The sequence below is a fragment of the Clostridium sp. genome (genome assembly GCF_051654825.1).
Classification (GTDB): Bacteria; Bacillota; Clostridia; order Clostridiales; family Clostridiaceae; genus Clostridium.
On the sequence record NZ_JBOFYU010000232.1, the window covers coordinates 1 to 57,671 of the forward strand.

At 29.0% G+C, this 57,671-nt stretch carries 33 protein-coding genes and 1 other annotated feature (1 of these 34 running past the window's edge); of the genes, 29 read left to right on the forward strand and 4 right to left on the reverse strand.

The window, feature by feature from the left end; genetic code table 11:
• Both ACRDBA_RS13875 and ACRDBA_RS13880 read left to right on the forward strand, forming a co-directional pair.
• On the forward strand, positions 1 to 4,685 hold a 4,685-nt coding region (locus tag ACRDBA_RS13875), incomplete at its 5' end, for a discoidin domain-containing protein (RefSeq protein WP_438573519.1).
• Positions 4,686 to 4,996: 311 nt separating this feature from the next.
• Positions 4,997 to 5,302, forward strand: a complete 306-nt coding sequence (locus tag ACRDBA_RS13880) for a hypothetical protein (RefSeq protein WP_438573520.1) — start codon at positions 4,997 to 4,999, stop codon at positions 5,300 to 5,302.
• Between the two features lie 68 nt (positions 5,303 to 5,370).
• On the opposite strand, the gene ACRDBA_RS13885 is transcribed toward ACRDBA_RS13880, so the two are convergent.
• Positions 5,371 to 6,711, reverse strand: coding sequence for an MATE family efflux transporter (locus tag ACRDBA_RS13885; protein WP_438573521.1), 1,341 nt, complete (start codon positions 6,709 to 6,711; stop codon positions 5,371 to 5,373).
• Positions 6,712 to 6,988: 277 nt separating this feature from the next.
• On the opposite strand from ACRDBA_RS13885, the gene ACRDBA_RS13890 reads away from it, so the two are divergent.
• Together ACRDBA_RS13890 and ACRDBA_RS13895 are read left to right on the forward strand one after the other, a co-directional pair.
• The gene (locus ACRDBA_RS13890; protein WP_438573522.1) at positions 6,989 to 11,704 is read left to right on the forward strand and encodes an endo-alpha-N-acetylgalactosaminidase family protein; all 4,716 of its coding nucleotides are present in this window, start codon (positions 6,989 to 6,991) and stop codon (positions 11,702 to 11,704) included.
• 394 nt (positions 11,705 to 12,098) lie between these two features.
• Positions 12,099 to 17,234 (forward strand): endo-alpha-N-acetylgalactosaminidase family protein, encoded by a 5,136-nt coding sequence (locus ACRDBA_RS13895; protein ID WP_438573523.1) that lies wholly within the window; start codon positions 12,099 to 12,101, stop codon positions 17,232 to 17,234.
• A 34-nt stretch (positions 17,235 to 17,268) separates the two neighbouring features.
• On the opposite strand, the gene ACRDBA_RS13900 is transcribed toward ACRDBA_RS13895, so the two are convergent.
• A complete protein-coding gene (locus ACRDBA_RS13900; RefSeq protein ID WP_438573524.1) occupies positions 17,269 to 19,452 on the reverse strand; it encodes a HelD family protein in 2,184 nt (727 codons plus the stop codon).
• Between the two features lie 328 nt (positions 19,453 to 19,780).
• Between ACRDBA_RS13900 and ACRDBA_RS13905 the strand changes: the two genes are divergently transcribed.
• From ACRDBA_RS13905 to ACRDBA_RS13950, 10 genes are all read left to right on the forward strand, one after another.
• Complete coding sequence (locus tag ACRDBA_RS13905) at positions 19,781 to 21,730, forward strand: BglG family transcription antiterminator (RefSeq protein ID WP_438573525.1); 1,950 nt, start codon at positions 19,781 to 19,783, stop codon at positions 21,728 to 21,730.
• Between the two features lie 16 nt (positions 21,731 to 21,746).
• A complete protein-coding gene (locus tag ACRDBA_RS13910) occupies positions 21,747 to 23,153 on the forward strand; it encodes a PTS fructose transporter subunit IIC (RefSeq protein ID WP_438573526.1) in 1,407 nt (468 codons plus the stop codon).
• A 98-nt stretch (positions 23,154 to 23,251) separates the two neighbouring features.
• Entirely contained in the window at positions 23,252 to 25,036 is a 1,785-nt protein-coding gene (locus ACRDBA_RS13915) for a hypothetical protein (RefSeq protein ID WP_438573527.1), read from the forward strand.
• 159 nt (positions 25,037 to 25,195) lie between these two features.
• On the forward strand, positions 25,196 to 27,388 hold the full coding sequence (locus tag ACRDBA_RS13920; protein WP_438573528.1) for a stage V sporulation protein D: 2,193 nt from the start codon (positions 25,196 to 25,198) through the stop codon (positions 27,386 to 27,388).
• Between the two features lie 71 nt (positions 27,389 to 27,459).
• On the forward strand, positions 27,460 to 28,545 hold the full coding sequence (gene ftsW, locus ACRDBA_RS13925) for a putative lipid II flippase FtsW (protein WP_438573552.1): 1,086 nt from the start codon (positions 27,460 to 27,462) through the stop codon (positions 28,543 to 28,545).
• A gap of 193 nt (positions 28,546 to 28,738) precedes the next feature.
• Entirely contained in the window at positions 28,739 to 33,766 is a 5,028-nt protein-coding gene (locus tag ACRDBA_RS13930; protein WP_438573529.1) for a glycoside hydrolase family 38 C-terminal domain-containing protein, read from the forward strand.
• A gap of 300 nt (positions 33,767 to 34,066) precedes the next feature.
• On the forward strand, positions 34,067 to 39,085 hold the full coding sequence (locus tag ACRDBA_RS13935) for a glycoside hydrolase family 38 C-terminal domain-containing protein (RefSeq protein ID WP_438573530.1): 5,019 nt from the start codon (positions 34,067 to 34,069) through the stop codon (positions 39,083 to 39,085).
• Between the two features lie 188 nt (positions 39,086 to 39,273).
• Positions 39,274 to 39,720: a PTS sugar transporter subunit IIA gene (locus ACRDBA_RS13940; protein WP_438573531.1), complete on the forward strand. Its 447-nt coding sequence runs from the start codon at positions 39,274 to 39,276 to the stop codon at positions 39,718 to 39,720.
• 100 nt (positions 39,721 to 39,820) lie between these two features.
• On the forward strand, positions 39,821 to 40,288 hold the full coding sequence (locus ACRDBA_RS13945; RefSeq protein WP_438573532.1) for a hypothetical protein: 468 nt from the start codon (positions 39,821 to 39,823) through the stop codon (positions 40,286 to 40,288).
• Between the two features lie 195 nt (positions 40,289 to 40,483).
• Complete coding sequence (locus ACRDBA_RS13950) at positions 40,484 to 40,795, forward strand: hypothetical protein (RefSeq protein WP_438573533.1); 312 nt, start codon at positions 40,484 to 40,486, stop codon at positions 40,793 to 40,795.
• Between the two features lie 96 nt (positions 40,796 to 40,891).
• Here ACRDBA_RS13950 and ACRDBA_RS13955 read toward each other — a convergent pair whose 3' ends face one another.
• Together ACRDBA_RS13955 and ACRDBA_RS13960 are read right to left on the reverse strand one after the other, a co-directional pair.
• Positions 40,892 to 41,329 carry a GatB/YqeY domain-containing protein gene (locus tag ACRDBA_RS13955; RefSeq protein ID WP_438573534.1) on the reverse strand — a complete coding sequence of 146 codons (438 nt, stop codon included), beginning with the start codon at positions 41,327 to 41,329 and terminating at the stop codon, positions 40,892 to 40,894.
• Positions 41,330 to 41,480: 151 nt separating this feature from the next.
• On the reverse strand, positions 41,481 to 42,191 hold the full coding sequence (locus tag ACRDBA_RS13960; protein ID WP_438573535.1) for a PHP domain-containing protein: 711 nt from the start codon (positions 42,189 to 42,191) through the stop codon (positions 41,481 to 41,483).
• A gap of 141 nt (positions 42,192 to 42,332) precedes the next feature.
• Between ACRDBA_RS13960 and ACRDBA_RS13965 the strand changes: the two genes are divergently transcribed.
• The 15 genes from ACRDBA_RS13965 to ACRDBA_RS14035 all read left to right on the forward strand — a co-directional run.
• Positions 42,333 to 42,950: an NUDIX hydrolase gene (locus tag ACRDBA_RS13965; protein ID WP_438573536.1), complete on the forward strand. Its 618-nt coding sequence runs from the start codon at positions 42,333 to 42,335 to the stop codon at positions 42,948 to 42,950.
• A 122-nt stretch (positions 42,951 to 43,072) separates the two neighbouring features.
• On the forward strand, positions 43,073 to 44,710 hold the full coding sequence (locus tag ACRDBA_RS13970; RefSeq protein WP_438573537.1) for a hypothetical protein: 1,638 nt from the start codon (positions 43,073 to 43,075) through the stop codon (positions 44,708 to 44,710).
• A gap of 122 nt (positions 44,711 to 44,832) precedes the next feature.
• Positions 44,833 to 45,348 carry a thioredoxin family protein gene (locus tag ACRDBA_RS13975; protein ID WP_438573538.1) on the forward strand — a complete coding sequence of 172 codons (516 nt, stop codon included), beginning with the start codon at positions 44,833 to 44,835 and terminating at the stop codon, positions 45,346 to 45,348.
• 55 nt (positions 45,349 to 45,403) lie between these two features.
• Positions 45,404 to 46,168, forward strand: a complete 765-nt coding sequence (locus tag ACRDBA_RS13980) for a threonine/serine exporter family protein (protein WP_438573539.1) — start codon at positions 45,404 to 45,406, stop codon at positions 46,166 to 46,168.
• A 1-nt stretch (position 46,169) separates the two neighbouring features.
• Positions 46,170 to 46,598: a threonine/serine exporter family protein gene (locus tag ACRDBA_RS13985; RefSeq protein WP_438573540.1), complete on the forward strand. Its 429-nt coding sequence runs from the start codon at positions 46,170 to 46,172 to the stop codon at positions 46,596 to 46,598.
• A gap of 190 nt (positions 46,599 to 46,788) precedes the next feature.
• Complete coding sequence (locus ACRDBA_RS13990) at positions 46,789 to 47,169, forward strand: hypothetical protein (RefSeq protein ID WP_438573541.1); 381 nt, start codon at positions 46,789 to 46,791, stop codon at positions 47,167 to 47,169.
• Between the two features lie 95 nt (positions 47,170 to 47,264).
• Entirely contained in the window at positions 47,265 to 48,101 is an 837-nt protein-coding gene (locus tag ACRDBA_RS13995; RefSeq protein WP_438573542.1) for a TerC/Alx family metal homeostasis membrane protein, read from the forward strand.
• Between the two features lie 69 nt (positions 48,102 to 48,170).
• Positions 48,171 to 48,419: a binding site (T-box leader), on the forward strand.
• 43 nt (positions 48,420 to 48,462) lie between these two features.
• Positions 48,463 to 48,945: an Lrp/AsnC family transcriptional regulator gene (locus ACRDBA_RS14000; protein WP_438573543.1), complete on the forward strand. Its 483-nt coding sequence runs from the start codon at positions 48,463 to 48,465 to the stop codon at positions 48,943 to 48,945.
• The gene (locus ACRDBA_RS14005; RefSeq protein WP_438573544.1) at positions 48,942 to 50,108 is read left to right on the forward strand and encodes an aminotransferase class I/II-fold pyridoxal phosphate-dependent enzyme; all 1,167 of its coding nucleotides are present in this window, start codon (positions 48,942 to 48,944) and stop codon (positions 50,106 to 50,108) included. The genes ACRDBA_RS14000 and ACRDBA_RS14005 overlap by 4 nt, the downstream gene beginning before the upstream one ends.
• A 141-nt stretch (positions 50,109 to 50,249) precedes the next feature.
• Complete coding sequence (locus tag ACRDBA_RS14010; protein ID WP_438573545.1) at positions 50,250 to 51,413, forward strand: MFS transporter; 1,164 nt, start codon at positions 50,250 to 50,252, stop codon at positions 51,411 to 51,413.
• Between the two features lie 85 nt (positions 51,414 to 51,498).
• Positions 51,499 to 51,927, forward strand: a complete 429-nt coding sequence (locus ACRDBA_RS14015; protein ID WP_438573546.1) for a hypothetical protein — start codon at positions 51,499 to 51,501, stop codon at positions 51,925 to 51,927.
• A 214-nt stretch (positions 51,928 to 52,141) separates the two neighbouring features.
• Entirely contained in the window at positions 52,142 to 52,828 is a 687-nt protein-coding gene (pyrE, locus tag ACRDBA_RS14020) for an orotate phosphoribosyltransferase (RefSeq protein WP_438573547.1), read from the forward strand.
• 143 nt (positions 52,829 to 52,971) lie between these two features.
• On the forward strand, positions 52,972 to 55,035 hold the full coding sequence (locus ACRDBA_RS14025; RefSeq protein WP_438573548.1) for a hypothetical protein: 2,064 nt from the start codon (positions 52,972 to 52,974) through the stop codon (positions 55,033 to 55,035).
• A gap of 98 nt (positions 55,036 to 55,133) precedes the next feature.
• Positions 55,134 to 57,038, forward strand: a complete 1,905-nt coding sequence (locus ACRDBA_RS14030; RefSeq protein ID WP_438573549.1) for an ABC-F family ATP-binding cassette domain-containing protein — start codon at positions 55,134 to 55,136, stop codon at positions 57,036 to 57,038.
• A gap of 83 nt (positions 57,039 to 57,121) precedes the next feature.
• Positions 57,122 to 57,671, forward strand: the 5' portion of a protein-coding gene (locus ACRDBA_RS14035) for an acetate uptake transporter (RefSeq protein WP_438573550.1). It continues 59 nt past the right edge of the window; 550 of the gene's 609 nt are visible here — the first part of the coding sequence; its start codon is at positions 57,122 to 57,124; the stop codon falls past the right edge of the window.

Below are 57,671 nucleotides of genomic sequence, written 5' to 3' on the forward strand. Positions count from 1 at the left end.
CCGGTCTTTGGACACAAAGTCAATTAAAGCCTACTGGTAATCAAGCAGCTTACTTAGAAAGAGATATTGATAAGGAAGTTGGAGTTGCTGGAACAAATGCTGTTAAAACTGACGTTGCATGGGTAGGGGCTGGATATTCATTTGCTCTTAACTCAGTTAGACAAGCTGCAGAAGGTATTGAAAAGAATTCAAAGGATAAGGCGAGACCTTATGTTGTAGCTGTTGATGGTTGGGCAGGAACTCAAAGATACTCAACATTATGGTCAGGAGATCAATATGGTGGAGATTGGGAGTATATTAGATTCCATATTCCTACTTATATTGGAACAGGTTTATCTGGTAATCCAAATGTAGGATCAGATATGGATGGTATATTTGGTGGTAATAAACCAATAATTCAAACTCGTGATTTTCAATGGAAGGCATTTACGCCACTTCAATTAGATATGGATGGATGGGGAAGCAATGCTAAGAATCCTTATGTATTTGGTGAACCATATACTTCAATAAATAGAATGTATTTAAAATTAAAGGGCGAAATGATGCCTTATATTTATAGTATTGCTAATGAAGCTACTACTAACGGTATGCCAATGGTAAGAGCAATGATGCTTGAATATCCAAATGCATATACTTATGGAACGGCTACAGAGTATCAATATATGTGGGGAGAAAATATGTTAGTTGCCCCAATATATCAAAATACTGCATCAGATACTCAAGGTAATGATATAAGAAATGATATTTATCTTCCAGATGAAGATCAAATTTGGATAGATTACTTTACAGGAGAACATTATAGAGGTGGAGGAGTAATAAATAATTTTGAAGCACCAGTATGGAAATTACCTTTATTCATAAAGAATGGGGCAATTATTCCAATGGCAAATGAAAATAATACTCCAGAAACGATAAATTCTGAAGAACGTAAATTTGAAGTTTATCCAAGTGGTGATACAAGTTTTGAAGTTTATGAAGATGATGGTTTAACTACTGATTATAAAGATGGTAAGTCAGCAACAACTTTAGTTACTTCTTCTGCTCCAAAAACAGGAAAAGGAACTGCTGTTATTAGTACTGGTTTATTAACTGGAAGCTATGATGGAATAGTTACTGAAAGAACTACTGAATTTGTGGTTAACGTAAGCGAAAAACCATCAGAATTAGGAGTAAAAGTTGGAGGAAGTGATGTAGCCCTTACTGAAGCTAAGTCATTAGAAGAGTACAATGCAGGAACTAATATGTACTTCTATGACCAAACTCCAAACTTAAATAAGTATGCAACTGAAGGATCTGAGTTTGCTAATGTTGAAATGAATACAACTCCAAAGGTTTATGTTAAGGTTGATAAAACAGACGTCACTAAAAATGAAGTTGAGTTAACAGTTAAGGATTTTGTAAACACACAAGATATTGGTAAAAATGAAATTAATGAAAATTTAAGTGCTCCTGCAAATTTAAGAGCACCTGAAGAGTTAATAACTCCAACAACTATAGATTTAGCTTGGGATGCTGTAGAAGGTGCAACAGGATATGAAGTTGAAATAGATGGCACTATATTTAAAGGAATTACAGAACCTAACTATAAGCATATAGGGTTAGAATATGATTCTGTTTACAATTATAGAGTTAGATCCATAAATAAAGACGGATATTCTGAGTGGAGTGAAGTATTATCTCCAAGAACTTCACTAGATCCATATAGAAATGTTCCAAAGGGTATGGAAGTAATATGGAAAGAAGGACACTACGGTAGTTCATCACCTGATAAAGCAGTAGATGGAGATGAAACATCAGATTTCCACTCAGCAGGAAATGCAATTGATAAGCCAGTAATATTTGATATGAAAATGGCTTATGAAATAGAAAAATTAGATTTATTATTTAGAAACTACGGAAATGGTACTGTTAAAAGAGCTGAAGTTTATAGTAGCTTAGATGGAATAAACTACGAAAAGGTATATAGCAATGTAGCTGGAACAGGGCTACCTCAATTTGATCTTTATGGTAAAGCAAATACAATTGAATTTGATAAGCCTATAAAAGCTCGTTACTTTAAGATAATTGCAAAGGAATCAATTGGTAACTTCTTTACAATGAGAGAATTTAGACCTTATAAAGTAGATGGAACATCAGGGAAGCTTGTAGGTGACTGGAATAATTCGGGAACTATTGAAGAAGGAGATTTAGTATTCCTTCAAAACTATACAGGATTAACTACAGTAGATGCAGACTGGGATTATGTATCAGCTGCAGATTTAAATGGTAATGGAATAATAGATGCTTATGATATTGCATATGTAGCATCACAATTAGAGGGTGGAGTAAAACCAACAACTAATAAATTTACAGGAGAATTAATGCTTGTACCAAGTAAAACAGAAATTAAAGCTGGTGAAACATTTACTGTAGATGTAGTAGGTACTGGCCTTTCAGATGTAAATGCATTTAGTGTAGAAATACCATTAGATATAAATAAATATGAGTTTGTTAAGGCAGAAGGAACTGTTACAACAGCAGAAATGGATAACCTATCAAAGGTAAGAGTTCATAGTGATGGTAGTCAAGCTGTATATTCCGTATTTACGAATGTAGGAAATAAGCCAAAAATAAGTGGAACAGAACCTGTATCAAGAATAACTCTTAAAGCTAAATCAGATGTAACTTTTGATTTAGAAGCTACTCATGCTATGCTTGTAGATAGTAAGATGACATCTAAGGAAGCAATAGCTAAAATAGTAGATGTTGATTCTGAATTACCACAAGGTAAGCCTTCAACTAGTAAGGTAGCAAAGGAAGATATAAAGGTATCAGGTGACGAAACTCAATTACAAACTGGAATGGGATTAAATAAGTTAATAGATGGAACAACAAGTAGTGATGATTCATCTCGTATGGACTTAAAGTGGGTATTTACACCAGACCAAGCTGATAAAGGAACTCTTCCATTTGAAATGACATTTGAGTTTAATGAACCAAAAGAACTTGATAATATTACTATTTATAATAGAATGAATTCAAGTGGAACTATAAATATTGCTGCTATGAAGAAAGTAAAAGCAGTAGGTTATTTAAATGGAGTAAAAACTGAATTAGGTGAAATTGCTAATATTTCAACAGGTAAAACTATATTTAATTTAGAAGGTAAAGTATTTGATAAAGTAGTAATTACTGCATTAGAGTCACATAAAGATAAGAATACTTTAGCTATTAATGAAATAGAATTCTATGAGAAAAAGGGAAAAGAAGCAGATGGAATTCAATTTACTTCTAATGAAGATATAACTTTATATCAAAATAAGATTACACCAATTTCTGCAAAGGTGACTCCAGAAGATTCAAATAGTGGATATTATAGAATTCATTCAGAAAATCCAGACGTAGTTGAAGTTGTTCGTGTAGATAGTGGAGATACTGTTAATTACTATTTAAGAGGAATTAAGGCAGGAACTACAAATATTACAGCAACAACAGCTAATGGTAAGTTTACTGTTAAAAAATCTATTACTGTTGGTGAAGGTGTAGACAAGACTGGCTTAGTTAAAATAATAAATGAAGGAAAAGAAGCTGCAAAATTAAATGAAATATATACTAAGGAAACTTATGATGCTTTAGTAAATAGTTTAAAAGCAGCTGAGGAAATTTTAAATAATATTGAAGCTACAGAGCTTGAAGTAAGTAGATGTATTGTAGATGTAAGAAATAAAATAAATGGATTAAAAGAACGTTCATCAGTACAAGAGGATGTAATTGATTTTAATAAATTAACTGCAATTCATGCAACTAACTATGCAGATAGTGATTATCCTGAAAATGCAGTAGATGGTGATGAAGGATCTATTTGGCATTCTGGATATCAAGCAAGTAATAAGTTGCCAGTTTCTATTACTATTGAATTAGATGAGGTGTATAAGTTAAATCAAGTAGACTATCTTCCAAGACAAAGTAGTAGAAATGGACATGTTACTAAGTATATGATTGAAACAAGCTTAGATAATGAAAATTGGACAGAATCAAGAGTAGGTTATTTAAAGGTTAATGATGCTGGAAGCGCTTTAGAGGATAGAGGTTATAATCCTATAAGATTTAATGGAGTTGAAGCTAAGTATTTAAGATTTACAGCTCTTGAAACACTTGGTGATACTAATAACAAATATGCAAGTGTTGCTGAACTTAAATTCTATGGACAAGAAGTAGAATCTTCAGAAGTAGATAAGACTAAGTTAACTGAAGCAATAAATAATGCTGAAGCTATTGTTAAAGATGATTATACTTTAGAAAGCTTTGCTATATTAGAAAAAGCTATAGAAGATGCAAAGGTTGTATTAATAGATGAAAATGCTACTGATGAAGATGTCACTAATGCAATTACTAATATTGAAGATGCTATTAAAGGATTAGTAGCTGCAGAAATAGTAGTTTCAAAGGTTTCTGATTTAAAAGCAACATCAATTACTAATTCACAAGTATCATTTACTTGGTCAGCACCAGTATATACTCATGGATTAGTTGAATATGTAATTTATAAGGATGGTAAGGTACTAACAACTGTACCAGCAGGAACTACAGAAGCAACAGTAGATGGATTAAAAGCTAATACTATTTATGGATTAAAGGTAACAGCCAAGTATTCAAATGGAGAAGAGTCAAAACCACAATCCATAAATGTTAGAACTACTAAATAAAAAAATCATGATTTTAAAAATAAGTACAAGATAATTATAATTTAATAGAAAAAATAAGAGGTATAATTTAAAATTGTGCCTCTTATTTATTGGTAAATTTAATAAACTCTATAAAAATAACAGTATCTTATAGGATTTTGATGTAATTAATAAAATCTATGGAGAATAATAATAGAAAGAAATAAAATAAATAGCATAAATTTCCTAATAACTAGCGACTGATTTCGACAAGTTATTTAAACGTTTTAGTATATAATATCACTTGTAAATATAATAATGATTTAAATAGAATTAAAACTCGGGGGTGCAAAATGGACAAACTTAGAACAATGAAAAATTTAGCTAATGAAGCTGTAGAATTACTAGTGGAATTTAAAAATAAAGAGTATAATTTAAATTCGACTACGTTGAAGTCGATTTCATCTAATGATACTGGTAATACAATAATTCTAGAGGATGTTACAGGAAGTACTATTAAATATAGTTTAAGTGAAATAGCATATATATTTGAAGATGGATTAGACAAGCTAGAGATTTTTAATCGAGTATTAAATGATGACTCAGAAAAGATATATAAATCATTAATGCAAATTCAAAAGGCAACAGAAGCATTATAAAGTAACTATATAAAAAGAAAGCTCATAGAAAGATTTAATCTCTCTATGAGCTTTTATTATTAACTTTTTTATAAAGCTTTATCAGTTTTAATTTTATTTATCTTTATAAAGTAAGCAATTCCTAAAGGAATAGCTGCAGCGAGCCATGCAAAAGGTCCAGCTAGACAAATTCCAGTAAAACCTATTAAAGCAGGTAGTGTAAAGGCAACTATAGCTCTTGCAACTAACTCTGCAACACCTGCCATCATAGGAATAAAGCTTTCACCAATACCTTGAAGAGTATTTCTATAAATAAATATTAAACCTAAAGGTATAAAGAAGAGTGAAACTGTATTTAAGTATTGTCTTGCATAAGCAATAACTGATGGATCACTATCACTTAAGAATAATTTTGTAAATGATCCTCCAAATAATATCATTATTATACTAGCAATAATACTTGTAACTATACATATAATTGTACATTTCTTTACACCCTCTTTTATACGGTGTATTTTTCCAGCACCTAAGTTTTGGGCTGAGTATGTAGCCATAGTAACTCCAAATGTAATTGAAGGTTGCATTAATAGTTGTTCTACCTTTGAAGCGGCAGTGTATGCGGCTATAACAGTTGAACCAAAAATATTTAATGCTGCTTGTAGAACCATAACTCCCATTGCTGTTATAGAAAACTGTAATGCCATTGGAATACCAATACGTAATTGTCTGCTAATATAACTTTTCTTAATTTTCCAATGTTTTTTTTCTAATTTAAGTATTGGGAACTTTTTATAAACGTAAATTAAACATAAAATTGCTGATAAACCTTGTGAAACTACAGTTGCATATGCAGCTCCAGCTACGCCCATGGAGAAGTTTACAATAAATACTATATCTAATATTATATTTAAAATAGAAGAAATAATTAAAAAGTAAAGTGGTGTCTTACTATCACCAACAGATCTTAGTATGCTAGAAATCATATTATAAAAAATAGCAGCCACTGACCCACCATATATAATTTTTATATATGAAGTAGCATCGTTTATAATGTCTGCTGGAGTATTCATTAAAGTAAGTAGTGGTTTAGCTAACAATACACTTAAAACTGTTATTATAACTGTCATTATAGCTGAAAGTATTATAGAGTTAGCAACTGCCTTTTTAAGACCTTCATCATCATTTGCACCAAACCTTTGTGCTACTAAAACAGAAAAGCCTCCTGTTAAACCTATAATAAATCCTATTACTAAAAATGATAGGGAACCTGTTGCTCCAACAGCAGCAAGAGCTTGTACTCCAAGAAATCTACCAACTATAATAGTATCAACCATACTATAAAATTGTTGAAAAATATTTCCTATTAATAGTGGTATAGAAAAAGTTAATATTAATTTTACTGGACTACCAGTTGTCATATCTTTTGTCATCAATCACCCTCCTAACATTAGATTATAATATCATTAGAAAATTTATTATACAAGTTTTTTACTTAAATATAACATTTAAAATAAACATCATCTAAAATGTTATATCTATCACCTCAAAATAAGATAAAATATCTATAATTTGTATAAAATGGTGCAAAAACAATATAATTACAATAAATAACAATATAATTATTGTGAAAATGTTTACTTTTATGTAAAATGACATTAATAAGTGGAATAAATTTACTTATTCAAAAGACATGAGGGGGAATAGCTAATGAATCCAAGAAAAAAGACAGTAAATAAAAAACTAGTAGCGTTAGTAGCTAGCGTAGTACTACTAACTCAAGTTGCATCTACAATGCCTGTATTTGCAAATGGTGATGGGTTAAATAACGTAGGATCTACTAAAACAATAGCAACTAATGTAGATGCAGTTAATGATGAAGTATACACTGTACTATTTGATGGAACAGAAAAGACAGATTGGAAGGATCTAATAGGAGAAGGAACACATGCAGTAGAAGATGGATGGCTAAAAGTTACAAGAGATGCCTCTGTAAATAATGAATTTACATTCTTTGATCAAAATGCACCACAATTTAAAGATGGTGAAGCCGAAATGGTATTTAAGGTTGATGGTGATGATTCAAGAGGAGCAGGAAGATTTGGGTTTGTATTAAGACCTCAAAATGATGGAAACTACCTATTTGTAGGATATGATTTAGGTGGAAACTGGAGAATAGGTACAAAGAACAATAATAAAGATTTTTCAGGTCCTAGCTTAGAAAAAGGACAAGAATATAAATTAAAAGTTAGATTTGAAGGAAAGAAAATTACAGTTTGGGTAAATGATGAGCAAGTATTTAGTGAAAATGTTGACTTAACTGGAATGCCAGTAGATTCAAGCTATGGTGTAGGATTTAAAACTTGGTATGGAAATAATGATTCATATGTAGATTACTTTAGAGTAGGACCAGTCGGATCATTAGATGAAGAATTACCAAAGAAACCAATACAAGAAGTTAATGAAGTATCTGCTGAAACTTTTGTAAGATTAGCTCCTAAATTACCAGCAAAAGTTGGAGTTACTTATGAAGATGGTACTTTAGGTCAAGAAGTAGTAAATTGGGATTATGTATCAAGAGATTTATATGCAAATGAAGGTACTTTTGAAACTTATGGAACTATAGAGGGAAGAGAAACAAGAGTTACAGCTAATGTAACTGTAAAAGCAGATCCTGAAGATGGAACTTTAATTCCTCCTGTAACTGTAGTTGAAGAAAAAACTATTCAATCTGGAGATATGACTGTAGTATTAGACAATAACTTCCCAAGAGTTATAAGATATGAATGGTCTGATGGTGAAATATTAAATGGTGAAGAAGAACAATTATATTTAGTTGAGCTAAATGGAACTAAATATATTCCATCAGTTGAATTTACTGCAGTAGACGATAAAACTGCTGATTATAAAATGACTTTTGATTCATTAGACTTAGTAATGAATTTAAGATTATCAGTAACTGATGATAATAAACTAAGAATGGAAGTAACTAATATAGATGAGGAAGGTTCTTACAAAGTTAGAACAATAAGCTTCCCAGGTCATAGCTTAGCTTCTGTTAAAAGTAATGAAAATGGACAAATATCATCTGTATTAACTGTTGGTGACTGGAATAATATTAAAGAAGAATTTATTTCTGTTCAAGATGCAAAAATAAGAGATCATAAAAAAACTTATGCAATTATAAATGATGATAAATTTGCTATAGCAGTTGACAATAATGTAATTGAAGGTGGAAATAGAGCTGTAATTAATGTATCAGGAAGAGATGGATATAAGCAAGCAGGTATATCTAATGGTACTTGGACTTATAGAGAATCATCAAATTCAGTAAATACACCAACGTTTACTGGTAAGATTGGTACAGTAGATGTTTCAGGAGCTAATCAAGTAATTGTAAATAGTGAAATAGATATAAAAGATTCAATGGGTAAAGAATTTGAAGCTGTTTACTGTGGATTAGGTGCAAAAGAAGATTATGCAGGAAAAGATTTAACTGGTAAAGTAGCATTAGTTGATAGAGGAACTTACGCTTTAGTAGATAAGGCTAAGTTTGCTATGGAAGCTGGAGCAGAATTCCTTGTTATGATAAATAATCAAGAAGGATTAATTCCAGAACAAGGATTCCAAGATGGAGCAAATGTCATTGGTATAGATCAAAGACTTGGAGATAGTATTAAAGAACAATTAAGTGCTGAAAATACTATAAAGGTATCTTTTAAGGCTGAAGAAAGTAATGCTGATGTTGTTCCAGGAGGACCAGAAGAATTACCTTGGTCAGAAGTAATGATAGCTAGAGATACAAATAGTAATGGTAGAGTAACATGGCAAGATGCTGCTATTATTTATAGAGAAAATATGGATGAGGTTCAAGGAGCTGATTATGTAAGAAATAGCTTCTCATATATTCCATTTAACATTGGCTCATTAGCTCAATCACCATTCTTAAGAACTGGAGATATGGTTAAAAAGTTATCTAATTACACTGATGGATTTGGACAACTTGTTCTTGAAAAAGGATATCAAGGTGAAGGTCATGATGACGTTATAGCTGATATCGGGGGACATACTGGTATAAGACAAGGTGGTAAGGATGATCTTAATAAATTAATAGAAATAGGTAAGGATTACAATGCTAAAATAGGTGTTCACGTTAATGCAACAGAATATCATTTAGATGCATTTGAATTAGATGTTAATAACCTACAACCAGGATTTAGAAAAGGTTGGGGATGGAAAGATGAATCTTACTATGTAGATCAAAAGAAAGATGTTACAACTGGTGAATTGGCTAGAAGATTTGGAATGCTTAAGGAAGATCACCCTGATTTAGGATGGGTTTATGTTGATGTTTATACAGGAAACGGATGGAATGCTAATGAATTAGCAGAAATTATAAACGGAAATGATTGGATGCTTGCTACAGAGTTTAATGGACCACTTGAGCAACAAACAGCTTGGACTCACTGGGGAGGAGACCCTGCATATCCAAACAGAGGAAATGAAAGTAAGATTATAAGGTTTATAAGAAACCAAGAGCAAGATGTATTTATGTCAGATGACTTATTAAAAGGAGCTAAGCATACATTATCAGGTGGATGGGGAACTAGACATGATGTTGAAGGGTTCTATGCTATAGAAACATTCTACAATCAAACTTTACCATCAAAATATATGCAACACTTCGAAATTCAAGAATGGGAAGATGACGGAACTACAGGATTCGTTAAATTTAACGATGGTCTTGAAACAAGAAGAGAAAATGGTGTAATTAATATGTACCAAGATGGTAATTTAATAGCATCAACAGATCACTCAACTATAGATGAAAGAGGAATTGGTAAAACAACATTATTTATGCCATGGAAATGGGAACAATTAAATGAAGCTCCAGAAAATAAAGTTTACCACTGGAATCCATATGGTGGAGAAACTACATGGGATTTACCTAAAGAATGGGCTGGAACAGAAACTATTAAGTTATATGAATTATCAGATTTAGGTAAAACATTTGTAGAAGAAATCCAAGTAATAAATGGAAAAGTAACTATAGATGCTAAACAAAATACTCCATATGTAGTATTCCAAGAAAAAGTTAACGAAAATAGAATTGATTCATGGGGAGAAGGAACGTTAATTAATGACCCTGGATTTGATTCACAAACTTTAGAAAATTGGGAAGTTACAACAACAGCTTCTAATACAGATCATATTAAGATAGTAAATGAAAATGTAGAAAGAAGAAAAGGAAATGATGCTGTAGTAATTGAAGGTAATAATGGAGCAGATGCTAAACTTGCTCAAGAAATTACAGGATTAATTCCAGGAAAAACTTATACTGCTTCAGTTTGGGTAAAATCAGATGCCGATAGAGATGTAACTTTAGGTGTTAATTGTGGTGGTAAGAACGCTACAAGCAAAATTACTAGAGCTACAACTAGAACTAATGTAGGTGAAGGTTTAAAATGGCATGGTGAAAAAGCAACTAGAATGAGAGTTGAATTTACTGTACCAGAAGGTGTAGATACTGCAAAACTTTATTTAGAAGTTTCAAATAATGAAGAGGGATCAAGAGTATTAGTTGATGATTTTAGAATTTGGACAAATCCTCTAAATTCAGAAAAAACTAATAGAGACGGATATGTATTATTTGAAGACTTTGAAAACGTAGATGAAGGACATGGACCATTATATATGGGACAAAACCTTGGAACAGATAATAGAACTCACTATGCAGAAAAGAATCCTGCTGGTGGACAATATATGAACTGGGTAATTAATGATAGATTCTCATTAAAAACTAACCAACAAGAAGGAACAACTGGTGAAATGCTATTAACTGATGAATCAACATTACAATTAAAACCTAATACAAAATATGAAATAGGGTTTAAATATACTAATAAATTAGACAATTTATATTCTGTAGCAATAAAATCAAAAACTGATGGAAACTTATTTAAGCATACTTTAACTCCAGGTAATGTTGAAGGAAGACCAGAAGATGGACCAGCCTACAGCAGAGAAGTTAAAGATTATAAATTTGAGTTTACAACTGGAAATGCTAGTGATTACTATTTAGCATTTGAAAAAGCTTATGGGTTTGATGAGTTAGTTTTAGATGATTTATATATCAAGGATTTAACTCCACAAGATATAGTTGTTTCTAAGCCAAGTAACTTAAAGGCTTCAGAAGTAACTTCAAATTCAGTAAGCTTAACTTGGAATGCACCAAGTGAAACAGTTGGATTAGAAGGATATACTATCTATAAAGATGGTAAGGTAGTAGCAGAAGTAAATGATGCTACAAGCTATACAGCTGAAGGATTAAAGAGCAACTCAATTTATGGATTTAAGGTTGTAGCTAAATATTCTAATGGAGAAATTTCAAAACCTGTATCTATAAATGTAAGAACTAGTAAATAAAAAATAATTATTTTAAATAATGGGAAGTTCAGAGATGAACTTCCTCTTTGATTTGTTTTAATAAATTTAATAATTTAAAAAGCCTAGGTAGTTTTATAGTTAAATTTGTACCGGTAGTTTAAGGAGAGAGAGTTATATAAAATATTTTAAATTAGAGTATTAATTATTGATAAAAGAAATTTTCATAAAAGATAAAAATGTAAAATTAACGTAAAATATTTTGATACTTTTAATAAAATCCCTATAAAAATAAGGTTTATTTGTAAAAATAACAATATTTTTACATTTATAACCAATATATTTATTGTGTAAAAGTTTACTTAAAAGGTAAAATTAGGGTAATGGTGAAAGAGTTATCTTTTACTTTTTTAAAGAGATAAGGGGGAAATGTTGAATGAATCCAAGAAAAAAGACAATGAATAAAAAATTAGTTGCATTAGTAGCAAGTGTTGTTTTATTAACACAAGTTGCATCAACAATGCCAGTATTTGCTAATGGTGATGGCTTAAACAATGTTGGAAGCACAAAAACAATTGCAGAAAATGTACAACCTATAAGTGATGAGGTATATACTGTACTTTTCGATGGAACAGAAAAGACAGATTGGAAAACTCTTAAAGGATCTGGAACTCATGAAGTTGAAAATGGTTGGCTAAAAGTTTCTAGAAACACAGCTGGTGGTAATGAGTTTGTATTCTTTGACCAAAATGCACCACAAATTAAAGATGGTGAAGCAGAAATGGTATTTAAGGTTGATGGAGATGACTCAGCAGGGGCTGGTAGATTTGGTTTTGTTTTAAGACCTCAAACAGATGGAGCTCACTTATTTGTTGGTTATGACTTAAATGGAACATGGAAGATTGGAAATACAACTTTCTCAGGACCTTCAATTGTAAAGGGACAAGAGTATAAATTACAAGTTAGATTTGTAGGTAAACAAATAGATGTTCTTTTAGATGGAGAACAAATACATTCTATGACTGTTACAGAAGATATTCCTGTAAATTCAAGTTATGGTATTGGATTTAAAACTTGGTATGGAAAAAATGATTCATATGTAGACCACTTTAAGATTGGTCCAGTTGGAACAGTAATAGTAAATGATAAAGAAATAGATGCTGTAGAAGAAGTAAATGTTGAAACTTATGTAAGATTAAAACCATCATTACCTAATAAGGTTAAGGTTACTTATGCAGATGGAACTACAGGTACAGAAGAAGTTGTTTGGGACTTTATAGCAAAGGAGGATTATGCTAAAGAAGGTTCATTCCAAGCAACAGGTACAATATTAAGAGCTGGTACAAAAGTAGTTGCAAATGTAACTGTTAAACCAGATCCAGAAGATGGAACTTTAATTCCACCTGAAACTGTAGTTGAAGAAAAGAAATTACAATCAGAAGATATGGCTGTAGTTTTAGATAATAACTTCCCAAGAGTTATAAGATATGAATGGTCAGATGGAGAAATATTATCAGGTGAAGAAGAGCAATTATATATTGTTGAATTAAATGGAGAAAGTTATATTCCAGAAGTTGCATTTGAGCAAGTTGATGATAAAACAGCTAATTACACAATGACATTTAAAGATTTAGATTTAGTAATGAAATTAAAGATGTCATTAGTTGAAAATAATGTATTAAAAATGGAAGTTACTGAAATTAATGAAGGTGAAAGCTACAAGGTTAGAAGTATAAACTTCCCAGGTCATAGCTTAGCATCTGTAAAGAGTACTAATAATGCTCAAATTGCAGGAGTATTAACTACTGGAGATTGGAATAATATTAGAGAAGAATTCAAATCAGTAGAAGAAGCTAAAGTTGGATCATACAACAAAACTTATGGAATAATTAATGATGATAAATTTGCTATAGCTATTAATAATAATGTTATAGAAGGTGGAAACAGAGCTATTATCGATATAGCTAACAAATCAGGGTACAAGCAAGCAAGTATTGCTAATGGTACTTGGACTTATAGAGAATCATTAAATGCTGCAAGTGCACCTAAGTTAACTGGTACTGTAGCAGGTGTAGCAACTACAGGAGTAAATCAAGCAATTAAATCTAATGAAACAGATATTAAGAAATTCTTAAATAAAGAATATGAAGCTGTTTATTGTGGATTAGGTGGAGTTGAAGACTTTGAAGGAAAAGATTTAACAGGTAAAGTTGCTATCGTAGATAGAGGAACTCATACATTCGTTGATAAGGCTAAAAATGCTCAAGCAGCTGGTGCATCATTTGTTATTTGTATTAACAATGCAGATGGAGCAGTTCCAGAACAAGGAAACCAAGATACAATTAATATGATTGGTGTTGGTCAAGAATATGGAGAAGCTATAAAAGCAGGGTTAGCTAATGGAGAAACTACTGTTAAGTTTACTATGGTAGATGATGGAGTTGTTCCTGGAGGACCAGAAGAGTTACCATGGTCACAAATTATGGTTGCTAGAGATACAAATAAGAGTGGAAACGTAAACTGGCAAGATGCTGCTATCCTTTATAGAGAAAATATGAATGAAGTTCAAGGTGGGGATTATGTAAGAAACAGCTTCTCATATATTCCATTTAATATAGGATCATTAACTCAAGCACCATTCTTAAGAACTGGAGATATGGTTAAAAAGTTATCTAACTACACTGATGGATTTGGACAACTTGTTCTTGAAAAAGGATACCAAGGGGAAGGTCATGATGACGTTATAGCTGATATCGGTGGACATACTGGTATAAGACAAGGTGGTAAGGATGACCTTAATAAGTTAATTGAAATAGGTAAGGATTACAATGCTAAAATAGGTGTTCACGTTAATGCAACAGAATATCATTTAGATGCATTTGAATTAGATGTAGACAATCTACAACCAGGATTTAGAAAAGGCTGGGGATGGAAGGATGAATCTTACTATGTAGATCAAAAGAAGGATGTTACTTCTGGAGAATTAGCTAGAAGATTTGGAATGCTTAAAGAAGATCACCCTGATTTAGGATGGATTTACGTTGACGTTTATACAGGAAATGGATGGAATGCTAACGAATTAGCTGAAATAGTAAACGGAAATGACTGGATGCTTGCTACAGAGTTTAATGGACCACTTGAGCAGCAAACAGCTTGGACTCACTGGGGAGGAGACCCTGCATATCCAAACAGAGGAAATGAAAGTAAGATTATAAGATTTATAAGAAACCAAGAGCAAGACGTATTTATGTCAGACGACTTATTAAAAGGAGCTAAGCATACATTATCAGGTGGATGGGGAACTAGACATGATGTAGAAGGATTCTATGCAATAGAAACATTCTATAACCAAACTCTACCATCAAAATATATGCAACACTTTGAAATTCAAGAATGGGAAGATGATGGAACTACTGGATTCGTTAAGTTTAACGATGGTCTTGAAACAAGAAGAGAAAATGGCGTAATTAATATGTACCAAGATGGTAGATTAATAGCATCAACTGAGCATGAAACTATAGATGAAAGAGGAATTGGTAAAACTAAGTTATTCATTCCATGGAAATGGGAACAATTAAACGAAGCTCCAGAAAACAAAGTTTACCACTGGAATCCATATGGTGGAGAAACTACATGGGATATACCAGTAGATTGGGCTGGAACTGAAACTATTAAGTTATATGAATTATCAGATTTAGGAAAGACATTTGTAGAAGAAATTCCAGTAGTTGACGGAAAAGTAACTATAGATGCTAAGAAAAATACTCCATATGTAGTATTCCAAGAAAAAGTTAATGAAAACAGAATAGATTCATGGGGAGAAGGAAGCTTAATAAAAGATCCAGGATTTGATTCACAAACTTTAGATAGCTGGAAAGTTGAAACTACTGCAGATAATATGGATCATATTAATATAGTTAACGAAAATGTTGATAGAAGAAAAGGTAATGATGCATTAGTAATTCAAGGTGAAGTTAAACCAGATTTAACTTTAATCCCTCAATCACAAATGACTGCAACTGCTTCTAATAGTCAACCAGGTGAAGAAGCAAGTATGGCTATAGATGGATCAGCAAGCACATTATGGCATACTAGCTGGAGTGGAGTAGCACTTCCACAAAGTATAACTTTAGACTTAGGTGGAAGCTATACAATTGATAAGGTTACTTGCCTTCCAAGACAATCTGGAGATAATGGTAAGATACTTAAGTATCAATTAGAAGTAAGTACTGACGGTGAAAACTTTACTAAGGTTTCAGAAGGAACTTGGGACAGAGATTCTGAATTAAAAACTATTAACTTTGCTAAAACAGAAGCAACTCATGTTAGATTAATAGGAACCGAAGCTGTTGGAGCATATTTATCAATGGCAGAAATGAATGTTCATAAATTTGATGAAAATGGTGATGCAGGTGAAGCTTCAAAGGGACAAGATGCTAAGATTTCTCAAGAAATTGAAGGATTAGTTCCAGGTAAAACTTATACAGCTTCAGTTTGGGTAAAATCAGATGGAGATAGAGATGTTACTTTAGGTGTTGACTGTGGTGGAAAACTTACTACAAGTACAATTACTAGAGCTACTAAGAGAACTAACGTAGGTGAAGGTTTAAAATGGCATAGTGAAAAAGCAACAAGAATGAGAGTTGAATTTACTGTACCAGAAGGTGTAACAACAGCTAATATCGTTGTAGATGTTCCAAAGAGTGAGAAAGACACTATGGTATTAATTGATGACTTTAGAATTTGGACTAATCCTCTAGGAACAGAAAAAACTAATAGAGATGGATATGTACTATTTGAAGACTTTGAAAATGTTGATGAAGGACATGGACCATTATACATGGGACAAAACCTTGGAACAGATAACAGAACTCACTATGCTGAAAAGAATCCTGCAGGTGGACAATATATGAATTGGGTAATTAATGGAAGATTCTCATTAAAGACTAATCAACAACAAGGTACTACAGGAGAAATGTTATTAACAGATGAATCAACATTACAATTAAAGCCAAATACAACTTACGAACTAGGATTTAAATATACTAATAAAATAGATAATTTATATTCAGTTGCAATAAAATCAAAAACTGCTGGTCAATTATTAAAAGAAACTTTAAAACCAGGAACGGTAGTTGGTAGACCAGAAGATGGTCCAGCATATAGCAGAGAAGTTAAGGAATATAAAGTAGAATTCACAACTGGAAATGCTAATGATTACTATTTAGCGTTTGAAAAAGGAAATGGATTTGATGAATTAATATTAGATGATTTATATATTAAGGATTTAACTCCACAAGATATAGTTGTTTCTAAACCAAGTAACTTAAAGGCTTCAAATGTAACTTCAAACTCAGCAACATTAACTTGGAATGAGCCAAGCGAAACAGTTGGATTAGAAGGATATACTATCTACAAAGATGGTAAAATAGTAGCAGAAGTAAATGATGCTACAAGCTATACTGCTGAAGGATTAAAGAGTAATTCAATTTATGGATTTAAGGTTGTAGCTAAATACTCTAATGGTGAAGTTTCAAAACCAGTATCTGTAAATGTAAGAACAACTAAATAATTGTAAAAAGAGATGTCTCTGACATCTCTTTTTACTAATTAATAACAGTATATAATTCCTTGTTTTTAGGTAAAATTTTTGATAATTCCGCATTTGAATATATATGAAGCTCATGTAGAGCTCTAGTACATACTGTATAAAATAGATTTTCATCAAAGTTATTTAAGTAATTTTCTCCATCAGAAATTATAACAGCATCAAATTCAAGTCCTTTTGAAATATAAGAAGTAATAACATTTACTCCTGCCTTAAATGAAGCGTTATCTTCATTGATTAAATTAATAGAAGGTATTAAATCCTTCAAATTATTATAAGTATTTAATGATTCAATATTTGTTTTGCAAATAATTGCTATAGATTCATAGCCCTTATTTTTTAAACTATCAACCTTATTTTTAATTTCTAAAGGTAAATTTGATTTTATTATGTTTATGGTTGGATTTTCACCTCTTCTTTCAACTGCTTCAATCTTTTCACCATTTTTTAATATATCCTTTGTAAACATAGTTATATTCCACGTTGAACGATAGCTTTTAGTAAGCTGAACAGATTTAATATTTTGGAATAAGCTTGTTATACTATCTTTATTTTTAACGTTAGAATGTTTATCTATTCTTTGATTTAAATCTCCCATAATAGTTATATTAGCTAATGGGAATGATTTTTTTATTATTTCATAAAATAAAGGACTATAATCTTGCGCTTCATCTATTAATAAATGTTTGATGTTACTGTAATTTCTAAAGCCTTCCATAGAAGCTCTGATATACATAATTGGTGTAATATCTTCAAATTTAACTTCTTTTACAGCTAAATAATCTAAAGTTAACTCTTTAATTTCATTAATTTTTACTGAAGTATCCTTTAGATATTTTTCAATATTTTTAAATAAAATAGTATATATATCAATAGGATTTAATGTTTTTATCATATTATCTACTTGCAAATTTACTTGTTCTTTGCAGTGATCATAAAATAAGCTTCTATCTTCAACATAATCAAAGTTAACATTATCTTTATCATTTAAGTACTTAGTTTCTAACTGTGAAAATAAGCTTTTCTTAACTAAATCTATTCTATTTAAAAATGGTACATCAGCAAATCTATTTATAAATGTTTTACTAACAGAATTTTTATTGATAATAGTTTTTCCATCAATTATTATAGATTCACATTTTAAGATGTAATTAGGTAAATCTTCGATAAATTGTGATAGTACTTCTCCGAATAAAGATGAATTTTTAAATTCCATAGCTTTAGCTTTTATAATATATTCATTACTATTAGTAGCAAGAGAATAAAGATTGTCTAAGTGTGTATTTTTTGATTCAATTAAATAGTTTTTAGGCAAAAATTTATTTGAATACATTTCAAAAGTAGTTTGTAAAATATTTGTTTCGCCAAGTTCAGGTAAAACATCAGAAATATATTCTGCAAAAACTTCATTTGGACTAAAGATTAAGATATTATCAGCCTTTAAATCCTTTCTATGTTTGTACAATAGATACGCAGAACGATGAAGAGCAATAGAGGTTTTCCCTGAACCTGCTGCACCTTGAATAAATAGAATCTTACTTTCATCACTTCTAATAATATCATTTTGTTCTTTTTGTATTGTAGCTACAATATTCTTCATTTTGTCTGATGCTGTATTTCCAAGCATAGAAACTAAAGCATCATCACAAAGAGATTCATTAGAGTTATGCATAAATACAATTTCACCATTTCTAATGTTATATTGTCGATTGAAAATAATTTCGCCATTTATTCGTCTATTAGGAGCATCGTAAAAAGCTGGGCCAGTTTCAAAATCATAAAACATGTTAGATACAGGAGATCTCCAATCAAAGACAATAAATTCAAAGTCCTCTTCATTTTCAACAGTTGATAATCCTATATAAAAGCTTTCAGCATCCTCTTTATCTTCTTTAAAATCAATTCTTGCAAAGTAAGGGGAGGAAAGTTGTTTTTCTAATGTTCTAATACGACTTACTTTTTTTGAATGCATTTTTTCTTGCATAGCAACCTGACTGCAGTTTTCATTTATTTCTATTTCATCTAGCTCACTTCTATTATCCCAAAGAAACTTTCTATGTTTAATAATTTCTTTATCTTGAGCATTACTAGAATCAACATATTTATCTAATAATTCATTAATAGTGTTAATAGTTTTAGTTAGATATTTCTTTTCATCTAACAAGTCTTTACCAATAAGCATAATTATCTTCTCCTAAATTTAATAGTCATTAAATTTTAATGTCTTTATCCCATAGTGTCAATATATTAAAGGTAAAATTAACGATTGAGTCTATAAATATCTTATATAATATACTCGTAAATAAGTATAAATATACAAAAAAATTGAGAGTACAAATATTTTTTAAAAGTTAACATAATTTATTATTTAAAGAATATACATATAATAAGCATTACTATTATATTAACAAAACAATTCTGTAAACGTTATTCTATTTCCTAAGTAAGAGGAAATTTAATGACTATTTAAGAGTAAATTTCAAATATATAATTAAATTGTAGGGGGATAAATGATTGCAAATTTAAGACAAGAGAAAATCTTAAAAATCCTATTAGAAAGTAATAAGGTTTTAACGGGGAAAACCTTATGTACAAGCATAGGTGTATCATCTAGAACTATAAGGAGTGATGTTAAGGAATTAAATTATATTTTAGAACCAAAGGGAGCGATAATATACTCTGAAAAGGGAAAGGGATATGAAATTAATATTCAAAATGAAGAAATGTTTAAGAGCTTCCTTAATGAACTAGAAGATAAGGATAAAGATATTAATTTATCCATTGATGAGAGAATCGATTATATAATTTCAAAATTAGCAATAAATAATATTAAACATACTGAAGGAATTACTCAAATGGATTTAGCGGACGAACTATTCATAAGCATTTCTTCATTAAAAAATAATATAAAAATTGCTAAGGATAAATTAGCTGAATTTAATTTAGATATTGATAAAATAAGCAATAAGGGTATTGGTTTATCAGGTGATGAAGAATCATTAAGACAATATTTAAACAAGCTTTGGAATGGAGAAAATATTTTTTTTGAAAAGGACTTTAATATAATAGTTTCCAATCTTTTAGGTGAAAATAGCTTATCCAAAATAAAAAAAATATTAGTAGGTAAACTCGAGGACTTTAACATTAAGCTTTCTGATATAGCATTAAAAGATGTTTTATCTTATATAGTAATTACACTTGTTAGAATTAAAAAAGGTTTTACTTTGAGTAATAATCAAAAGATGGATTTTTATTCTGTAAGTGATCATAAGTTAAGTTTAGCTAAGAATTTAATAAAAGATTTAGACAATGAGTTCAATATTTTTATATCTGAAAATGAAATATTTTATTTAGCTAAACACATAGCTTCAAGTAGTGTAATTATTAGAAATAATATATGTAATGAATATATTTCAAGAGAAGTTGATGATGAAATATATAACATAACTAATTTAATTTTAGATGCTTTAATTGAAAAATTTAATGTTGATTTTTCTAAGGACAATACATTAAAAGAGTTCTTATTAATCCATTTACAATCAGCAATTAATAGGTGTAGATATGGAATTAAACTTGAAAATTGTATGATTAAAACTATTAAGAACAATTATTTATTAGCTTTTGAAATGGGAGTATTATTAAATGATATATTAAAAGAATCCTTAAATATGGATTTAGGTGAAGATGAAATAGGATTTATTTCTCTACATTTTGCAGCAGCATTAGAAAGGCTAAAAGAAAAACAAGAAAGAATTAAGAAGGCTATTGTTGTTTGTACAACAGGAGTAGGTACATCTTTACTTTTAAAAATAAAGATACAAAAACACTTCAAAGATAAAATAAAAATAATCGATACTATTCCATGGTATGACTTTAAAGAAGAGTTATTAAATAATATAGACATAGTACTATCCACAGTTCCTTTAGAATTAAAAAGTAAAAAGGTAGTATTTATTAAAAATTTATTAGATTTTAATGATATAAAAAATATTGAAAAAAATTTAAAAAGCTTTAATTTAGACCAAAACGGACTTATTAATAAATTTAATAGAGAGCTTTTTATAAATAAGTTAGACCTTAATGATAAAGATCAAGTCTTAGAATTTATGTCAAATAAATTAATAAATTTAAATTATATAGATAATGAAGTTAAGGATAGTATTTTGGAAAGAGAAAACTTATATCCAACGGAAATTGGTAACTTAGTGGCTATTCCTCATACAATGCATAGCAACTTAAATAGATCCTCAATAGAAATAGCTATTCTTAAAAAGCCAATAATATGGGAAAAGGAAAAGGTTCAATTAGTTATCCTTATAAGTATATGTAAGGATGATCAAATTAAATTTAAAGATACATTAGGAGAATTATATAAGAGCATTTTAGATATAGATAAAGTTTTAAGTATTATAAATAACGGAAGTTATGATAATTTTATAAAAATAATTAAAAATAATTAAGTTTGGGGGTATAGTAATGAAATTATTAGCAGTAACATCATGTCCTGTTGGAATAGCTCATACTTATATTGCAGCTGAAAAGCTAAATAAAATGGCAAAGAAAATGGGAGTTGAAATAAAAGTAGAAACACAAGGTTCTACAGGAGCAGAAAATGTAATTACAGATGAAGATATTAAAGGAGCAGATGGTGTAATTATTGCAGCTGATAAATCTGTAAGTCTTGAAAGATTTGAAGGTCTTCCAATAATACAGTGCGCAATAAGTGATGCAATTAAGCAACCAGAAGCTTTAATTCAAAAGTTCTTAGATGGAAAAGTAGAAGCAAAAGGAAAGAAAATGAAATCTGTTGATGAAGCTAAAAAAGAAATGAAATCAAAGCAACCAGCTTTTTATAAACATTTAATGGGTGGAGTTTCATATATGATACCTGTAGTTGTAGTTGCAGGTTTATTAATAGCTATTGCACTTGCTTTTGGTGGTGAGCCAACAGCTAATGGACTAGCTATCCCAGATACATCATTCTGGAAGAAAATAGAAATGATTGGTGGAGCGGGCTTTACATTTATGGTTCCAGTATTGTCAGGATTTATAGCATATTCTATAGCTGATAGACCCGGTTTAGTACCAGGTATGATAGGTGGATATATAGCAGCTAATGGTTCATTTTATGGATCAGATGCAAATGCAGGTTTCTTAGGTGGAATTGTTACAGGTTTCTTAGCAGGTTATATTGCAAAAGGATTAAAATCTATTAAGGTTCCTAATATGATTAAACCAATAATGCCAATTATTATTATTCCAATAATTGCAACACTAGTTACAGGATTAGCATTTATCCTTTTACTAGGTGGACCAATAACAGCATTATTTGAATCATTAACTACTTTCTTAGCAGGATTATCAGGTGCAAGTTCAATTGTATTAGCTACAATTTTAGGTGCTATGATTGCTTTTGATATGGGTGGACCAGTTAATAAGGTTGCTTTCTTATTTGGTGTAGCTATGATAACAGAAGGAAGACCTGAAATAATGGGACCAATAGCAGCTGCTATTGCAATTCCTCCAATAGGAATGGGACTAGCTACATTCTTAGGTAAAAAACATTATAGTCAAGATGAATTAGATGCAGGTAAAGCATCATTTGCAATGGGACTTTGTGGAATTACAGAAGGAGCAATACCTTTTGCATCAGTTGATCCACTAAGAGTAATTCCTTCATTAATGGTAGGTTCAATAGTAGGGGCTAATATTGCAATGTTCTCAGGTGTTGCTGATAGAGTTCCTCATGGTGGACCAATAGTTGCTTTAATGGGTGCTGTAGATGGTGTATTAATGTTCTTTGTAGCAATAATAGCTGGTTCTATAGTTACAGCTTTAATGGTTAACTATTTAAAATCTTTAAGAGATAAAAAGACAGCTTAAAATAAATTATGATAATGAGAAATATTTATTTCTCATTATCTAAATACATATAAAACTATATGATAAGAAAATAATTAAATGGGTAAGGGGAGAGATTTATGAAGGTAATTAGTTTTAATAAAAAAAATATACTAATAATTTTAGTAGTAGTTTTGGCAGTTATACTTGGAGGTTTTTTTACTATAAAGGATTATAGTGAAAGATATAAGGTTGAATATAACATTAGTGTTGTTGATTTTGAAAATAATAAAGTAAGAGTTGATATGAAAATATTACCTGATAACATGTTTTCTAAAATGAAGGATTTTTTAATTATAAAGGGAGCAATTAAAACTGAAAGCGAAATATGTATAAATGATAATGGGGATAGTTTATTTACTGAATCAAATTCAGGTCTTATGTATATAGATGCTGGAGTTAATTCAAAAGAAGTAAATTATTCCTATGAAGTAGAACTTGGAACCCTTGGTAAGCATGGCAAAAAGGGGATAGTAGACGAAGAAATGGTAATTTTTGAAGGAGAATCTATTTTGACTCTTCCATATGATTCTATTGATATGAAAGACAAGGAAACAAAGAAAATCACTGAAATAACTGTTGAATGTGAGAATACTAATAATTTAGAAACAGTAATAGTTCCATATGCTGACGGTGAAAATAGTAATGTTTCTAAAGTTAAATCACCAAAATGGTATGACTTTTATGAAATAAGAAAATCAAGCTATGTTTTGGGTAAAATGGAAAAGCATGAAATTAAAGAAGGTTTAAGTTCATTTGATATATATGTAGATCCTGTTGCAAAGGAACAAGGATTATATAATACGGAAATAGAAGATGGAATAAAATCTTTAGTGTCTTATTATGAAAGTAAGTTTGAAATGGGATTAAAGGATTATCCTATAGTACTTCTAAGAAAAGAATTTGTAGATGAAAAAGATACTGGATATGTTATTGCTGGTGTTAGTAGTCAAAATTCAGGTAGTACCTTTGATAGCAATAATCTTAGAGATTGGCAATTAATGAGTCATAGATTATTTCATACATTTTTTGATTTAGCAAAGCCAAATAATGAATTTCACGAAGAGCCTTTACTTGCTCTTATGGAGGGACTATCAACTTATTATGAAAATCAATCCTTATCCTCTTTACCAGAAAAAATAAAATCAAATTTAAATATAGATTCAGAGAAGGAATTTATAAAGCTTTTTGAAAGATATACTTATTTAAGATTAAAGGATGTAGCAGATTTAAGCTTAGGCTTAGGTGAAACAGAAAAATATTCCTCTTCACCTGCAAAAACAGAATTCTTACATTATAATCAAAGTCCTGTTTTAGTTAAGTTTATAGAAGATAAGCTTTGTGAAGAAAATAAAACTGAAGATAATATTTTAAAATATATACTATCATATAATGAAAATACTACAATAACAGTAGATAAAATATTGAGTGATTTATTAAAGGACGATTATGAAGAAATTAAAAATAATTATATTTATGGAAGTGAAATAATTCCATTATGGTATTTGAAATCAAATAATAGTGATAATCTAGAAACTCTAAATAATTTAAATAATTTTGAAGTAGATATGTATAGTTGGTTTAGATCAGAAAATATGCTTTATGTGTTCAATAGAATGAGTGAAGAAAATTTAGAAAAAATTACAGAAGAAGCTGTAAAAGAAAATGTACAATTTGCAACTCCAGAAATAGAAGAAAATATAAAGAACTTTAGTCCAACAGAATATAAAATGCTTAAGCAATATGCTTTAAGAGCTAAAATATGTGAAGTAGATTTTAATGATGCCTTATTAAGACAAAAGTTACTTGTAGATCAAAGTAAAATTCAAAAATGGGATGATTATAAAAAATCATTAACAGACTAGCAATTATCGATACTCATCTTCAATATATAATTAAAAAAATGAAAAGTGAGGGTATGCACAAAAAATGCATACCCTCACTTTTCATTTACATAACTTTTATAAATTGGTATAATTAAAAGAATAAATCAAAAATATCTTAATATAGAATGAGGAATTTAAATGAAAGCAAAAAAAATAAAAAAAGACTTATTTAAGAGAAGCTATTCGAAGGGACGAGCTATTCATATAAGTTTTGCAGTAGCAGCTATATTTTCTGCCTTAATTTTAAGATTGGGTTATATAATGATTGTTAAAGGCGACGAGTATAAGGATATGGCAGAATTTCAATGGAATAGTAAGGTAAAGGTTGAAGCAAAAAGAGGGGATATTACTGATAGAAATGGAGTATTACTAGCAACATCTATAGATATGTATAGAGTTGATTTAGATTTAAATGCAGTAAGAATTCATTCAGAGGATGAAGGCGTTTCTATGGATGATATTGCAAAGCAATTAGCAGATGCAGGTAATTTAGATTTTAACGAAGTAAAGAATAAGTTAGATTCTAAAAATGAAGATGGTACACCGGCATCATTTGCTACTCTTGTAAAAGGTGTTGAAAAAGATGTAGCGGATAGGATAAAGGCTTTAAAAATTTATGGAGTTGTAATTGGAGTTAATCAAAAGAGATATTATCCAAACAATACTTTACTATCTCATGTTTTAGGTGGAGTAAATTTAGATAGTCAAGGAATTAATGGTGTAGAATTACAGTATGATAATGAATTAAGTGGTATTCATGGATATAATATTGCTGAAGTTGATGGTAGCTTAAGAGAATTACCTTATAAAAAAGCTCAAAGCACTACGCCTGTTAATGGAAAGGATGTAACTTTAACTATAGATGAAAACATGCAATTAATTGCTGAAAAAGTAGCAAAAGAAGGCATGGATAAAAACCTAGCAAAAGAAGTTTCAATATTAGTAATGAATCCTAATAATGGTGAAATCTTAGCAATGGTTAATAAACCAGATTTTAATCCAAATAATCCATATGAGGAATATGAAAGATTCCCTGGTGAAAACGATAGTGAAAAACTAAATAATATGTTTAAAAATAGTTTAGTAAGTAACTCCTTTGAACCAGGTTCCACTTTTAAAACCATTACTATGATTGCTGCAATTGAAGAAGGTTTAGTAAGCGAACATGATACCTTTAATTGTACAGGAGGAGTTAAATTCGGAGATATAACAGTAAAGTGTTGGAATACTTCAGGTCATGGTGTACAAACAGTACCTGAAATATTACAAAACTCTTGTAATGTAGGATTTATGGAGTTAGGTGCAAGGCTTGGTAATGAAAAGTTAAAAGAATATATAGATAAACTTGGATTTGGAGTTCCATCTCCAATAGACCTTCCTAATAGCGCTGAGGGTATAGTTAAAGAAGCTAGTGATATGAGTGAGATGGATTTAGCAACTATAGCATTTGGACAAACTAACACTGCTACGGGAATTCAATTAATGACTGCTTTTAATGCTATTGCTAATGGTGGAGATTTAATTCAACCCCATATAATGAAGGAAGTTTCGTATAAAGATAAAAATGGAACTAAGATAATAACTGATACATTTAATCCAACAATTACAAAAGATGTACTAAGTGATGAAAGTACTGCTACATTAAGGGATTATTTAGAAGTGACAATTAACCAAGGTGGACCACCTGAAACATTTATGAAGGGATATAGAATAGGAGCTAAGACAGGTACTGCAGAAAAAGTTGATCCTGAGACAGGAAGTTATTCAAGCACAAAATATATACCTTCTGTAGTAGGATTATATCCTGTGGAAAATCCTCAAATAACTATATTTATAAAAGTTGATGAACCTAGTACTGGTCAATACTATGGTGGAACTGTTGCAACACCTTTATTAAAATCTTTAATGAATGAATTGCTTCCATATATGGATTCACAAGTATATAAGGAACGTAACGAAGGAAGTGTAAAGGTAATTGTTCCAGAGCTTAGAGGAAAAAGCAAGGAAGAGGCTAAAAGATTATTAGCAGAATGTAATCTTAAGGTAGATGAAAGTAGTTTACTTTCGAATGTAGTTAATATGTCTCCAATTCCAGGAAGTATTGTTACAGAGGGTTCAATAATTACATTAGATTCAAATGAAAAAAATGATACAGCTACAAAGATTATAATGCCAAATGTGGTAGGGAAAAGCCTTGAGGATGCAACTGTATTATTAAATAGACTAGGAATTCAATTTGTAACTAATGGAACTGGTCAGATATATCAACAAAGCATTGGTGAAGGTAAAATAATAGATAATAATGTAAAAGTTAAGTTAGACTTAAGATAGAAGGGGATAAGGTGAGAGATGTAGTGTTAAAAAATAAAACAGCTATAAAAAACAATAGTATAAAAAGTAAAATGGGAAATATAGATTATAGCCTTTTATGGGTTATAATTATACTTTTAAGTATTGGTGCAATTATGGTTTACTCAGCAAGTTCATATTATGCATTATATACTGAGGGAAGTAGTGCTCATTTTATGATAAAAGAAATGATATGGGTTGTTGTAGGATTCTTAGGTATGATGTTTACAATGTCAATAGACTATCATAAATACAAAAAAATAACTCCTTTATTATTTATAGTGACTATATTAGTTCTTATTGCAGTATTGTTTGGTCCGTCTATAAACGGTGCAAAAAGATGGATAAGACTAGGACCACTTTCCTTTCAACCTTCTGAGCTAGCTAAATATGTAGTTGTTTTATATTTAGCTATGCATATAGATAAAAGTAAATTTAGAATAAGAAAGTTTTGGTCAGGAACTATTTTCTATTTAACAATGGCAGGTATATTTGCAGGTTTGATTTATTTAGAAGAAAACCTTAGTATTACAGCTATAGTTTGTATGGTTGCATGGATAATGGTTTATGTAGGTGGTGCAAAAAAAAGTCATGTTTTATCTCTTGTTCCGGCAGGGGTAGCAGTCGGGCTTATAGGGATATTTTCTTCATCATATAGAATAAATAGATTTACAAGTTTCTTAGACCCATGGAAGGATGTTAGTGGTAATAGTTATCAATTAATTCAATCCTTTTATGCTTTAGGATCAGGTGGAGTCTTTGGCGTAGGTTTTGGGGAATCAAGACAAAAAGCTTTATTTATGCCTGAACCTCATAATGATTTTATTTTTTCAATCATAGGTGAAGAACTTGGATTTATAGGATGTTTATTCTTGATTCTTTTATTTTTATTTATAGCTTTTAAAGGAATTAATATTGCGATTACAGCTAGAGATAATTATGGATTATTATTAGCAGTAGGAATAACATCAGTTATAACTATTCAAGCAATAATAAATATTGCTGTTGTTACAGGTTCAATGCCTGTTACTGGAGTTCCAATGCCGTTTGTAAGTTATGGAGGAACATCGTTAGTATTTAATATGTCAGCAATGGGCATTTTATTAAATATATCTAGACAAAGAAAACAAGCTCAATAGTATTATAAATTAAAAAACCTTATGAAATAAAGATTTCAAAATCTATATATTTCATAAGGTTTATTTTTATGGTTTTAAAGATGAAAATATTACTTATCTATTTTCCTAATTAAGAGGAAATAAAGTACCTATGAAAAGGTTTTTAAAATATATATACTAAATATTGTAAAAGATTATTTTAGGGGGAGTTAAATTGAATTTTTTATCAAAGAAATTAGCATCATTAGTTATGCTAACTACAATGGCTACATCTTTAGTACAACCTGTAACAACTATGGCATATGGGAAGGATAAAACTGTTAAAATGCTAGGTAATGCACATATAGATGCTGCTTGGCAATGGCGAGTAGAAGAAACTATTAGAGAATGTGAAACAACTTTTAAGAGAGCATTAGACCTAATGGAAACTAATCCAGATTATAAGTTTTCTGCATCATCTGCACAATTATATGCATGGACAGAAGAGTATTTTCCAGAAATTTTTGAGCGTATAAAAGGTCAAATAGATGCTGGAAATTGGGATGTTGTAGGTGGCCAATGGGTTGAGCCTGACTTAAACGTTTCTAGTGGTGAAGCTTTAGTAAGACAATCTCTATATGGTCAAAACTATTTTGATGAAAATTTGGGAGTTAAATCAACAGTTGGTTGGGTACCTGATGTATTCGGTTTCAATTATAATATGCCACAAATTTTATCAAAATCAGGAATGGACAATTTTATTACTACAAAATTAAATTGGCAGGATACAAATAAATGGCCACATGAAATATTTAATTGGCAATCACCTGATGGAAGTTCTGTTTTGGCTTACAAACCAAAACATGACTATGTATGGAATGGTGGAGATTTAAATAATAAAAATAAATATAATGAACTTTTAGATCAACCAGTAAGTAAAGGTGTTGATACTGCAATAGCTTTATATGGAGCAGGCGACCACGGTGGTGGACCTAATCAAAATGACTTAAATGGAATTAAAAATGTTAATTCTATGGCTGATGCCCCTAATATTGAAATGACATTAGCTCAAGAAGCATTTGATTCATTAAGAGGTGATATTGAATCTAATCCTGAATCAAATATACCTACAGTTGATAATGAATTATATAATGAATTCCATAGAGGAACTTATACTACTTCAGGTATGATTAAGAAATATAATCGTATGGGAGAAATCCTTGCAGAAGAAGCTGAAAAATTTGCATCATTAGCTTATTTATTAGATGGAATAGAATATCCAAAGGAAAAAATAGAACAAGCATGGAAGATAATAGCTTTAAATCAATTCCATGATATTTTACCTGGATCATCAATTCTTGGAGTTTATTTAGATGCATTTAATGATGCTGAAATAGCATTAAACTTGTTAAATGCAGTTAAGGAAGATGCTTTAGGATCTTTAGCTTCAAAAGTTAATACTGAAGGTGCTGGAATACCAGTAGTTATCTTTAATCCATTATCATGGGATAGAAATGAATATATAGAAAAAGATATAGTCTTTGAAGAAAATGTAAGTGATGTTGAGATTAAAGACTCTGAAGGTAATATAATTGAAAGTAAGGTATTAAGTGTAGACGGAAGAACTGCAACTGTATTAATAAAAGCAAGTGTTCCTGCTACTGGCTATGCAGTATATAGAGCAGAATCTAAGGAAAATACTTATGTTGTAGAAGATGGAGTAAAGGCTGATTCAGAAAATAACACCTTAGAAAATAAATTCTTTAAGGTAACTTTAAATCCTGAAACTGGTAATATTTCTAGTATTATAGATAAGAGAAATGAAAATAAAGAAGTGTTAGAAGAAGGGCAAGAAGCTAATGAGTTAGTTATACTTGAAGATACTCCAAGAAATTGGGAAGCTTGGGATGTAGATAAGGACGATATGAATGCTGAAGCTACTAAAATAAACGGATTAACAGGAATTGAATTAATAGAAGATTCCTCTTCTAAGGCTACATTTAAGGTAAGTAGAGAGTGGGGAAGTTCAAAATTTGTTAGTTATGTAACCTTATATTCTGACGAAGATAGAATAGATATTAAAACAGATGTTGAATGGAATGAACTTAGAAAAGTTCTTAAGGCTTCATTCCCATTAAGTGTTAACCCAGATAAGGCTACTTTTGAAATTGCTTATGGGTCAATAGAAAGAGATACTTCATGGGAAAATAGAACTACTGGTGGTCAATTTGAGGTTTCAGGCCATAAATGGGCTGATATGACTGAAGGTGATTATGGTGTAAGTATATTAAATGATTCTAAATATGGTTGGGATACTTTAGATAATAGAATTAGGTTAACACTTTTAAAAGCAGCTGCTGACAATGGTGGTTTAACAGATAGAAACAAAAAGCATGAAATTAATTATTCAATTTATCCTCATGCTGGAAACTGGAATGAAGCTGAAACGGTTAAGGAAGCGTATAACTTTAACTATGCTATGGATTCAGTTCAAACAACATCTCATGAAGGTGAATTAAACAACACTAAATCTTTTGCAAGCTCAGACTCAAAAAATATTATAATTTCTGCTATTAAAAAAGCTGAAAAGAGTGATGATATAATAGTAAGATTATATGAAGCTGAAGGTAAGGAAGGATCATCAGGAACAATAACATTACCTAGCGAAATAGAATCAATAGAAGAAGTAAATTTAATTGAGGATTCATTAGAAGGAAGTACATCCCCAGAAGTAGATGGAAACAAATTTACTACTACCTTTAAAAAGCATGAAATAAAGACATTCAAGGTTAAATTAAAGGATTTAGAAGGTAAAAGGGATACTAAGGTTAAATCATATCCAATTGATTTAGCAAGTGCTTATAATCTTGATGGTATTAGTACAGATTCAAATAGATTGGATGGGGATTATACAGGAACTAAAGAATCTATCTCTGCAGAACTATTACCTGATTCAATAAGTAGTGAAGGTATTAAATATGTATTTGGACCTAAGGCTGATGGACAAAATAATATAGTTAAGGCTGAAGGTCAAACAATAGACTTACCAAAGGAACAACATGATGCATTGTACTTGTTAGGAAATGCAGCAGGGGCTGGAAAGGCCGATGGTAAATTTATAGTTAATTATACAGATGGTACTTCAACAGAAAAATATTTATCTTTTGTAGATTGGCAAGAAGAAGTAGGTCAATATATGGAGACTTTTGTTCATAATACTATTGGATTAAGATTAACTCATACTCATAAAAGTGGTAAAAATACATTAGATATAGATAATAATATGTACGTTTATCAATTAAAGCTTGATCCTAGTAAAGTAGTTGACACTATAGTTTTACCAGATTCAAGTGCAATAAAGGTAACTGCAATGTCATATGCTGATGGTGTAGTTCAGACTTCAAAGGATACAGAAGCACCTACAAAGGTAGAAGGATTTGAAGTAACAACCCCATTTAAGCAATACTCAAGTTATGTAGATTTAAAATGGAATGAATCAAGTGATAATGTAGGGGTTAAGAGATATAAGGTATATAGAGCTACTAAAGCAGATATGTCTGATGCAAAAATAATAGCAAGAACAGAAGATGCTGAATATAGAGATTTAGACGTAGCTCTTCCACAAAGATATTATTACTACGTAAAAGCAGAAGATGCTAGTGGTAATACTGGTGAAAGTTCAGAAATTAAAGCTGTTTTAGCTGGGGCTAATATAGCTGTAGGTAAATCAGTTACAGTTGATGGACAAATGAATGATAGAGAAGCTGGTCCATTAGCTGTAGATGGAAACTTAAATACAAAATGGTGCTTTAATGATGGTAAAGATACAGCTCACTGGATTAACATTGATTTAGGTGAAGTAACTCCATTTACAGGAATCAATATTCATCATGCTGGAGCAGGTGGAGAAAATTCAAGCTGGAATACTAGAGATTATAGAATTTTAATAAGTAATGACAATGAAAACTGGGAAGTTTATGAAGAAGTTAAAGGAAATGTTGATGATGTAACTAAACATGATAAAAATGCTGAAGCAAGATATGTTAAGTTAATAGTAGATAAGCCAACCCAAGGTAATGATGTAGCAGCTAGAATTTACGAAATAGAAGTTTTAGCAGAAGGAAATAATGATTTAGTTGAGTTACCTCCACAAAGCTCAGTAACTGAATTTAACTTTGAAAGAGGTTATAGTAGCTTAAGGATGAACTTTACACCAGTAGAAGGGGCTGAATATTATAAAGTTTTATATGGAACTACAAATAATGTAGATGAAATGACTGTTGTTGATAAGGTAACTAACTCATATTTCGATTTAACCGAAGTTGAAAAAGGAAAAACTTATTATTTCCAAGTTGTACCTGTTAATTTCTATGGTGAAGGACCTAAGTCTGATATAAAAGAATTTAAGGTAGAATTAGAAGGAAATATTATCAATGATTTAAGTAAGTATTATAATTTAGATGGAATGGCAAGTGGAAATGGAAATAAAGCAGATGGATGTTTTGATGGTCAAGCGTGGCTTTATGATTCAGATTTAATTCCTGACTTATTAAAAGTTGGAGATGTTGAATTTAAAATAGGATCAAAGGCAGATGGTGATAGTAATGTCATTAAGAGTGTAGGTCAAGAAATAGAGTTAAATAACGTAAATGCAACAAATGTATATTTATTAGGTTCAGCTTGGAGTGGTCCAGCAACTGGTAAGTTTAAAGTAAATTACGTAGATGGAACATCTGTAGAAAAGAATATAACTATGTCAGATTGGTGTGCTACATCAAAGGACAATGAATCAGAAATTTTAGCTCTTGATATGCCACATAGATTGTATAATGGAAGAACTAACCCTGATGATGCAAATATACAAAGTATTAGAACTGCAATGAATATGTATCATATCTTACTAGATTCTAATAAAGCTGTAAAGAGCATTACATTACCTAATAATGAAAAGATGAATATCTTTGCTATAAGTACAGGAAGTGCTATTAAGGATATAGTAGTTAGTAAACCAACAAATTTAAAGGCAGAAACTACTAAAAACGAAGTTAAATTAACTTGGAACACTCCAGAAAGCAAGGATTCTTTAAAGGAATATGTAGTTTATAAAGATGGTAAGGAATGTAAAACTGTTCCTGCTGGAACTAATGAAATCACTTTAAATGAGTTAAGAAGTAATACTATTTATGGATTTAAGGTTACTGCAAGATATATTAACAATGAAGAATCAAAACCTATTTCTATAAATGTAAGAACTAGTAAGTAAGTGAAAAAGTAATAGTGAATAGTGTAAAGTTAAAAACTAGTAATATTCACTGATATAAGTGTACACCTTTATTGTTAATTTAATAATAGTTATTAGATTAGAAAAAGGTGAAATTAAGAGAACTGAATAAATAAGTGGAGCCCTATCAAAATTAATTTTGATAGGGCTCTCTTTTATAGTTAATATAAAATTTTTTACATGGTATTAATTATTTCCTATGTGAAGAGGAAATTTAATAACTATGGTAGTAAATGATTTCAAAATATAATTAAGGTATAAGATAAATGGAGGTGTATTACATTGAAATTAAAATTTTTATCAAAAAAACTAGCAGCTCTTGTATTTGCGACTACGATGGCTACTACTATGATAAATCCGATAATTACACAAGCTTATGATAAATCAAAAACTGCACATATGCTAGGAAATGCTCATTTAGATGTGGCATGGAACTGGAGAATTGATGAAACTATTAGAGAATGTAAAACTACTTTTTCAAGAGCTATAGAAAATTTAGACAAGTATGATGATTATAGATTTTCACAATCACAAGCACAATTATATGCATATACACAGGAATATTTTCCAGAGTTATTTGAACAAATAAAAGATAAAATAAATGAAGGAAAATGGGATGTTACAGGGGGACAATGGGTAGAACCAGACTTAAATGTGCCTAGTGGAGAATCACTAGTACGACAATCATTATATGGACAAAAATATTTTAAGGAAAATTTAGGTGTTCAATCTACAGTAGGTTGGGTACCAGATGTATTTGGATTTAGCTATAATTTTCCTCAAATTTTAAAGAAATCAGGAATGGATTACTTTATAACTACTAAGTTAAATTGGAATGATACAAATAGATGGCCTCATGAGGTATTTAATTGGCAATCACCAGATGGTAGTTCGGTATTATCATATAAGCCAACAACAGATTATAGCTGGAGTGGTGGAGGATTTGGTTCATCTGGAGCATATGATAAGGTTTTAAACCAACCAGTTCAAAGAGGGTTAAGTACTGGTATTGCATTATATGGTAATGGAGATCATGGTGGTGGACCTACTAGTACAGAAATTAATGGAATACTAAGTACTAAAAATAATCAAAATATTGCTAATGTAGAAATGAGCTTAGCTGAAGATGCATTTAAATCATTAGAAAGTGATATTAATTCAAGTGAAGGTTCAAATGTTTCTACAATAGATAATGAATTATATTTTGAATATCATAGAGGAACTTATACTACAGCTTCTCAAATGAAAAAATATAATCGTGATAGTGAAATACTAGCTGAAATAGCTGAAAAGTTTGCTTCTGTAGCATTTTTATTAGGAGCTATTGATTATCCAGCAGAAAAAATTCAAAAAGCGTGGGAAATAACAGCTTTAAATCAATTCCATGATATTTTACCTGGATCATCAATACATGGTGTTTATTTAGATGCATATAATGATGCTGAAATAGCATTAAACTTTTTAAATGCAGTTAAAGAAGATGCTTTAAATACTTTAGCTCAAAGAATAAATACTACTACAACTGGAGTACCAGTAGTTTTATTTAACTCATTATCTTGGGAAAGAAATGAATATATAGAAAAGGAACTAGTTTTTGATAATGAGGTTTCAGATGTAGAAATAAAGGATTCCAATGGAAATGTAGTAGAAAGTAAAGTTGTTAATATAGAAGGGAATAAAGCTACTGTATTATTTAAAGCGAGTGTACCATCTATGGGATATTCAGTTTATAGCGCTGAAGTAAAAGAAAATTCTTATGTTGCTGAAAATAATGTTACAGCAAGTTTAGAGGATTATACATTAGAAAACCAATACTTTAAGTTAACTTTAAATCCTGAAACAGGTAATATAAGTAGCATAATTGATAAGAGAAATGATAATAAAGAAGTCTTGGAAAATGGAAAAGAAGCAAATGAACTTAATATTTTACAAGACAAGCCATCAGGTTATGAAGCATGGGAATTAGATAAAGATGATATGAATGCTGAAGCAACTGTTATAAATGGTTTAACAGGTATAGAGCTTGTAGAGGATAATGGTTCTAAAGCAACATTTAAGGTATGGAGAGAATGGGGAGAATCAAAATTCAGTAGTGAAATTACTCTTTATGCAAATGAAGATAGAATAGATATTAAAACTGGTGTAGATTGGAATGAGCTACAAAAATGTCTTAAGGTAGCCTTCCCTTTAAGTGTAAGTCCAGAAAAGGCTACTTATGAAGTTGCTTATGGAGCAATACAAAGAGATACATCATGGGAAAATAGAACTACAGGAGCACAATTTGAAGTGTCAGGACATAAATGGGCTGATATGACTGAAGGAGATTATGGTGTAAGTATCCTAAATGATTCTAAGTATGGTTGGGACGTTTTAGATAATAGATTAAGATTAACACTATTAAAGGCATCTAGTGGTCGTGGTGGTGAAAGTGATAGGGGAGCTTATCATGAAATAAATTACTCAATTTATCCACATGCAGGATCATGGAATGATGCAGATACAGTTAGAGAAGCTTATAACTTCAATTATGATATGGATATAATGCAAACTACATCACATGAAGGGGCACTTGAAAAGAATAAATCATTTGTTTCTTCTGATACTAAAAATGTAATAGTTTCTGCGGTTAAAAAAGCTGAAGAATCTGATGATATAGTTGTAAGATTATATGAGTCAGAAGGGAAAGCAGGAACAAAGGCTAATATATCATTACCTGCTGAAATAGAAAGTATAGAGGAGGTAAATTTATTAGAAGAGCCTATTACTAATACTTCTACTGAATTTAATGGAAATACATTCTCTACAGAACTTAAAAAGCATGAAATTAAGACATATAAGGTTAAATTAAAAGAAATGCCTAATAGCATGAATACAAAGGTTAAATCATATCCAATAGATTTAAGTAATGCTTATAATATAGATGGTATAAGTACAGATGGTAATAAGGCTGATGGTGATTATTCAGGTAAAAAAGAAGCCTTATCGGCTGAGTTATTAGGTGATTCAGTTATAAGTGAAGGTGTATCTTATAATTTTGGACCTAAAGAAGATGGAAAGAAGAATGTAATAAAGGCTGAAGGTCAAGAAATAGAACTTCCTAATGAAAAGCATGATGGGTTATTTATATTAGGAAACTCAGTAAATTCAAATTTAAGTGGAACTGTTATTGTAAATTACAAGGATGGAACTTCAAAAGAAGAACATTTACAATTTAGAAATTGGAAGGAAGAGGTAGGAAGCTTCTTAGATACCTATATAACAAATACAATAGGAGCAAGATTAACTCATACTCATACACCAAAGGAAAATACACTTGATATTGATAATAATCAATATATTTATAGAATCAGCCTTGATAATACTAGGGAAGTAGAGAGTATTACAATGCCAAATGCAGATGGAATAAGAGTTACGGCAATGAGCTTTGTTGATGGCGCTACATTTAATGAAGAGGATTTTGAATCTCCATCAAAGGTTGATGGGCTTGCTGTAGAAACTCCATATAAGATGTATTCTAATGAAGTATATTTAAATTGGAATGCATCAACAGATAATGATGAGATAGCAAGATATAGAATTTACAGAAGCAATAAGGCAAATATGGAGGGTGAAGTTTTAATAGCTAGAACTAGTAATACAGAATATACTGATAAAATATCCTCTTCTCCTGATGCTTATTACTATAGGATTGTTGCAGAAGATATTTCAGGTAATACAGCTGAGGCTTCAGAAGTAAAAAGTGCATTAGCAGGATCTAATGTTGCATTTAATAAGAATGTTACAGTTAGTAGCCAAGTTAACACAAATGAAGGTGGACCTAAGGCTGTAGATGGTGATTTAGGAAGTAAGTGGTGTGCTACATCAGGAAGTAAGTGGCTAACAATTGATTTAGGAGAAGAAACTGATTTTGGTAGCGTAGTTATTAGCCATGCAGAAGCAGGGGGAGAAGGATCAGATTGGAATACACGAGACTTTAAAGTATTAATTAGCAATGACAATCAAAATTGGTCAGAATATGATGTTGTAAGAGGAAATACTTCAGCTATTACAACTCACAAAAAGGATGCAAAAGCAAGATATGTTAAATTACAAGTAGATAATGGTGGTAAAGATGGTGTTGCTAGAATTTATGAAATAGAAGTTTTAGCTAATCCTACAAATGATATTAATGATTCAGTTCCAGGAGAAGGAGCTACAATAACGTCTATTAATAGAGGATTTAAAACAGTTGGATTAAATTATAGTAAGGTAAGTGGAGCAGAAAAATATAAAATATTATATGGTACTTCAGATAATATTGAAGAAATGAAGATTATTGATGATGTACAAGTTAATTCAGTAACCATAAGAGATTTAGAACCAAATAAAACTTATTACTTTAGAGTTATAGGAAAGAACTACTTCGGTGAGGGTCCATCCTCAGAAGTAGGAAGTATCTTTATACCAAATGAAGAGTATGCTTCAGTTAATTTAGATACTAACTATAATATGGACGGTATAGGAAGTGGAACTAAAAATAAGGCTGATGGTAATTTCGATGGAATTGGATGGGCTTATGATGGAGATTTAATAGATAGTCAATTAAAATATGATGATTTAGAATTTACAATAGGACCAAAGGATGATGGTGAGAATAACATCGTCAAAGCACAAGGTCAAACAATAGCTCTTGAAGAGAAAATTTCATCATCTATTTATATTTTAGCCTCTGCAAATAATGGTTCTCAAAATGCTAACTTTAGAGTTAATTACACTGATGGTACATTTACTGAAAAAGAAATATCAGTTAATGATTGGTGCTCTGCATCAAAAAATGATAGTTATGAAGTTTTAGTTTTAGAAAATCAACACAGATTATATAATGGCGGTGGTAATCCAGATTCAGCATCAATCGATAATAAAAAGGTTAGTATTAATATGTATCCAATGACTCTTGATGAAAACAAAATTGTTAAGGATATTACTTTACCAAATAATGATAAAATAAAGATATTTGCTATAAATACAGGAAATATTAAAAATAATGAGGAAATCATAGTAGCTAAGCCAAGCAATTTAAAATCATCATCTACAAATAGTACAGTTAACCTAAGATGGGACTCTCCAACTAGTGTAATTGGATTAAAAGAATATGTTGTATACAAAGATGGAAAAGAATTCATGACAGTTCCTTCAAATTCTAATGAGTGTACAGTTGAAAATCTAAGAGCTAATACTATTTATGGATTTAAGATTGCTGCAAGATTTAATAATAATGAAGAATCTAAACCAGTATCTGTTAATGTAAGAACTATTAAGTAGGTAATAAAAAAGTTAATTAGGTGGTTATACAATTTTTGTATAACCGCTTATTATTTTAATAGTAATTGTTATAAATTTACCCATATTAAAGGAAAATAACTAACTATGCCAAAATTAATTTACAATATATACTAGTTATATACTAAAAAATTAATATACCTGTTATTTGGATAAGAAAGGAGTCAATAATGGAAAATAATTTATTTGATGTAACGTATATGGATCTAAATCTAGTTACAAAGGAAAAAGAAGAAACTATAAGACATTTAGCTAATTTACTTGGTAAAAGAACTAGCAATGTAAATAAATATGTAGAAGATGTATTAGAAAGGGAAATCATATCAACAACAGGAATTGGAGATGGAATAGCAATTCCACATGCTAAGTCTAAATGGATCAATAAATCTACAGTTGTTATAGGAAAGAGTAATGAAGGAGTAGAATGGGAGAGCATGGATAATGAGCCAGCAAAAATGATATTCCTTATAGCAGTTCCAGAAGGAGAAGGAAATGAACATTTAAAAATTTTACAAGTATTAGCTGTAAGCTTAATGGACGATGATTTTAGAGGAAAAATAGAGAAATCAAATTCAAAGGAAACTTTAGCTGCTCTATTAAAACAAAGAGTTTCTTAAAAAGAAATTATAAAAATTGAGTTTTTTTGTCAATTTATAGTCTATTTTGCATATAGTATAGTATAAACAATTTATTGTATTTAGAAAGGAGTATTATATTATGTATACTTGTAGATGTTCAAATGAAAGCTTTAATGAAAGTGAAAGTTATGGAATGGAATCATCAGGATTTGAAATGGAATCATCAGGATTTGAAAAGGAAAGTATGAGCCATAGATGTGAAATCAGCATGGAACCTAAATGTTCTGAAAAATCAGAATGTGGAAGAGGACCTGTAGGATGCCCAAATCCTTGCAAACCTCCAAAGGGACGTGTTAGAAAGTTTGACAAACATTTCTCAATAAATGGAAAAGAATTCTCAGTTGTAAACAAAAATTTCTATAACAATTACTATTCAAGATATAATCATATTCATGTAACAGACGTTAATTATATTAAAGATTTTGTTCGTGATTATAATATTTATCACTATCATACTAAAACTATTTATTGTGGATGCAAATATTTAGGAGCAACTACTTTAGTAGCTAAAGATGGCTGTGGAAAGATGCATAAACACTGCTGTTAGTTAAATTTTATAATATTTTAATAAATGAATATGTGTAGAGGTTTATCCTCTACCATATTCATTATAATATATCCTTTCTATGCAATGAAAAGCCCAATTTAGAAAACTAAATTGGGCTTTTAAATTACTATTATCCTAATTAAAGATGTTAGCATATAGTAAAATATATATTATTATTTAGTAAGGAGTTTAAAGATGAATACTTTAATGATAAATCAAAATTATATACCTAGAAGTCTAAATACTAAGCAAAACCAAATTAATTTAAATGGTAAATCTAAAAGTAGAGAGATTGTGGTACAAGGAAGAATCAATTATATTAATAGAAACAATTATTATGCAAAAAATTATTCCAGATACACACATTATTATGTAGTAGATTACAAAGATGTTTACGGAAGATTTATATGTAGAAGATTTTTTTGTAGACCTGCAATGGTTGTCTATAATGGAAAAAGATATGTAGTTTCAACTATTGGCAACAATAAATATAATTTTAGGTATTAATAATAACATTAGTATAAAGGGGGTTTCTTCTTTATACTAATGCCTTTCTAAATAATAAAAGCTCAATTTAACTTTTACATAAATTGAGCTTTATTTTTATCCTAATAAGGATTTAACCATAGGATTTATCTTAGATCTATCAAATTTACCATTTACCTTAGGCATAATGTCTTTCATTATTTTACCCATATCAGCAGCAGTGTAATTATTTGATTCTATAATTTCCTTAAGCATTGCGGAAACTTCTTCTTCGCTTAATTGAGCTGGTAAATAAGGAGTTAATAAGTTAATTGCAAAATTTCCTTCTGCGATTTTTTCTTCATTACCTAATTGTTCAGCATATTGTAGAGCTTCTTTAATTTGTTTTAATTGTTTTTCAATTATTTTTATAATACCTTCATCAGATATTGTTTCTCTTTCATTTACTTCAAAGGCTTTAATATCAGCATTAACTAATCTTAATACACTTACAGTAGCCTTATCTCTAGCCTTCATTGCAGCTATTTCATTTTTCTTTAATAAATCCTTTAACATTTAAGTAACCTCACTTTATTCTTTTTTATGATAAAATAAGATAAATTATCATATATATACATATTATACAAAAGAGTTCTTTTTATGTTAAGTACTTAATTAAATTTATATAGTATAAAAGAGGATGATTAATTAAAATCATCCTCTTTTTTTAGCTTTTTAAATTTGAAACAACACATTTTGAAATTAACAACTCAATTTCTTCTGAATTCAAGTGAACTTGTCCAATGCTTCCATGTCTAGAATCTACTCTTAAATCTGAATGAAAATCAGATCCAGCAGTATAAATCCATCCTTTTTCTCTTGCTATGTTTTTGAAGTGTTCAGTATCAATACTAGAATTTTTAGAATAAATAGCTTCTATACCATCAAAGTTTAAATTTAAAACTTGATTCAAGATTCCACCTTTAATTCTTATTGGATGTGCTAAAACAACACATGCACCAAAATATCTTAAAAAATCTATACCTGTTTCTGTATCTAATTTAGCTTTATTAACATTTTTTCTATCAATATTTTCATAACTATTTCCTATAATTGCTTGCAGAGACCTAATATTATGCTTTTTTATATATCTAAGGCAACGTGAAAAATCTTTATCCTTATATATATCATTTGTAAAATATCCTAGGATATGAGTTTTTTTACCATTAAATCTTGTTGAAAGTTCCATACCTGGAATTACCTTAACTCCAAGCCATTCACCAGCCTTAATTGCCTCTTCTACTCCATTAGTAGTATTGTGGTCAGTTATAGAAATAACATCTAAGCCACTTTCTTTAGCCATTATTACTACTTCTGTTGGAGTATAATCACCATCTGATTCAATAGTATGCATATGAAAATCACCTTTTGTGTACATTCTTATCTCCATATTGTAATTAATATAGTATATTGTATTCACTACTACAACAAAAAGTAACATTAAATTATATATATATTAAACCTTTTTTAAATTTATCATATAATATATTTATAGAAGACTTTAAAGAAGAGGAGATATATGATGATTAAAGAACTAGAAAATAAATTCAATAATTATGAAGCATATATTAATGGATGGCAAGAAATGAAACGTGCCTCAATTGCTATATTAATAGTAGAAAATAATAATAAGGATTATATAGTTTTTCAAGTACGATCAAAGAATATGAGAAGTCAACCAGGTGATATTTCATTTCCAGGAGGAAAAATTGATAAAGGTGAATCACCACTAGACGCAGTAAAACGAGAAGTATATGAAGAATTAGGTTTAGAAGAAGATATGTTTAAAATAATTGCACCATTAGATGTATTAACTACTCATTATGACCTTCTTATTCACCCTTTTGTAGGTTATATAAAAGATATAAGTAAAGTTAAAATTAGCGAAGATGAGGTTGATCATATATTTTTAGTTCCACTGGAATTTTTACTTACTCATAAACCTTTAATTTATGATAATGAAATAATTGTTAAAAGAAATGAAAGCTTCCCTTATGAATTAATAAATAATGGAAAACAATATAAGTTTAAGGGTGGAAAGTATCCTTCAATATTTTATATATATAAAGATTATGTTATTTGGGGAATTACAGCAAAGATACTTCAAAACTTTCTATTAATGTATAAGGAATTATAGGTATAAGTCATTAATAATATTTTATTAATGACTTATTTTAATATTTTATAAAATCAATGAATATGTTTATTAGTAACACTAATATAATTAAGTATATAAAAAAATAGAATGGGGTGAGGGAAATGAATGGCAATTATGATAGAGAATATATAGATAATAAGCTTCAAAAAACTTATTTCTATAGTAAAAAAGAAGTAGAAGAAATATTATCAAACATAAAAGAAGGAACAAGTGATATAGAAATAGATTATTTATTTAAAGCAATGGATTTATTCAAAAATATTAATTCTGATAATTATGCAAACATAGATCCCTTAAATGAAATTGATAATATATTAAAGTATTATAAACATCCAGAAATATATATTATAAAAGCTCATATACAATCCTTTAAAGGAGTTAGTAATAATATAATAAAAGAGGTGTCTACTAAAAAAGAGTTTATAAATCTAGCAAGAACTTGGAAAGTATATGGAGAAATAGAAAAAAGTAATTTACTTGAAGGAAGATTAAGAATAGATTCTAAGTTTGAAACTTCTAAAGAAAGTGCAATAGACAAGCTTAAAAGAGCTTTGGTATTAGATCCTGAAAATAGTAAAACTAAATGTTCTTTAGCATCTTGCTATAAATTTAACTCAAGTTATGGAAAAACATCAAACGAAGATTTGTTAGAAGCTAAAAAACTTATTGAAAGTATTTTAGTTAATTCTAAAAATAATATTGAAATAAAAAAGACCTGCATTATTTATAGTGATATTCTATATGAATTTGGAGTTAACTCTGTTAATAACAAAGATAAGTTTTATTTCTATTCATTAGCATTAAATGAAATAGATAAAGCCATAAATATTGACTTTAAAGAAGATTCTTCTGCTCATATGAAAAAATGTCAAATAATAAATGAGTTATGCACTATAAAAATAGAAGAAAAGGATTATGAAGAAGCAGTTAAGTTTGCAGAACTTGCAAGGATAGAAGCAATTAACCATCGGCCTACTAAATCAAAGGAAAAAATAAGCGAGGATAGTTATTATAGAAGGCTTTTATATGCATATGTTCATTTAATTAAAGTATATACTGAGCTCAATGATAGAGAAAAAGTAAATTATTACTACGGAAACTTATATATAAATTATAAAATTTTCAAAAACCTTCTTTTAAGCGAAAAAAATGAAAATATAAAGGACTATTTATTTAAGAAATATCGAATAGAATTAGATGTAGATGATGAATCCTTTAAAGACCAAGGTATTATAAGAGAAATTTATCAATCAAAAGAAGGAACTACAATAATTTTATTAAGTTTAAATAAAGATAATAATGATAAAATAATCTTAAGGAAAAAGAGGCTTTCTAAGGCCGACTATGATAAATTTAATTTTGCTAAAGAAAATAAACAAGTTGTTGAGTATTATTTATATACAAATGAAGTTAAAAATATAAAAAGCCCAAGAAAGATAAGGTTAACAGATAAAACTGTAGATGTAGAAATTAAAGACCTAGATATGCGTCAGATACTTAACGGGGTAATATACAAAGTTATTAAGACTCATGGTGATAGATGGATAATGTATGTTGAAGAAGAGGAATCTAAAATTCACTATAAAATGCATTGCTATAATATTTTAGAGTCAGAAATACCTTACGAAACACTTTTAGATGATTATCAAAATCAAAATTATTATATTAAATTTAGAGAAGGTATAAAGGTAGGTTATTATATTACAGGAACTGAAGGAAAGATTTATTTGAAAAAATAGTTATAAAGCTGTATATTAATGTATAGTAAATATACAGCTTTATAATAAAAAAAGGTTTTTTTGATAATTTATAGAATATTTAGGTTATGTAGTAAAAATCTATAAATTAGGAGTGATTTCATATGAAGAAAACGATAATAAATATTTTAATTTGTGGCCTTGTAATAGGATCTTTAGGAAGTAGTGTCTATTTTTATACAAAATCAACTAACTTACAAGTAAAATTAGATGAATCAACTGCTCAAGTAAATGAATTTAACAATTCTTTTACTAACTTATATCATAAGTTAACATCTTTAAATAAATTTACTTTTGAAGAAAAAATAAATAGCGGTGAAGAGTTTTATGTATATATAGGTAACCCTTCTTGTAAGGATTGTGATGCTTTTGAAGAACCATTTTTAGAGCTAATTGATGAATATGAGTTAGATAAAAAATTATATTTTCTTAACTTAAAAGAACTTTATTTAAATAAAGATGATTTAAAAGTATTTAGAGATAAATATGAGATGTTTGGAACTCCAAGCTTAGCAAAATATTCAAATGGAAAGCTAGATAATAAATATGAATGGAGCGAAGAAGAGGACTTTTCAGTAGAAGGTGCTTTAAAATGGTTTGAGGATAATAAATTGAAATAACAAAATTAGTAAAGCTGTAAATTAACAAATTATTTTATTAGAAATGAGGGCTAAAATGGATATTGACAAAATACTACATGTAGCAACATATGCAGGAAGAATTATGTTAGAAAGCGGTGGGGAGACATATAGAGTTGAAGAAACTATTAATAGAATTTGTAAGGTATATGGGGTAGAAGACTCAGATAGTTTTGCAACACCAACAGTAATAATAGTATCAGTTTCAAAAGATGGACAAACATATTCATTAGTACGAAGAATTTCAAATAGATCTGTTGATTTACATAAAATACATTTAGTAAATGATATCTCAAGAGGTGTTCAAGGAAATAATATTTCTATAAATAAACTTGAGGGGATGTTAAAGGAAATAGATCATGGAAAGAGATATTCTCTTAATACAACTTTATTATTTTCTGCTTTAGGAGCCTTTGGATTTGTATTTTTATTTCAAGGCTCTCTTAAGGATGCTATATCAGCATTTTTTATAGGATTAATAATTAAATATATTACAATAAAGGGTGAAAGTATTGAGATAAATCAATTCTTTATTAACAGCATTTCAGCAGGGGCTTTAGCTTTACTTGCAATTATATCTATTAAGCTTGGATTAGCAGATAATATGGACAAGGTTATTATAGGATCTATAATGCTTCTTGTACCTGGTTTAGCTATTACAAATGCTATTAGAGACACTGTAGCAGGTGATTTAGTATCTGGATTAACTAGAGGGGCAGAAGCCTTTTTAATAGCCATTGCTGTTGCAATTGGAACAGGATCAGTTCTTAGCTTTTGGATGAGTGTTTTTGGAGGAATTTAAGATGATATTAGAAGTATTTTCAGCATTTATTGCATCATTAGGATTTGGTATATTATTTAATATAAAAAATAAGAATTTAATTTTTGCAGCATTATGTGGTGCATTAGGATGGTTTGTTTATAAAACATGTATTATGATAAATCTTTCTGAAACAATGGCATTATTTTTAGCTTCTGTTGCTTTAAGCTCATATTCAGAAATTTTTGCAAGAATATTAAAAACACCTGTGACAACCTTTGTTATCTGTGCATTAATCCCCTTAGTTCCAGGGGGAGGAATGTATTATACAATGGTAGAAGCAATTACAGGTAATATTATGAAGTCTTTAGAAACAGGTATTCAAACCTTAGCAGCAGCTGGTTCTTTAGCTTTAGGTATAATATTTGTTTCTACAATAACAAAATTAATTATTAAGCATAAAAAAAATTAAATAATAAATATAAGTATTGAATAATTCAAATACTCATAACATATACATTAATAAAACTATAAAGAGAGGTATATGTTATGAGTATTTATATTTTAATTGAATATGTAGAAAAGTGTTTAGAACAAGGTAAAGAGCCATCATTTGATGGATTAAAAGAATATAAAAAAACAGGTATTGAGAGGTAGTAATTTTGGGCATTAAAGGTCTATTTATTAAAAAATATTTATCATTTAAAGATATTCAAAAAGATGAAAACACTTTAGATTTAGTTTTTAGTAAAAAAATAAGTATTGAAGAAAAATATAAGGTATATGAATACTTATTAATGGAGTCATTAAATTTATTAAGTGGAATAAGTGATGTAACAATAAATTATGATAATAATACTATTACTGTTAAGCATGATAACAAAGTAATAAGTAAAGGGAAAATAGTTAGCTGGGTTAATATTTTAATAGATACTATAGTAGAAAACTTATCTTTTATAGAAGATAACTGGGAATCTAATGAGGAAATAGTAATTAATAAAATTAAAGAGATACTAGAAATTAAAAAGCTTACTTTTAAATAAAGTTTATGTTTTATTCATAAACTTTATTTTTTTAGAAATAAATATGTAAAAGCAATCATATAACTTATATGTAAATAAATATTTGTGAGGTTAAAATGAAAGCTAGAAAATCTTTTTTAAAACTACTTTTTTGGGTCACCTTAGCTATACTGTTTAATATATATGTATATATTACTCGTGGACAAAGAGCAGGTATAGAATTCTTAGGTGGATATATAATTGAAATGTCATTAAGCTTAGATAACTTATTTTTATTTTTAATGATATTTTCTACCTTCCATGTTGAAGAAGAATATCAAGAAAGAATACTTAAGTTCGGAATTTTTGGTGCTATGATTCTAAGGTTAATTTTTATCTTGCTTGGAGTAGGGATAATTCATAAATTTCATTGGGTATTATACATATTTGGAGGACTTTTAGTTATAAGTGGCTTTAAGATGTTATTAGATAAACATGAAACAAAAGTATCTACAAACAACGTATTAGTTAAATTAATAAACTGTATTATACCAATAACTGATACAATTCATGGTGATAGGTTTTTTGTAAAAATGAATAACATTTTATATGCAACACCATTGTTTGTAATCTTAGTTATAATAGAATCATCAGATGTAATATTTGCACTTGATTCAATACCAGCTATATTTTCTGTTACTACAGATACATTTATAGTTTATACATCAAATATATTTGCTATATTAGGATTAAGAAGTATGTATTATATCCTTCTTAGATTAAATAATATGTTTAGATATATGAAGCATGGTGTAGCATTTATATTAATGTTTACAGGACTTAAATTAATATTATTATTCTTTAATATAGAATTATCCGTTTTAGTATCTATTTTAATGATAGTTATTATATTATTAACAAGTATTTTATTTTCTTTAATATTTGATGATGGACATAGAAAATATAGACATTAAATTAGAAATAATATTCTGAAACTATTGAATTTACTAAAATATTTTTGTATAATATAAAAAATTAATATTTTAAAGATAGTGATTAGGAAGAGTATATTGAGAACCCTTTTAGAGAGCTAAAGATTTGGTGTGACTTTAGTAGGTAATCTTAATAGAAGCAGCCTTTGAATCTCTTATTGAGAAATTTGAACATAGTTCTTAAGTAGGTAATGACGATTTCCTCACGTTATAGAGGATAGAATTTAATTATTCTAGCTGAGTGGATAAATTTATTTATCTATTAGGGTGGTACCGCGAAGTTATTCCTTCGTCCCTTTTTGGGATGAAGGTTTTTTTATTATAAAGAAATGGAGGATTTAAAATGGATGAAATACTAGAAATCTTAGAAAAGAATAGTAGATATAGTGATGAAGAAATAGCTGTAATGTCTGGAAAAACTGTTGAAGAGGTAAGAGAAGCTATTCGAGATTATGAAGAAAAGAGCATTATAGCAGGTTATACAACTTTAATTAATTGGGAAAATACAGGTAAGGAAACTGTAACAGCATTAATAGAAGTTAAAATAACACCACAAAGAGGCGATGGTTTTGATAAGGTAGCAGAAAGAATATATAACTTTAAACAGGTAAAGGCATGCTATCTTATGTCCTCAGGAGGATTCGATTTAACTGTAATAGTAGAAGGTAAAACTATGAAGGAAGTTGCAATGTTTGTTTCAGGTAGACTTGCCGTTCAAGAATATGTAACAGGAACTGCAACTCACTTTGTTCTAAAGAAATATAAGGATCATGGTACTATATTTAAAGAAAGAAAATCAAATGGTAGGGAGGCTATATTTATATGATTTTAGAAGATATGATTTTAAAAAATGTAAGAGAAATGCCACCTTCAGGAATAAGAAAATATTTTGACCTTATAAACGAGATGGATGATGTTATTTCATTAGGTGTAGGTGAGCCTGACTTTGTTACTCCTTGGAATATAAGAGAAGCTGGTATTTATTCACTAGAAAAAGGACATACTCATTATTCTTCAAATGCAGGATTTATTGAACTTAGAGAAGAAATTAACAAGTTTTTAAATAGACGATATGATTTAAGTTATAAACCTGAAACTGAGATACTTGTAACAGTTGGAGGTAGTGAAGGAATAGATTTAGCCCTAAGAGCCTTAGTAGGACCTGGTGACGAAGTTATTATTCCTGAGCCAAGCTTTGTAGCTTATAAAGGATGTACAGCCTTTACAGGGGCTACATCAAAGGTTATTAATTTAAGAGCTGAAGATGATTTTAAGCTTACTCCAAAAATGCTAGAAGAGGCAATTACAGAAAAGACAAAGGTAGTTATAATTCCTTTTCCTAATAATCCTACAGGAGCGATTATGACAAGAGAAGAATTAGCAGGTATAGTGCAAGTTCTTAAAGATAAAAATGTAATTATTCTTTCAGATGAAATATATTCAGAGTTATCCTATGATAAAAAACATGTATCTATAGCATCCTTTGAAGAAGTAAGAGATAAAACATTAGTTATTAATGGATTTTCAAAAGCTTATGCAATGACAGGGTGGAGATTAGGGTATGTGTGTGGGCATCCTGTATTAATAGATGCTTTAAAGAAGATTCATCAATACGCTTTAATGTGTTCTCCTACTACAGCTCAATATGGCGCAATTGAAGCATTAAAAAATGGTGATTCTAGCGTTGAAGAAATGGCTCGTGAATATAATAGAAGGAGAAGAGTTTTAGTAAATGGCTTTAGAAAAATTGGTTTAGATTGTTTTGAGCCGTTAGGGGCATTATATGTATTCCCTTGTATTAAAACTACTGGATTATCTTCAGATGAGTTTTGTGAAAGGCTTCTTCTTAGTGAAAAAGTCCTAGCTGTACCTGGCAATGCCTTTGGTGATTGTGGTGAAGGCTTTATAAGAGCCTGCTATGCAGCATCTATGGAAGATATAATGGAAGCTTTAAAAAGGATTGAAAGATTTGTTAATAGTCTTAAATAATAAAAAGGAGAAATCTTAGAATAAAGATTTCTCCTTTTAAATTTTTGAATTATATACAACAAATTTTTATAAAAACATTTAAAAATATTTTTATTATGGTAGTATTATTAATGGCAAAACAAAAGAAAAGGAGTTAGTTACATGAATATTAAAAATAAATACGTTTCAACCTTTATGATACTTGTTATTATGATTGTTATGGCTTCAGCAGAGGGCTTTATAAACATATTTGGTTCTTCTATAAAAAGTGAATTTGCTTTATCTGATAGTAGATATTCACTAATGTTTACACTTGGATCTTTAGCCTATTTAATCTTTAATTTTATAGGTGGAAGTCTTTGTGAAAAAATTGGACAAAAGAAATTATTCTTAATAGGATTAGTAGGTGCATCTATAGCTAATATCATTTTAGCATCAGCTAACAATTTTAATATTTTCACAATAGGATTTATATTAATTCAATTATTCTTAGGAATGCTTTCTATAGCAGCTAATACAGTAATACCTTTAATATGGATAACTAGTCAAACTATAATAATGAATTTAACACATTTTTCATATGGAGCAGGATTATCTTTTTCACAGAAATTATCAGGTGTGTTAATAGATAAAGGGATTAGTTGGAGAGAAATTTATATATTTGGAGCATTATTTGCTATTATAACCTTTGCAATATTTATCTTTATTAAAATACCTACATCAAGTAATAGAGATACTAAGGAAAAAGATTCAAAAATAAACTTAAAGGATATTTTAAACAAGAAGATAATATGGATTCTTACCTTTAGTTTAGGATTTTATATTATATCTGAACAAGCTACAGGTCGTTGGTTACCTATATACATAGAAAATAAATTTATAGATTTATCACAATCAGAAATAGCATCGTTTATCTCTTTATTTTTTGTATTTTTAACTATTGGAAGATTCTTTGGTGGTTTTATAGCAGAAAAAATAGGTTCTTTGAAATCAATAAATATATTTTCTCTTATCGCTGCTATACTATTTGTAACTGGGTTACTTTTAGGTGAATCAGGTTTATACTTAATATCATTTTCAGGATTATTCTTCTCTATAATATTCCCAACATATATTATAGTTATTAGTGATCTATTTAAAGTAAATGTTGCTTTTATAACTGGCTTAATAATAAGTTTAGCTGGTATTGTTAATACAACTACTAATTTATCTATTGGATTTGCTTCAGATAACTTTGGTATAGAAAAAGCCATATTTATAATTCCTATTGCACTTACATTAACCTTTATTTTCTCATGTAGAGTAAAGCCTAGTAATAGAGAATAAAAAATATACATTTTTTGCCGTGCTTAATATATTTTATTTTTGTAATAATAATAATGTGAATATGTGTCAAGGAGGTAACCAAGGCATGAAAAAGAGATTATTAATTTTATCAGTAATAGCTTTAATGTCATTTCAGACATCAAATACTGTAATTGCAAAGGCTGAGCAGTGTAAACCTAATAGTCTTAGAGTATCAGTCGATAATTTTGCTCCACAAAGCACAATGAAGTTCGACGAGTTTTGGACTCCAGAAAATGAAGGTTTTTTATCTTCTGAAGAAAAAGAACAAGTAAATTCATTTAGAACAAAGGTTGAAAATAGAGAATATTTATCTGTTCAAGAAAAGTGTTTATTAAAGGAATATAAAACTAAGGTCATTAAAAGTAAGCTTGGAGATGCGCAATACACTGAATTAGAAAAATTAATAAATAAAAGAGAAAGTGAAACTCCTCTTACTTTAGAAGAAAGAGCACGTCTTTATCAATTAGAGAAAGAAATTACAGGTAATAACTAATTTAACCACCATATTCACGTTCCTAAACAAAAATGCAATAGCCTTATGGTTATTGCATTTTTATTTAGAAAATACGTGAAAAAGACAGTTTATATAATTTGTTTATAAATATTTACGAATGAAACTAAAATTTTCATATAAAATATTAGTAAAATACAATAAATAATGTTAAAATAGTTTTGACTATATAAATTGTAAGGGAAGGATGTTAAACGTGGAGAGATATAAAGAAGAGTTTATTGAATTTATGGTTGAAAGTAATGTTTTAAGATTTGGAGATTTTACTACAAAAAGCGGTAGAAAAACGCCATTCTTTATAAACACTGGAAATTATACAACTGGAGAGCAATTACAAAAGCTTGGAGAGTTTTATGCTAAAACTATTAATAATCACTTTGGTAATGACGTAGATGTATTATTTGGCCCAGCATATAAGGGAATTCCATTAACAGTAACTACATCAATTTCAATGAATCAATTATACAATGCAAATGTTGAGTATTGTTCAAATAGAAAAGAAGTAAAGGATCACGGTGAAGGTGGTATATTACTTGGAGCTAAAATTGGTGATGGAAGTAAGGTTGTAATAGTTGAAGATGTAATGACAGCAGGTACATCAATATACGAAACAGCTCCAATACTAAAAGCTCAAGGAAATGTTGATATAAAGGGTCTTATAATTTCTGTAGATAGAATGGAGAAGGGTAAGTCAGATATATCAGCTCAAGAAGAAATAAAAAATGTATTTGGAATTACTACATATCCTATAGTAACTATGCAAGAAGTAGTTGAACATTTATATATGAAAGAAATCAACGGTGTTGTTTATATAAATGATGAAATGAAGGAAGCTATAAACAGATACTATGAACAATATGGTGTAACATATAAAGCTCAATAATCATTTAGAATGACCTATTAATTTAGGTCATTTTTTTTATAGGAATAAACAATATTATACTATCTTTTTATAAATAAACATACTATATAGAAATAGCATAATAGTATAGGGGGTAGAACTACCTTAATTGGTGGTTATAAATTATGAATAATGAGGTAATAAAAAATAATAATTTATATTTTATAAAAGGATTAAGCTATAGTGATAATAAAATTGTTTTAGATTCATTGCAAAAGGATAAAAGTATAATATCAATTGAGGGAGATTATTTAAGTGTATTAGAAGATATTATCTCAATAAATATCTTAAATAATAAAAAAGTATTAATTGTTACTAAAAAAGATAACAAAATAACCTTTAATAATAATACATTAAATTTAATTAAATTAAATACAAAGGATATCCATAATCTTGATATAAATAATCTTGTAATTGAAAAGATCCAACTTGCTTTAAATAACAAGAGTAATTTAATTTTAAGTAAAATGAATCTTTTATCAAGAGAGATTGATAAGAAAATAGATTTATTGAAAGAAATAAATAGTTTTTTTATAGATTTAGATAAATCAGGTTTAACAAAACTAGATATGTATAATATGTCTAATAGTAAGATTGGTAAATGTGATAGTAGATATGAATACTATAAAACATTTATGGAAAAGAAGCCTTTTATGGAATATTCATATAAAGATGTTAAAGATTCAATAAATAGTTTGTTAGAGAATGATACCAGTACTAATTATAATAAATATAAGAGATTTAGTAATAATAAGAGCTTTGATAAAATAAAAAGAGATTTAAACATTAAAGATATAAATTTATATCTAAATAACATTGAAGACATTTTAAAAGATAGAAGTAATATAGAGATTAAATTAAATAAAACTAAATACACTAATGATTTTATAGAAGCAGTTATAGTAAATAAAAAGTTATCTTTAAATGATTTAAAAGCCTTAACCTCAACTATTAATACAAAGTATAACCATTACCTTATTGACGATAACTTTAAATACAAGAAGCCCAATCCTTTGTATTGGATAAAGAAAAAAGGATATTTAAAAAAGCTAGAAGAAAATAAGTCTAAATATATTAAAGAAGAAGATATTATTTATAATAATTTAGAAAGTAACTATATAATAGTAAATAACTATTTAAATACTTTAGATTTTTTAAATAATGTATTAAATAATGTTGAATATGAAAATCTTATTTTAAAGTTACTGAATGAAGAGGGTATAGAAGATAGTTTAAAAGATATTAAGAAGACTTTAGAAAACTATAAAACCTTTATTATCATTAAAACTAATTTAACATCATTATCCCCAATAGAAGAGGAAATATTAAATTATTGTTATAGTAATTTAAATGTAAAAAATCAAACTAACGACTTATTAAAGTTCATTCCAGAATTATATATCTATTCAAAGATAGAAGATGTTGAAACTTCAAATAATGATAAGCTCCATTACTATACTGATTACGAAATAATATTAAATGAAATATATATAAATCTATTAAAAAAGAAAGAGCTTTTATCAAATGCAGCAAGTAACATGTATTATAAATGTCTAAACAATTTCATCAAAGATAAAGATCTAGAAGATATTAATAATAGTACTACCTTAGAAAATACATTAAGTGAAATAACCTTAGAAAGTAAACTTTTACTCTCTGAAAATTTAATAACTAATATGTACCCTTGTGTTATATGTAATGAAGAAGAGGCAAATGTATATTTAAATTCAAATGAATGTCCTTACAATAGCGTTATATTAATTAATACATCTATAGATTATATTCTTCAAAAAGATATTGATAAAATTAAAGTTATAAATGAAGAAGATTATATTTTTAACATCAAATCTCTAAAAAAAGATAAGGATTGTATAAAAAATGAAATACTCAAAGATATAATAAGTCATTTAACTAAGCTTGGGTATTCTATAGAAAGAAATGTGATGCTTTATGGGTATTTAATAGATATATTAGTTTATAATAGAAACACTAATGAGGTAATCCTATGTATTGAGTGTGATTATAATGTATATACCAACGAGTTTACTGTTGAAAAAGACGATGTATTTAAGAAGTTAGTTTTTGAAGAAAAGGGTATTCGCTATATAAGGTTATGGAGTAGAGATTGGTGGAAAGATAGACGATATGAAATAAATAAGATAACGTCAATTCTAGATAACAATATTTAGAATTCTTTACAAAGCAACTAGTAAAGTATTTTTATGTTTAAAAATAACATGTAAGATGATAAAATAAAAATGAATAACTAACTATAGAGGAGAAAATAATGAACTTACTTACATTAGAAAATATAAATAAAACATATAGTGAAAAAGTGCTATTAAACAATGTTTCTCTTGGAATTAATGATGGAGATAAAATTGGATTAATCGGAATTAATGGAGCTGGAAAGTCAACTCTATTAAAGATTGTTGCTGGTAAGGATGAATTCTTTGATGGATCACTTATAAAGGGGAAAAATATTAGAATAGAATACTTAGCTCAAAATCCCGATTTTAATCCAAATGCCACTGTGTTAGAACAAATATTTAGAGGTGACACTCCAGAAATGCAATTAATTATGGAGTATGAAACTTTATTAAATGATATAAATGAAGGTAAAGAAGGAGTAAATAACGATTATCTAATACAATTACAAAGCAAAATAGATAATATGAATTTATGGGATTTAGAAAGTGAAGCTAAATCTATCTTAACTAAGCTTGGAATAAATAACTTCAATTCTAAAATGGGAGAGTTATCTGGTGGGCAAAAGAAGAGGGTATTCTTAGCATCTTCTTTAATTACACCTTGTGAATTACTTGTACTAGATGAGCCTACAAACCATTTAGATTCAGAATCTATAGAATGGCTTGAGGAATTCTTAAACAAGAGAAAGGGTGCCTTATTAATGATTACCCATGATAGATATTTCTTAGATCGTGTAGCTAATAAAGTGTTAGAATTAGATAGAGGTAATTTATTTTCATACGAAGGAAACTATACAGATTTTCTTGAAAAGAAAGCTGAAAGAATTCAAATAGAATCAGCTAATGAAGAAAAGAGACAAAAGCTTATTGTTAAGGAATTAAAATGGGTAAGAAGAGGAGCAAAAGCAAGAACAACTAAGCAAAAAGCTCGTCTACAAAGATTTGATGATTTAGTAAACCAAGAATATATTGAAAAAAACAATGATATTGAAATGCCTTTTGTAGGAAGAAGATTAGGTAAAAAGACAATAGAAATAAATTCTATTTCTAAATCATTTGATAATTTAAATTTAATAAATGATTTTAGCTACATATTCCTAAAGGAAGATAGAGTAGGAGTAGTTGGTAAAAATGGTATGGGTAAAACTACTTTAATTAATATAATTACTGGATTGATAAAACAGGATAAAGGTGAAATTGAAATAGGAGACACTGTTAAAATAGGTTCATTTTCACAAGATTATAAGGATTTAGATGGAAATGTAAGAGCAATAGACTATATTCGTGAAGGTGGAGAAAACATACCTACAGAAGATGGATATCAAATCACAGCATCTCAGCTTGCTGAAAGATTTCTATTTGATGGAACACTTCAATATACAAAAATTGAAAAGCTATCTGGAGGGGAAAAGAGAAGACTTCAATTATTAAGGACTCTTATGGAAGCACCTAATGTATTAGTCCTTGATGAACCTACAAATGATTTGGATATTGAAACATTAAAGATACTAGAAGACTTTTTAGATGAATTTATGGGTATTGTTATAGTTGTATCCCATGATAGATATTTCTTAGATAGAATTTGTAATAAAATATTTTCTTACGAAGGAAATGGTTATATAAAAGAATATACAGGAAATTATAGTGATTTTTTAATATCTAAAGAATTAGAAGAAGTTAGCCTTCCAAAAGAAAGGGAAGTTGTAGAGCCTAAAAAAGAATATAATAAAAACAAGGATACTAGACCAAAGTTTACCTTTAAAGAGCAAAAAGAGTATTCTGAGATCCACAATGTTATTGAAGGTTTAGAAGAAAAGATATCATTAATTGATAAAAAGATGGAGAAAAACTCTTCTAATTATGGATTATTAAATGAATTGACTAGTGAAAAAGAATCATTAGAGGAAACTTTACTAGAAAAATATGAAAGACTTGAATACTTAGATGATATAGCTGAACAAATAGCTAATTATAAAAAATAGGAAAAAAATATCTTATTGACTTTATTAAGTTTATTTGTTACTATCTATGAGTTGATATTATACTTATAACTTAGGAGGAGAATATGGAAGGAACAAAGGAAATCAAAATAGTAACTGCCGATCCATCTGCATTAGGACTTTTTGGATTAGCTGTAATTACTTTAGTTGCGTCTTCACAAAAATTAGGAATAACTGAAGGTGTATCATTAGTATTACCTTGGGCTATTTTCTTAGGAGCTACAGCTCAATTATTTGCTTGTATAAATGATTTTAAACATGATAATACATTTGGTGCTACAGCTTTTGGAGCTTATGCATTCTTCTGGTACTCAATGGGAATGACTTGGTTAATTCAAAATGGAGTATTTGGAGAAAAGTTAGCTGCTGCAGCTGACACAAAACAATTAGGTTTTGCTTTCTTAGCATACTTAATCTTTACAATCTTTATGACAATTGGAGCAATGGAAACTCATAAAGTTTTATTCTCAATTTTTGTCTTAATTGATTTCTTATTTATTGGTTTAGCTTTAAATGCATTTGGTATAATGCCAGAGTTTATGCATAGCTTAGCAGCATGGTCAGAATTAGGAATAGCAATATTATCATTCTATGGTTCAGGAGCTGCTGTATTAA

Excerpts from the sequence above, each read along its gene's own strand:
- ACRDBA_RS13915 (WP_438573527.1), top strand. The coding sequence starts at position 23,252 with ATGAAGGTAATTAGTTTTAATAAAAAAAATATACTAATAATTTTAGTA.
- ACRDBA_RS13890 (WP_438573522.1), top strand. The coding sequence starts at position 6,989 with ATGAATCCAAGAAAAAAGACAGTAAATAAAAAACTAGTAGCGTTAGTA.
- ACRDBA_RS13885 (WP_438573521.1), bottom strand. The coding sequence starts at position 6,711 with ATGACAAAAGATATGACAACTGGTAGTCCAGTAAAATTAATATTAACT.
- ACRDBA_RS13905 (WP_438573525.1), top strand. The coding sequence starts at position 19,781 with ATGATTGCAAATTTAAGACAAGAGAAAATCTTAAAAATCCTATTAGAA.
- ACRDBA_RS14005 (WP_438573544.1), top strand. The coding sequence starts at position 48,942 with ATGATTTTAGAAGATATGATTTTAAAAAATGTAAGAGAAATGCCACCT.
- ACRDBA_RS13900 (WP_438573524.1), bottom strand. The coding sequence starts at position 19,452 with ATGCTTATTGGTAAAGACTTGTTAGATGAAAAGAAATATCTAACTAAA.
- ACRDBA_RS13910 (WP_438573526.1), top strand. The coding sequence starts at position 21,747 with ATGAAATTATTAGCAGTAACATCATGTCCTGTTGGAATAGCTCATACT.
- ACRDBA_RS13955 (WP_438573534.1), bottom strand. The coding sequence starts at position 41,329 with ATGTTAAAGGATTTATTAAAGAAAAATGAAATAGCTGCAATGAAGGCT.
- ACRDBA_RS14015 (WP_438573546.1), top strand. The coding sequence starts at position 51,499 with ATGAAAAAGAGATTATTAATTTTATCAGTAATAGCTTTAATGTCATTT.
- ACRDBA_RS13960 (WP_438573535.1), bottom strand. The coding sequence starts at position 42,191 with ATGTACACAAAAGGTGATTTTCATATGCATACTATTGAATCAGATGGT.
- ACRDBA_RS13970 (WP_438573537.1), top strand. The coding sequence starts at position 43,073 with ATGAATGGCAATTATGATAGAGAATATATAGATAATAAGCTTCAAAAA.
- ACRDBA_RS14030 (WP_438573549.1), top strand. The coding sequence starts at position 55,134 with ATGAACTTACTTACATTAGAAAATATAAATAAAACATATAGTGAAAAA.
- ACRDBA_RS13920 (WP_438573528.1), top strand. The coding sequence starts at position 25,196 with ATGAAAGCAAAAAAAATAAAAAAAGACTTATTTAAGAGAAGCTATTCG.
- ACRDBA_RS14000 (WP_438573543.1), top strand. The coding sequence starts at position 48,463 with ATGGATGAAATACTAGAAATCTTAGAAAAGAATAGTAGATATAGTGAT.
- ACRDBA_RS14025 (WP_438573548.1), top strand. The coding sequence starts at position 52,972 with ATGAATAATGAGGTAATAAAAAATAATAATTTATATTTTATAAAAGGA.
- ACRDBA_RS13945 (WP_438573532.1), top strand. The coding sequence starts at position 39,821 with ATGTATACTTGTAGATGTTCAAATGAAAGCTTTAATGAAAGTGAAAGT.
- ACRDBA_RS13940 (WP_438573531.1), top strand. The coding sequence starts at position 39,274 with ATGGAAAATAATTTATTTGATGTAACGTATATGGATCTAAATCTAGTT.
- ACRDBA_RS13880 (WP_438573520.1), top strand. The coding sequence starts at position 4,997 with ATGGACAAACTTAGAACAATGAAAAATTTAGCTAATGAAGCTGTAGAA.
- ACRDBA_RS13950 (WP_438573533.1), top strand. The coding sequence starts at position 40,484 with ATGAATACTTTAATGATAAATCAAAATTATATACCTAGAAGTCTAAAT.
- ACRDBA_RS13980 (WP_438573539.1), top strand. The coding sequence starts at position 45,404 with ATGGATATTGACAAAATACTACATGTAGCAACATATGCAGGAAGAATT.
- ACRDBA_RS13965 (WP_438573536.1), top strand. The coding sequence starts at position 42,333 with ATGATGATTAAAGAACTAGAAAATAAATTCAATAATTATGAAGCATAT.
- ACRDBA_RS13985 (WP_438573540.1), top strand. The coding sequence starts at position 46,170 with ATGATATTAGAAGTATTTTCAGCATTTATTGCATCATTAGGATTTGGT.
- ACRDBA_RS13975 (WP_438573538.1), top strand. The coding sequence starts at position 44,833 with ATGAAGAAAACGATAATAAATATTTTAATTTGTGGCCTTGTAATAGGA.
- ACRDBA_RS13895 (WP_438573523.1), top strand. The coding sequence starts at position 12,099 with ATGAATCCAAGAAAAAAGACAATGAATAAAAAATTAGTTGCATTAGTA.
- ACRDBA_RS14010 (WP_438573545.1), top strand. The coding sequence starts at position 50,250 with ATGAATATTAAAAATAAATACGTTTCAACCTTTATGATACTTGTTATT.
- ftsW (WP_438573552.1), top strand. The coding sequence starts at position 27,460 with ATGGGAAATATAGATTATAGCCTTTTATGGGTTATAATTATACTTTTA.
- ACRDBA_RS13995 (WP_438573542.1), top strand. The coding sequence starts at position 47,265 with ATGAAAGCTAGAAAATCTTTTTTAAAACTACTTTTTTGGGTCACCTTA.